The following is a 57,412-nucleotide window of genomic DNA, read 5'->3' as shown; positions in this document are numbered from 1 at the left end:
CGAGGACCGCGAGCGACGAACCGTCCGAGACGGACATGAGGAAGAGGAATCCCCGCTCCATCTCCACGACGGTCTGGGCCACGCTGCCGCCCTCGAAGATCCGAGAGGCGCCCGCCGTGAGCGAGGTCAGCCCGGACGCGACGGCGGCCAACTGGTCGGCACGGTCGCGCGGGAAGCCCTCGGACATCGCCAGCAGAAGGCCGTCGGCGGACACGACGACGGTGTGGGACACCCCGGGGGTGTTGTCCACGAAGTTGGTGATCAACCAGTTGAGGTTCTGTGCCGCCTGGCTCATCGGGCTCAACTAACGCTCCTGCTGGTGAGTGGGGTTCGGGAAACTGCCCGTCTGGCCGTTGTTGCCGCCGACCTGACGTCCTTGCGCGATACCCCGACGGAGGTTGGTCAGCCGGCCGCGCACGTCGTCAGGCGCACGCGAGACAGCCGGACCGCTTTGGTGCTGTTGCTGCTGAGCCGTGCCCGGGACGAGGTTCGCCCTGGGCACCCGGCGCGGCAGACCGGAGGTGGTGACACCGCCCGCGGCCGGCTGCCGGACACGCTCCGCCTGCCGGACGAGGTCGTCGTTCGGCGAGCTGCGCCAGGCCGCGGAGGCCGCGGGCCGTTGCGGAGCGGCGGCGGAACTCTGTGGGGCCGCCGGAGCCTGCTGCTGCCGCGGGGCCTGAGCGGAGGAGGAGCCGTTGCCGTTGGCCGGCTGCCCCTGTCCCTGCTGCTGGCTGCCGTGGAACCAGTTGGTCTCCAACGTGTCGTACAGCGGCGTACGGCCGTCACCGGGACCCGCGGGCGGCAGCGCCTCCGGCTCCTGGTGGACCGGCCGCTGCTGGGGCCGCGGCGGCATGGGCGGCCGCGGGGCACCGAAGTCGGCGCCGTTGGTCTGGGGACGCTCGAACTGGCCCGTGGACGCGGGGTCCTGACGACCCGGCAGCGAGTGCTGCCCGGTGGAGCCGCCGTCGTAGCCCGGCATCGCGAACTGGCCCGTGGAGCCGTTGTCGTACGACTGCGGAGTCGCGAACTGCCCGGTCTGCGAGCCGCCGTTCTGTCCGGACGGGGTGCCGAAGACGTCCGGGCGGACGTACTGGCCCATGTCCTGCGGGTCGTTCGCGGCGGGACGCGGGTACTCGCCGGTGTCCTGGGGGCCGTTGGATCCCGGCCGCGGGAACTGGCCGGTGCTCTGCGGGCCGACCGCGCCCGGACGGGGGAAGTCGCCCTGCGGACCGTTCGCACCCGGCCGGGGGAACTGGCCGGTGTTCTGCGGGGCGTCGAAGTCCGGGCGGGGGAACTCGGAGGTGCCCGCCGGGCCCTGGTGCTCCTCGATCCGCGGCATGCGCGAGGTGGCGGCGGGGTCCTGCTCGTCGTGGCCGCGCGGGACGTCGAGCGAGGCGCGCGGCACCGGCGGCTGCGCGTTCTCGTCGCTCCAGCTCGGGGTGCGGGGCTGCTGGTTGCCGCCGGGCAGCTCGGCGCGCGGACCACCGCGGCCCGGGAGCTGCGGTCGACGGCGCCGGCCCTGCTGCGGCTCGGGGGCCTGGCCCTGGGCCTGCGACTGCGGGGGCACGGAACCCCGGCCGCCGAAGGCGTCCTGACCGCCGCCGAAAGCGTCCTGGGCGCTGAAGGCGTCCTGACCCGGGCCACCCGTGCCCGCGGCCTGGAGGCCCTGCGGGGCACCCGGCGCCTGACCGCCGAAGCCGGCACCGGCCGGAGCGGGCCGGCCCTGCGGGGGCGTACCCGGACCCTGCGGTCCACGCGGTCCGCCCGGCGCACCGGGACGACCGCCCTGGCCACCGCTGCCGGGCAGCGCGGCCCGCGGTCCCTGACCGGCGTTGAGCCGTCCGCCCGAGGAGGCACCGGCGCCGAGAGCGCCGCCGCCCGGACCACCGGGGGCACCGCCGAGGGCGCCGCCGCCCTGGCCGTTGCCGCCGCCGCGACGGGCCGCGGCCACACCGGCGGCGGCCTGAGCCGCGGCCGGGGCGCCGGGAGCACCCTGACCGGGCTTGGGCTGGGGCTTCTTGCCGCCCTGGGCGACGTCGACGGGCAGCATGACCAGCGCGGTCGTACCACCGGAGTCGGACGGGCGCAGCTGGATGCGGATGCCGTGCCGCTGGGACAGCCGGCCGACCACGAACAGACCCATGCGGCGGGAGACGGAGACGTCCACGGTGGGCGGCGAGGCGAGCCGCTCGTTGATCGCGGCGAGGTCCTCGGGGGAGAGGCCGATGCCGGTGTCGTGGATCTCGATCAGCACGCGGCCGTCGGGCAGCGCGTGACCGGTGACCTTGACCTTGGTCTGCGGCGAGGAGAACGAGGTCGCGTTCTCCAGCAGCTCGGCGAGCAGGTGCACGAGGTCGTTGACCACGCGGCCGGCCACTTCGGTGGTCGGCACCGCGGCCAGCTCGATGCGCTCGTACTGCTCCACCTCGGACGCGGCGGCGCGGAGCACGTCGACCAGCGGGACCGGACGGGTCCAGCGGCGGCCGGGCTCCTCACCCGCGAGGACGAGGAGGTTCTCACCGTTACGGCGCATGCGGGTGGCGAGGTGGTCGAGCTTGAAGAGCGAGGAGAGCTGGTCCGGGTCGGCCTCGCGGGACTCCAGTTCGGAGATGAGCGAGAGCTGACGCTGGATGAGGCCCTGGGAGCGGCGCGAGAGGTTGGTGAACATCGCGTTGACGTTGCCCCGCAGCAGGGCCTGCTCGGCGGCGAGGCGGACCGCCTCGCGGTGCACGTCGTCGAAGGCCGCGGCCACGCGGCCGATCTCGTCCCGGGAGTGCACACCGACCGACTCCACGGAGGTGTCGACGTCCTGCGGGTCGGACTCGGACAGCTGCTTGACCAGCTCGGGCAGGCGGTCCTGGGCGACCTTGGTGGCGGTCTCCTGCAGGCGGCGCAGCGAGCGGATCATGGACCGGGCGACGACGAAGGCGCCGACCAGGGAGACACCGAGGACGAGCAGGATCAGCGCACCGGCGATGATCGCGTCGCGCTCGGTGGCGCTGCGCAGCTCGCGGGCCTTCTGCTCCATGTCCTCGAGCAGCGTGTGCTCGATGCGGCCCATCTCCTGGATCTTTGTCGAGCTGTCGTCGACCCAGTCCTTGTAGGAGCGGCGGTCCAGGTCGGCGAGGCCCTCCGGCCGGCCGAAGGCACGGCTGGCGTACTGGTCGGCGGCCTCGATGGTGGAGCTGCCGTTCTCGACGGGCTTGAGGAGCTGCTCGGCGTCCTCGTCGCCGTAGATGCTCCGGAAGCTGTTGAGGTCGGACTCCTCGCTGTCCAGGGCGCCCTGGGCGTACAGCCGGTCGTTCTCGCTGAGGTCGCCGAGGGTCGTCTTGTTGGCCGGCAGGGCCGCGGCGAGGATCGCGCGCTGGACGGAGGCGTACTCCTTGGCGGAGGAGAAGGCCGCCAGGGCACGCGTGCGCTGGATCATGTCCGGGTTGCTGGTGGCCTCGGCCATGTCCTGGGAGAGGTCCAGCAGGTGGGTGATCAGGCGGTGGTAGGACTCCACCGTCTGGGTGGCGTTGCCCTTGGTCTCGTAGGCGTCGCTGCGGATCTTGCCGAGCGTGTCCAGGTCGCGGACCAGGCCGACGAGGCTGTCGCGGACGCCCTGGAGGTTGCCGTCCTTGCTGGAGGTGTCGATGTCCTCGGCGGCGTTGACGAAGTTGGTCGCGGCCCGGTCCGTCTTGTCCCGGTAGCCCTTGACCGTGATGTTGCTCGCCGTGGAGTCGTGCGCCAGCGGGCCCGCGGACTGGTCGCGCTCGTCCTGGAGGGCGGCGGCCAGCTCGGTGGCCTGCTTGGTCATCTCCGTCAGCAGCTTCATGTTGTCGAGCTGCTGGATGTCGTCCATGGAGTCGTTGATGCGCAGCGCGCCCAGCGAGGTGGCCGCCACCACGGGGAGCGCGAGCAGCGACACCAGGCGCGTGGAGATGCGCCAGTTGCGCAGGGCTATGCGCGACCCGGGGCCGCTCGGACCCTTCGGTGGCTTCACCGTCGGCGTGGCCGCCGGGCCCGAGGACGCCGAAGCGCCGGGGCGGCCGGGGCCGGAACCCCCGTCGGCCGACGGTGCCGGGCCCGGGTTCTGGGCGTGCTGGGGGGAGGAACTGCCGACATTGGGGCCAGTCCCGCCGTGCCGCTCCGGCTCGGCCGAAGCGCTGCCATCCCTCTTGAAACGTCCCTGCACTAGCGTCGCAACCTCTGGACCAGGCGCTCCTCCGCAGGACGGCGGAGCACGGTGTCGGCGTTGTGGGGAGCGCCCTGAATACGCACCCCGGGTGGTCGTTGAGTGACCGGCGCTGGCTCCCCCTTCTCACCGCCACTCGGCGCTTCTCTGCGCCCCCTGTGCGCCGGCTCGATTCCGCGGCGGTCCGTGGAATTCCAGCACAGTGCAGGATCTCCAACAAGGTCCGTGGGTCAGACCGTGACCTACGTGACACCACGTGAGGGTCGGGTCACCGGGTGTGGAATGCGTTCTCGTCATATCGGACATAGGTCCGCGAGTCCCCCCGCGGGGGTGGGTGTCCCAGTCGCCATGATCAGGAGCGGAATGATGGCTTCAGGGAGCCAATGTCCGTTTCGTAGGGGTGGATTGGTGCTGCGGATTGTCCGTTTTGCCCGTACGTGAGTGAGCAAACTCACATGCTGATCATGGGGTCTTCACGACTTCGGAAGGGAATGGAATGTTTAGCCTGACGCTTTACAAGAAGGCCGCATCTGTCCAACCCACCACAGCCGAGGTCGAGTACAACCGTGAAGACGACGATGATGTTCCGCAACATTGCCAACCCGCGGCGCACGACGCTGGCGCACCTCGAGGACGCCGACGCCCTGCGGATCCCGGAGCAGCCGGAGCACCCGCTCGACCTCCCCGCCCAGACCGCCAACCCCCGGCGCACGGTCCTGATGGAGATCCCGGTCTCCGCGGCCAAGTAACCGTATCGCGCCCGGATCACCGCCCTTCGGGGAGGTGGCCCGGGCGTCGCGCCGTCCGGAGCCTCGGGGCACCCCTTCCCGCGTTAGCCTGGAGCGTCAGACTCCAGCCGGCCGAGTAGAGGGGCGCCCAGATCCCGTGCGCATCGCCAGATTCTCCATCGACGGGAACGTCGCCTTCGGCGCGGTCGAGGGCGACAGGCCGGACGAGCTCGTCCTCGACATCATCAAGGGCATCCCGTTCGCGGACTTCGAGCTCTCCGGTACGAAGGTCCCGCTGAGCAAGGTCAGGTTGCTGCCGCCGGTGCTCCCCAACAAGGTCGTGGCGTACGGCCGCAACTACGCCGACCACGCGAGGGAACTGGGCAACGAGGTCCCGGACGTCCCGTTCGCCTTCTTCAAGCCCTCCACCTCGGTGATCGGCCCCGGCGACGAGATCCAGTACCCGTCCTTCTCCGCGGACCTCCACCACGAGGCCGAACTGGCCGTCGTCATCGGCCGCATGTGCCGCGAGGTCCCGCGCGAGCGCGTCAAGGACGTGATCTTCGGCTACACCTGCGCCAACGACATCACCGCCCGGGACGTCCAGAAGCGCGAGAAGCAGTGGGCCCGGGCCAAGGGCTTCGACACCTCCTGCCCGCTGGGCCCCTGGGTGGAGACCGGCCTGGACCTGGAGACGGCCGCCGACCTGACGATCCAGCTCACCGTCAACGGCGAACAACGCCAGCTCGGCCGCACCAGCGAGATGATCCACGGCATCGAGGATCTGATCGTCAACATCTCCGAGGCCATGACGCTGCTTCCCGGCGACGTGATCCTCACGGGCACCCCGGCAGGCGTCGGGCCGCTCACCGTCGGCGACGAGGTCGCCGTCACCATCGAAGGCATCGGCACTCTCACCAACAAGGTTGTCAAGCGTGGCTAGCGCACCCGTCCGCGTACGTTTCTGCCCCTCGCCCACCGGTAACCCCCACGTGGGCCTGGTCCGCACCGCCCTGTTCAACTGGGCGTTCGCCCGGCACCACCAGGGCACCCTCGTCTTCCGCATCGAGGACACCGACGCGGCCCGCGACTCCGAGGAGTCCTACGAGCAGCTGCTGGACTCGATGCGCTGGCTGGGCTTCGACTGGGACGAGGGCCCCGAGGTCGGCGGCCCGCACGCGCCGTACCGCCAGTCGCAGCGCATGGACCTCTACAAGGACGTCGCCGCCAAGCTCCTGGACGCCGGCCACGCCTACCACTGCTACTGCTCCCAGGAGGAGCTGGACACCCGCCGCGAGGCCGCCCGCGCGGCCGGCAGGCCGTCCGGCTACGACGGCCACTGCCGCGACCTGAGCGCCGAGCAGGTCGAGGAGTACAAGGCCCAGGGCCGTACGCCGATCGTCCGCTTCCGCATGCCCGACGAGACGATCACCTTCACCGACCTGGTCCGCGGCGAGCTGACCTTCACCCCGGAGAACGTCCCGGACTACGGGATCGTACGGGCGAACGGGGCGCCCCTCTACACGCTGGTCAACCCGGTCGACGACGCGTTGATGGAGATCACGCACGTCCTGCGCGGCGAGGACCTGCTGTCCTCCACCCCGCGCCAGATCGCCCTGTACAAGGCGCTGATCGAGCTGGGCGTCGCCAAGTACGTGCCGGCCTTCGGTCACCTGCCGTACGTGATGGGCGAGGGCAACAAGAAGCTCTCCAAGCGCGACCCGCAGGCCTCGCTCAACCTCTACCGGGAGCGCGGCTTCCTGCCCGAGGGCCTGCTCAACTACCTGTCCCTGCTGGGCTGGTCGCTCTCCGCGGACAAGGACATCTTCACCACCGACGAGCTGGTCGCGGCCTTCGACATCGCGGACGTGAACCCCAACCCGGCCCGCTTCGACCTGAAGAAGTGCGAGGCGATCAACGCCGACCACATCCGGATGCTGGACGTGAAGGACTTCACGGAGCGCTGCGCCCCCTGGCTGAAGGCCCCCTTCGCCCCCTGGGCGCCGGAGGACTTCGACGAGACCAAGTGGCAGGCGATCGCCCCGCACGCCCAGACCCGCCTCAAGGTCCTCTCCGAGATCACCGACAACGTCGACTTCCTGTTCCTCCCCGAGCCGGTCTTCGACGAGCCCTCCTGGACGAAGGCGATGAAGGAGGGCTCGGACGCCCTTCTGCGCACGGCCCGCGAGAAGCTGGAGTCGGCGGACTGGACCTCGCCGGAGTCCCTCAAGGAGGCCGTCCTGGCCGCCGGCGAGACCCACGGCCTCAAGCTCGGCAAGGCCCAGGCCCCGGTCCGGGTCGCCGTCACCGGCCGCACGGTCGGCCTGCCCCTCTTCGAGTCCCTGGAGATCCTGGGCAAGGAGACGACGCTGGCGAGGATCGACGCGGCGCTGGCGAAGCTGACCGCGTAGGGCACGCACGCGTGAAGGGCGGCAACCGGACCCCGGTTGCCGCCCTTCACGCGTCACTGTCAGTGGCGCCCACTACTGTTCCGGCTCACCTGCACAAGATCCGGAAAGGCGCTCCCGTGCCGATGTCCCCGCGCGACCACACCTGGCTGTTCACGCCGGGCAGCACCTTCGCCGACGAGTCCGGGACCACCGGCGTGATCCACGTGGCGGCGGGAGGGGAGCTCGACCTGCCCACCGGACGGGTCGTCGCCTGCGATCCGTTCGTCTACCTCGGTTCCGGGGACATCGAGCCGTTCACGGTCTCCGTGCCCCCCGGCCGCTACCGCGTGGAGGCGGCCGTCGCGACCCTGAGCCGGCCCGGCGAGCCCCCGGCCGCCACGCCCCACCTCAGGGTGGCCGCCGCCCGCCTGGTCATACGCGACGAGCCCACCACGGCCTGGGAGTTGGCGCTGCGCCCCGAACAGGATCCCGCGGAGCTCGAGGAGGACGAGTTCTTCGGCTACGGCGTGGACGCCGGCACCGGCTGCTTCTACGACGCGGCGGCCGAGGAGGCCTTTCCCGAGGCGCAGGAGGACGAGGGCCCGCTGTGGGACGCCTTCGAGAACAGCGACTGGTCGGGCGGCCCGCACCTGGTCACGTCCCCCTCCACCGGTCACACCCTCGCCGCCTTCACCTCCGGCTGGGGAGACGGTTTCTACCCCACCTGGATCGGGCGATCCGCGTCCGGTGAGGTCACCTGCTTCCTGACGGACTTCTTCGTGGCCCCCGACCCCTCCTGAGGCACCGCAATCGCCGGACGTGCCCCCGGGTGCCGGGTTACCGTCGGATCATGAGCATTCGGGCCGTGGTCTGGGACGTGGACGACACCCTCTTCGACTACACGGGGGCCGACCGCGTCGGAATGGGCCTGCACCTGGCGGCCGAGGGACTGCTGGAGGCGTACGAGAGCGTCGAGCAGGCCATCGTGCGGTGGCGGGCGGTCACCGACACCCAGTGGGCGCGGTTCTCGGCGGGGGAGGTCGACTTCCAGGGGCAGCGGCGGGACCGGGTGCGGGTGTTCCTCGGCGAGGAGCTGACCGACGCGGAGGCCGACGCCTGGTTCCAGCGGTACATCGCCCACTACGAGACCGCCTGGGCCCTCTTCCCGGACGTCCTGCCGGTCCTGGACGCCCTCGCCACCAGTCACCGGCACGCGGTGCTCTCCAACTCCAGCATCCACGTCCAGGACCACAAGCTGCGCGTCCTCGGTGTCCACGACCGTTTCGAGGTCATCCTGTGCGCCGCCGAGCTGGGCGTCTCCAAGCCCGAGGCCGGCGCCTTCCTCGCGGCCTGCGACGCCCTGGAGCTGGCCCCGCACCAGGTGGCCTATGTCGGCGACCACCCGGAGATCGACGGCCGGGGCGCCGCGGACGCCGGACTGCTCTCGGTCTGGATCGCCCGCGAGGGCCCGTACGCGACCATCGAGGCACCCGACGGCACCCACCGCATCGCTTCCCTCGCCGAACTCCCCGCGATCCTCGGCGCGGATACCCGTTTTGGAGCCCCGTCCACCTTCGGGTAATGTTCTTCCTGCGCCGCCGGAGAGCGGGCCGAAAGGCCGGGAACCGGAGGAGCAGAACTAGAACAAGATCCCCGTAGGGGCTTGCGTTCCAGTGGCCTATGGTGTAATTGGCAGCACGACTGATTCTGGTTCAGTTAGTCTTGGTTCGAGTCCAGGTAGGCCAGCTCGCAGAGCTCATCTGCAGGCGGAGATCAACTCCGCGAAGCCCCCGTTGTGTAGCGGCCTAGCACGCTGCCCTCTCAAGGCAGTAGCGCCGGTTCGAATCCGGTCGGGGGTACAGATCCTTCCCGGAGGGTCAGTCAGGGTCGCACCCGCTGACTCTCACGCAGGATCGCTAGGGCCCCCGTTGTGTAGCGGCCTAGCACGCCGCCCTCTCAAGGCGGTAGCGCCGGTTCGAATCCGGTCGGGGGTACGGAACTGGTCTAAACCACATTGGTCTATGGTGTAATTGGCAGCACGACTGATTCTGGTTCAGTTAGTCTTGGTTCGAGTCCAGGTAGACCAGCTCGGGCCTGCGGCAACGCAGGATCCACGCCCCCGTTGTGTAGCGGCCTAGCACGCCGCCCTCTCAAGGCGGTAGCGCCGGTTCGAATCCGGTCGGGGGTACCACACGAAGGCCCTTCGCTCAGGCGGAGGGCCTTCGCCGTGTTCCGGGGTCACTCGGAACCGTATCTCCGCGTCGCCTCCTCCTCCTGCGCCAGCCGGTGCAGTGCCCGGAGCATCGGTTCGACGAGCACCACGCCCAACACCGCGACCTCGGCCTTCTCGGCCTCCGACACATGCGACTCCACGAACGCCATGTCCAGCTCGGCCGCCTGGCGCATCAACCGCGCGTAGGGCACGAGCATTTCGGGACTCCAGTCGTAGCCGAGACGACGCAGCGCGGCCGCCGCCACCACCAGGGAGCGGAACGAGGGGGAGACGCTCGTCATGGCCTGGGCGTGGGTCCACCCCAGCGTCTTCAGCAACTCCTCCATCGCGACCCGCGCGCTCCGCACGAACTCGTCGTCCGCGTCCGGCTCCGGCAGCTGCGGCAGCGCCCAGACCGTCGCGCCCAGGCGCATCGCGCGGGGCAGGGAGTCGTCGTCGACGTGCCGCAGCACCTCCCTGACCGTGGCCACCGGCACCTTGCCGACCTGGATCATCGCCCGCACCAGTCGCAGCCGGCGCAGATGGTCCTCGTCGTAGTCGGCCGTGGTGGCGTTGAGTCGGCGGCCCGGCGGCAACAGCCCTTCGCGCAGGTAGTACTTGATCGTCGCGGTGGACACCCCGCTGCGTTCGCTGAGTTCGGCCAGCCGCATCTCTTGTACGTCCTCTCGGATACCGGCACTATCCAAACATCCGCCGTCGGATAGTGCTGCTCGCCAACGAGGGGGTCCCATGTTCGGGAAGAAAGTCGTCGCAGGCCGCACCACCGCGTCCCCGCAGAAGGACGTGGTCGTCCTGTTGATCGGGATGCGCGTCAACCACTTCTGGGCCGTGCACCACTGGGTCCCGGTCATCCTGGCCATGCCGCGGATGCTGCGGGAGCTGTCGCGGGCGCCGGAGCGGGGGCTGCTCTCGCACGTACTGCTGACGGCCTCGCCGCGGACGTACTACGTCGTCCAGTACTGGGAGTCGAAGGAGAAGCTGTACGCCTACGCGCACTCGCCGGAGATGTTCCACCACCGGGCCTGGGCGATCATCAACCGCAAGGAGAAGGCGGGGAAGGTGCGGCAGCACGTGGGGCTGTGGCACGAGGCGTACGTGGTGCCGGAGGGATCGCACGAGTCGATCTACGTCGACATGCCGGCGTTCGGGTTGGCGGCGGCGCACGGTCAGGTGCCGGTCGCTGCGCGCGGGCGGTCCGCGAAGGAGAGGTTCGCTCATCGGGCCGGGAGCATGTGACCTGCCAAGGTGCGCGGACAACCGCGCAACCGGCCACGACGGCGAGTCAGTCGACTGACGGCCGGTGGGGGCTGATCGCGCAGTTCCCCGCGCCCCTGAGGAGGTCGGACATCGCCCTGTCGATAGAAAGACCTGCCGCGGCGTTGAGGCCGGACTTCGGATCGACAGGGCGCGCCCTCAACCCGTGCGGCGCAGCGCCTCGGAGAGACGGGCCGCCGCGTCGATGACCGCCTGGGCGTGCATGCGGCCCGGGTGGCGGGTCAGGCGCTCGATGGGACCGGAGACCGAGACGGCGGCCACCACGCGGTTGGAGGGGCCGCGTACGGGCGCCGACACGGACGCGACGCCCGGCTCGCGCTCGCCGATGGACTGGGCCCAGCCCCGGCGCCGTACGCCCGACAGGGCCGTGGCCGTGAAGCGGGCGCCCTGGAGGCCGCGGTGCAGGCGCTCCGGCTCCTCCCAGGCCATCAGGATCTGCGCCGAGGAGCCCGCCTTCATGGTGAGCGTCGAGCCGACCGGGACCGTGTCCCTGAGGCCCGACAGGCGCTCCGCCGCGGCGACGCAGATGCGCATGTCGCCCTGGCGGCGGTAGAGCTGCGCGCTCTCGCCGGTGATGTCCCGCAGATGCGTGAGCACCGGGCCGGCCGTCGCGAGGAGACGGTCCTCGCCGGCGGCCGCGGCCAGCTCGGCGAGGCGCGGGCCGAGAATGAAACGGCCCTGCATGTCACGTGCCACCATGCGGTGGTGTTCCAGAGCCACGGCCAGCCGATGGGCCGTGGGTCGTGCCAGTCCGGTGGCCGCGACCAGTCCTGCGAGGGTGGCGGGTCCGGACTCCAGAGCGCTCAGAACAAGGGCCGCCTTGTCCAGAACGCCGACGCCGCTACTGTTGTCCATGAAACGATACTCACGTCTCACTCTGTGAAACGCAAGTTCCTTTTTCCGTGAGACGCGCAACCCTTGTAGACACAGCGGCCCGCGGACCAACGGGCCTGGCGGCGGGTGCCCGGGAACAGGGGCCACGGGCGTCGCCTCCACAAGATCTTCTAGTTGGGTCGGCGCGGCTATGGCCGACCGGAGGGAAAGCGATGGGTAGGACACTCGCGGAGAAGGTCTGGGACGACCATGTCGTCCGGCGCGCCGAGGGCGAGCCCGACCTCCTCTTCATCGATCTGCACCTGCTGCACGAGGTGACCAGCCCGCAGGCCTTCGACGGTCTGCGCAAGAGCGGTCGCCAGGTGCGCCGGCTCGACCTGACCATCGCCACCGAGGACCACAACACCCCGACCCTCGACATCGACAAGCCGATCGCCGACCCGGTCTCGCGCGTCCAGCTGGAGACGCTGCGCAAGAACTGCGCCGACTTCGGTGTGCGCCTGCACCCGCTGGGCGACGTCGAGCAGGGTGTCGTGCACGTCGTCGGCCCGCAGCTCGGTCTGACCCAGCCCGGTATGACGGTGGTCTGCGGCGACTCGCACACCTCCACGCACGGCGCCTTCGGCGGTCTGGCCTTCGGCATCGGCACCTCCCAGGTCGAGCACGTGCTGGCCACCCAGACGCTGCCGCTGGTCCGCCCGAAGACCATGGCCATCACGGTCAACGGCGAACTGCCCGACGGCGTCACCGCCAAGGACCTGATCCTGGCGATCATCGCCAAGATCGGTACGGGCGGCGGCCAGGGCTACGTCCTGGAGTACCGCGGCTCCGCCATCGAGAAGCTGTCGATGGAAGCCCGCATGACCATCTGCAACATGTCGATCGAGGCCGGTGCCCGCGCGGGCATGATCGCCCCCGACCAGACCACCTTCGACTACCTCGAGGGCCGCCCGCACGCGCCCAAGGGCGAGGACTGGGACGCGGCGCTCGCGTACTGGAAGACCCTGAAGACGGACGAGGACGCCGAGTTCGACGCCGAGGTCGTCATCGAGGCCGCCGAACTGTCGCCGTTCGTCACCTGGGGCACCAACCCGGGCCAGGGCGCGCCGCTTTCGGCGAACGTCCCCGATCCCGCTTCGTACGAAGACGCTTCGGAGCGCCTCGCCGCCGAAAAGGCCCTGGAATACATGGGGTTGGAGGCCGGCCAGCCGCTCACCTCCATCAAGGTGGACACCGTCTTCGTAGGTTCGTGCACCAACGGCCGCATCGAGGACCTGCGCGCCGCCGCCGAGCTCGTCAAGGGCCGCAAAGTCGCCGACGGCGTACGCATGCTGGTTGTCCCCGGCTCCGCGCGCGTGGGCCTGCAGGCCGTCTCCGAGGGCCTGGATGTGGTCTTCAAGGAGGCCGGCGCCGAATGGCGGCACGCGGGCTGCTCGATGTGTCTGGGCATGAACCCGGACCAGCTGGCCCCCGGTGAGCGCTCCGCGTCCACCTCCAACCGCAACTTCGAGGGCCGGCAGGGCAAGGGCGGTCGTACGCACCTGGTGTCGCCGCAGGTCGCGGCCGCGACCGCCGTGCTGGGCCACCTGGCTTCGCCCGCCGACCTGTCCGACGCCCCTGTCGCCGCTGGAGTCTGAGAGTCATGGAAGCATTCACCACGCACACCGGCCGGGCCGTCCCGCTGCGCCGCTCGAACGTCGACACCGACCAGATCATCCCTGCTCACTGGCTCAAGAAGGTGACCCGGGACGGTTTCGAGGACGGACTGTTCGAGGCCTGGCGCAAGGACGAGAAATTCATCCTCAACCAGCCCGAGCGCAAGGGCGCCACGGTCCTGGTCGCCGGCCCCGACTTCGGCACCGGCTCCTCCCGTGAGCACGCGGTGTGGGCGCTGCAGAACTACGGCTTCAAGGCCGTGATCTCCTCGCGCTTCGCCGACATCTTCCGCGGCAACTCGCTCAAGAACGGCCTGCTCACGGTGGTTCTGGAGCAGAAGATCGTGGACGCGCTCCAGGAGCTCACGGAGAAGGACCCCACGGCCGAGATCACGGTCGACCTCGAGGCCCGCGAGGTGCGCGCCGAGGGCATCACCGCCGCCTTCGAGCTCGACGAGAACGCCCGTTGGCGGCTGCTGAACGGCCTGGACGACATCTCCATCACCCTCCAGAACGAGGCGGACATCGCCGCGTACGAGGCCAAGCGGCCCTCGTACAAGCCGCGGACGCTGCAGGCGTGATCGCGCCCCTCCTTCGGAGCAACTGAACAGGTCGAGTTTCGGCCACCCAACACCCCGGCCGTACCCCCGATCAGCCCGATCGGGGGTACGGCCGTGTCTGCGTCCGGACGGACTCGCACCGCGCGACACGCCCGCTCAACTTCCCACGTTAAGGCGGGTGTTGTCGGGGTACGCGTCCCTTGTAGCCGTGACTCCCGGATGTGCCCGGAAGGCCGTTTGAGGCGGCAGTTGCACCCCTAGCAGGCGACAACTCGCCCCAGATGGCACAATCTGTGCATGGAACACGACGGCCAACTCGAGCTCTATGCGGCGGTCGCGGACCAACTGAAGGAAGCGCACGCAAGAGTGCGCGCACTGCAAGTCCCGGAGGGCGTACGGATGGCGCTGACCCGGAAGCTGCTGGTCATTACGGCCGCGGCCAAGCACGACGTCGTCGAAGCGACAAGGCGTCTGGAGGGGTTCATGGCCGACCTCGACGCGGGTCGAATCCCGGAAGAGGAACGCTGAACAAGTCCAGAGCAGTCGAGTTCGTTGCGGCACAAGGGTGATAAGCCCGTTTCGTGTTTGATTTGCGGTATATATCTGCCTAACGTGCGAAAAAGCTTGAACAGTTTCGTTCGGGCAATGTCTCCGAAGGGGAAGACGTGAACAAGGCGCAGCTCGTAGAAGCGATTGCCGACAAGCTGGGCGGCCGCCAGCAGGCCGCCGACGCGGTCGACGCGGTCCTGGACGCCATCGTCCGCGCGACGGTCGCGGGCGACCGGGTCTCGGTCACCGGCTTCGGTTCGTTCGAGAAGGTCGACCGGCCGGCCCGTTACGCCCGCAACCCCCAGACGGGCGAGCGGGTTCGGGTCAAGAAGACCTCCGTTCCGCGCTTCCGTGCGGGCCAGGGCTTCAAGGACCTGGTGAGCGGCACGAAGAAGCTCCCCAAGAACGACGTCGCGGTCAAGAAGGCGCCCAAGGGCAGCCTGACCGGCGGGGCTTCGGCCACGGTCAAGAAGGCGGCCGCGAAGAAGGCGACCGCCAAGACCGCCACGGCCAAGAAGACCACCGCGAAGAAGACGACGGCCAAGAAGACCACGGCCACCGCCAAGAAGACGACGGCGAAGAAGGCCCCCGCCAAGAAGGCCACCGGCACCGCCGCCAAGAGCACCGCGGCGAGCAAGACCACCGCGAAGAAGACGACGGCCAAGAAGGCCCCGGCGAAGAAGGCGACCGCCAAGAAGGCACCCGCCAAGAAGTCGGCCGCTCGCACCACCACCGCCAAGAAGGCCACGGCCCGCAAGAGGTAAGGGCACAGGGGCACTCACGCGCCGGGCCGGACTCCGCATCGGAGTCCGGCCCGCGGCGTGTGCAAGGGGTTCGGAAGGCCTGTTCGGAAGACCTGTTCAGAAGGTCTGGAGCGTCACCAGGGTGATCTTGTCCCCGGCCATCTCGATCCGCACGCGCTGCCCGGGGCGCAGCAGCCTCAGGCCCCCCGCCTCGAACGCCGGCGCGTCGAAGGGCACGGGGGTGCCGTCGTCGAGAAGCACCTGCCCACTGCGGCTTTCGGGGTCGTACGTGTACGCGGTCGCCTGCATGGCCGCAGCCTACTGCCCGGGAATCAGCAACCGCGCCGCGGCGGCGGCCGTCCGGGGACCCACGCCGAGCGCGAGCGCGGCCCGCAGGTCCTCGCCGGTGTCCACGTCCTGCCGTACGGAATCCACCTCGGCGAGGGGGAGTTCCGCCGCTCCCGAGGCGCGGTGCCGGGCGCGCGAATCGGGGCCGAAGGCGGGACGCAATTCCGTGTCCGTCCGCGCAGCCAGCAGGGTGGTGCCGATTGCCGCGGCGTCCGCGAGAAAAGCGCGCGGGAATTCAGCGGCGGCGTCGAGTACCCGGGCCAATTCATGGGGGCGCAGTGCCGGAAGATCGGCGTTCAGGGCCGCGAGGGCGCTTTCGGGCCTGGTCGACCGTACGACGGCCGCCGCGTGCGCCAGGGCCGCGTTCAGGCCCCCTCGGGGCTCGTCGGGAACGATCCGGGCGCCCAGGGCCCTCAGCTCCCGGCCGGCCAGGGCGTCGTCCGTGACGACCGCCACATCCCCGACCGCCGGGCAGGCCAGCGCGGCCGCCACGGTGTCCTGGGCGAAGGCGAGGGCCAGACCCGGTCGCACCCCGTCGTGGGCGGTGTCCGCGAGCCTGCTCTTGGCCCGCGCCAGGGGCTTCAGCGGGATGACCAAGGTCCACTGCACGAGCGTTCCGTCCTTCTCTTCTCACGGCCATTGTCACTCAGTCGTCACGCGCCCCATCTGGCGGTGTCGGTGGCGGGGCGTACGGTGTTCTCGACAGACGGACGGCCCGGGGCGACACTTGTGCGGCCCCCCAGGCCCAAGAGGAAGGTGTCAGCGTGCCCCGCCGCAGAATCGGCTTCTGGTACCGCCTGGCAGCGGTGATCGCCAAACCGCCGCTCGTGGTTCTGCTCAAGCGGGACTGGCGTGGAATGGAGCACATTCCGGCTGACGGCGGATTTATCACCGCGGTCAACCACAATTCGCACATCGATCCCTTCGCGTACGCGCACTTCCAGTACAACACCGGGCGCGTTCCGCGATTCCTCGCGAAGAGCCCGCTTTTCAACAAGGGATTCGTCGGCGCCATGATGCGCGGCACCGGGCAGATTCCCGTCTACCGCGAGACCACGGACGCGCTCAGCGCCTTCCGGGCCGCGATCGAGGCGGTCGAACGCGGCGAATGCGTCGCGTTCTACCCCGAGGGCACCATCACCCGGGACCCCGCCCAATGGCCCATGGTCGGCAAGACCGGCGCCGCGCGCGTGGCCCTGCAGACCAAGTGCCCGGTGGTCCCGGTCGCGCAGTGGGGCGCCAACGAACTGCTGCCGCCGTACGCGAAGAAGCTCCACATCCTTCCGCGCAAGACCTCGCACGTCCTCGCCGGACCGCCCGTGGACCTGTCGCCGTTCTACGACAAGGAGATGACCCCGGACCTCCTGAAGGAGGCCACCGAGGTCATCATGGCCGCCGTCACCGCCCAGCTCGAGATCATCCGGGGCGAGAAGGCACCCGAGACGGCGTACGACCCGCGCCGCGAGCGGATCGAGCAGCGGCGCAGGACCCAGGCCCAGAGCGGCCACGAGGGGGAGAAGAGCAAGTGAGCAAACCCGTCAAGGCGGCGGTTCTCAGCGCCGGTTCATGGGGTACGGCCTTCGGTGTCGTGCTCGCCGACGCGGGCTGCGAGGTCACCCTCTGGGCACGCCGTCCCGAGGTCGCCGAGGCCGTCAACTCCAGCCGGACGAACCCCGACTACCTCCCCGGCGTGGAACTCCCGCAGGGCGTCAGGGCGACCACGGATCCCGCCGAGGCCGCCGCGGGCGCCGACTTCACGATCCTGTCGATCCCCTCGCAGACCCTGCGCGCCAACCTCGCCGAGTGGACCCCGCTGCTCGCGCCCGACACCGTCCTCGTCTCCCTCATGAAGGGCGTCGAGCTCGGCTCCGCCATGCGGATGAGCGAGGTGATCGAGGACGTCGCGAAGGTCGGCGCCGACCGCATCGCCGTGGTCACCGGGCCCAACCTCGCGCGGGAGATCGCCGCGCGCATGCCGGCCGCCGCCGTGGTCGCCTGCACCGACGAGGCGGTGGCCCGGCGCCTCCAGGCCGTCTGCCACACGCCGTACTTCCGCCCCTACACCAACACGGACGTGGTGGGCTGCGAACTGGGCGGTGCCGTCAAGAACGTCATCGGCCTCGCCGTCGGCATCGCGGACGGCATGGGACTGGGCGACAACGCCAAGGGCTCGCTCATCACGCGCGGTCTGGCGGAGACGACCCGGCTGGGCCTCGCGATGGGCGCGGACCCGCTCACCTTCTCCGGACTCGCCGGCCTCGGCGACCTGGTGGCGACCTGCTCCTCGCCGCTGTCGCGCAACCACACCTTCGGCACCAACCTCGGCAAGGGCATGACCCTCCAGGAGACCATCGCGGTCACCAAGCAGACCGCGGAAGGCGTCAAGTCCTGTGAGTCGGTGCTGGATCTCGCCCGCAGGCACGGCGTCGACATGCCGATCACCGAGACGGTCGTCGGCATCGTGCACGAGGGCAAGTCCCCGGTGGTCGCCGTCAAGGAGCTGATGTCGCGCAGCGCGAAGCCCGAGCGACGCTGAGCCACGACGGCGTTTTTTGCCTCGTTCGCCGCAGGGGTGGGCGCTGTCTCAGGGCACTACCACCGGGTACTCTCAACGCGATATGAGCACCGAGAACCTCCCCCAGAGCCCTGAGCAGCCGCCTCGCAAGCCGCGCGTGGCCGTCGTGTTCGGCGGGCGCAGCTCCGAACACGGGATCTCCGTGGTCACCGCCGGCGCCGTACTGCGGGCCATCGACCGGACCAAGTACGACGTCCTGCCGATCGGCATCACCCGGGACGGCCGCTGGGCGCTCACCGCCGACGAACCGGAACGCATGGCGATCACCGAGCGCCGCACGCCGAGTGTCGAGGAGCTGGCCGAGTCGACCGAGGGCGGCGTGGTGCTCCCCGTGGACCCCGCGAACCGCGAAGTCGTCTACAGCGAGCCCGGATCGGTGCCCAAGGCGCTCGGTGAGGTCGATGTCGTCTTCCCCGTCCTGCACGGCCCCTACGGCGAGGACGGCACCCTCCAGGGTCTCCTGGAGCTCTCCGGTGTCCCGTACGTCGGCTCGGGCGTGCTCGCCTCGGCCGTCGGCCAGGACAAGGAGTACATGAAGCGGGTGTTCATCTCCTTCGGGCTCAAGGTCGGCCCGTACGTGGTGATCAGGCCGCGCGAGTGGGAGCGGGACGAGTCCGCGGCCCGCAAGAAGATCGTCGACTTCGCGGGCGAGCACGGCTGGCCGCTGTTCGTGAAGCCCGCGCGCGCGGGTTCGTCGATCGGCATCACCAAGGTCGACGACCTGTCCGGCCTGGACGAGGCGATCGCCGAGGCGCAGAGCCACGACCCGAAGATCCTGGTGGAGGCGGCGCTGCGGGGCCGCGAGATCGAGTGCGGGGTCCTGGAGTTCGAGGACGGCCCGCGCGCGTCGGTCCCCGCGGAGATCCCGCCGCCGCAGGAGCACGCGTACTACGACTTCGAGGCGAAGTACATCGACTCGACCCCGGGCATCGTGCCGGCGCCGCTCACGCCCGAGGAGACGGCCGAGGTCCAGAAGCTCGCGGTCGACGCCTTCGAGGCGGCCTCCTGCGAGGGGCTGGTCCGCGCGGACTTCTTCCTCACCGAGGACGGCGAGTTCGTGATCAACGAGATCAACACGCTTCCGGGCTTCACCCCGATCTCGATGTACCCGCAGATGTGGGAGAAGAGCGGGATCAGCTACCCGGAGCTGGTGGACCGGCTCATCGGGGCGGCGCTGCGAAGGTCGACGGGGCTTCGGTAGTCGCGGGAGGCGTTCGCGCTCTGGTGCCAGCTGGGGGTGGTTCGGCGGGTGGTCGATAGGGCTGCGGTCGCCGGTCGGTGGGGCTTGGCGGCGGGTCGGACGGGTTCCCACGGTCCCGGAGGGGGCGGCCCGGTGGCCGGCCGGCAGGATTCGCCAGTCGGTCGGGAGCGGTGCAGCGGCTGGTCGCCAGTGTTTCGCCGCCGGGTCGGGTACGGCTCGGCGGCCGCCGGGAGTGCGTCGGCGGTGGGTCGGCAGGGCTTCGGGGGCTGACCGGTTCCGCAGCGGGTTCGACGTGCCGGTGGCCGGTCGTTGGGATTGCGGCCGCCGGTCGGTGGGGCCTCACGTGGCCGGGGCGGTGGGGCTTTCGCTGCCGGTCACGAGTGCGGCGGCTGGGCGGCGGCTTCCGTGGCCCTTCGACGTGCTGGTGGCGGGTCGTTGGGATTGCGGCCGCCGGTCGGTAGGGCTCCTGCGGCCGGGGCGGTGGGGCTTCCGTTGAACGGTCACGAGTGCGGCGGCGGTTGGTCGGCGCAGCTTCCGTGGCGGGTGGGACGGATTTCGGCGTCTGGTGGGGGAGTGTCTTGGTGGTGGATCGGCGGGACTTCGGCGGCTGATCGGTGAGGCTTTCGTGGCGGTCCGGAGGGGTGGTGGCCGGTCGTTGGGATTCCGGCCGCCGGTCGGTGGGGCCTCACGTGGCCGGGGCGGTGGGGCTTTTGTTGCCGGTCGCGAGTGCGGCGGCTGGGCGGCGGCTTCCGTGGCCCTTCGACGTGCTGGTGGCGGGTCGTTGGGATTGCGGCCTCCGGTCGGTAGGGCTCCTGCGGTCGGGGCGGTGGGGCTTCCGTTGAACGGTCACGAGTGCGGCGGCGGTTGGTCGGCGCAGCTTCCGTGGCGGGTGGGGCGGATTTCGGCGTCTGGTGGGGGGAGTGTCTTGGTGGTGGATCGGCGGGACTTCGGCGGCTGATCGGTGAGGCTTTCGTGGCGGTCCGGAGTGGTGGTGGCTGGTCGGTGAGGCTTCCGTGGCGGGTCCGAAGTGGTGGTGGCTGGTCGTTGGGATTTCGGGCGCCGGTCGGTAGGGCCTCCGCTCCGTCCGGCCCGGCTGTGGGGTTCCCCGCGTTGGTCGGCGGGGTTCCGCGGGGGCGGCCGTAAGGGATTCGAGGTGGTCGGCGGTGGCTAGTCGGCTATTCCCTTGGGGATCGCCTTCTTGATGCCGGACGCCAGGTCCACCAGCGGTGCCATGCCGTCCGCGGTGCGGTCCTTGGGGATCGTGACCTCGACGTACGCCTTGCGCAGGGTCGTGGTGAACCGGAACGACCCGTCGTCCTGCTTCTGCAGCAGCCAACCCACCCCGTTCACCTCGACCCCGTCGGCCTCCGGATCGTCCATCTCGGAGGGTCGCTCGACACCGCACCGCAGTATGATCGCCGGGTCACCCCAGCCCGCGGTCAGCGCGGACACGGGCTCGGGATCTCGACGGTCCTGGTCGTCGACCTCGGACGGCAGTACCCGGTCCAGTTCTCGGCACAGCTTCGTGACGCCCGCCCCCGGCGAGGGAACCGCCGCCGACGCTTCGTGGTCTGCGGAGGAGCAGCCCGAGACCGTGATCAGCAGGGCGAGCGCGGACAGACCGAGAGGCCGGTGACGGAAGAAGTTCACCGGCCAAGGGTAGACGGGGGCTACAGATGGACGACCGGGCAGGTCAGGGTGCGGGTGATGCCGTCCACTTGCTGGACCTTGGCGACCACCATGCGGCCGAGGTCGTCCACGGTGTCGGCTTGTGCGCGGACGATCACGTCATACGGTCCTGTCACGTCCTCGGCCTGGATGACTCCAGGGATCTTGCTGATCGTCTCGGCGACGGTCGACGCCTTGCCGACCTCCGTCTGGATCAGGATGTACGCCTGTACCACGGAACCTCCAGGGCGGCCACGAGGATCATGTGGGGAAAAGGAACGCCACGGTATCGCGTCGCCGCGCGCTGCGGGGAGACCCGCGGGGGACGCGGACGCCCGTGCCGGGTGCGGACACGACAGAAGTTCACGGTCCCCTCGACCGTATCGAGGACACTGATGACGCGCGACCGGGCACGGCACGGCACAGAAGGGGCGTAAGGGCAATGAAGGGCACTGTTGGTGAGCTCGGCGAGTTCGGGCTCATCAGGGAGCTCACCTCCCGTCTCACCACCACCCCGGCGGTCCGGGTGGGCCCCGGCGACGACGCCGCGGTGGTCGCCGCGCCCGACCGCAGGGTCGTGGCGAGCACCGACATACTCCTGGAGGGCCGGCACTTCCGCCGCGACTGGTCCACGGCCTACGACGTCGGACGCAAGGCGGCCGCGCAGAACCTCGCGGACATCGCCGCCATGGGCGCGGTGCCGACCGCCCTGCTGCTCGGCCTGGTCGTGCCCGCCGAACTCCCGGTGACCTGGCCCTCGGAGCTCATGGACGGCCTGCGCGACGAATGCCAGGTCGCGGGCGCCTCGGTGGTCGGCGGGGACGTCGTACGGGGGGACACGATCATGGTCTCCATCACCGCCCTCGGTGATCTGCGGGGCCAGGAGCCGGTGACCCGGGCCGGTGCCCAGCCCGGCGACCTGGTGGCGGTGACCGGCTGGCTGGGCTGGTCGGCGGCCGGGTACGCGGTGCTCTCCCGCGGGTTCCGCTCGCCGCGCGCGTTCGTCGAGGCGCATCGGCGCCCCGAGCCGCCGTACCACGCGGGCCCGGCCGCCGCCGCGCTCGGCGCGACCGCGATGTGCGACGTGAGCGACGGGCTGATCGCCGACCTCGGACACATCGCCGAGGCCAGCAAGGTCCGGATCGACATCAGCTCCGGCGCCATCGACATCCCGACCCAGATGACCGACATCGGGCAGGCCGTCGGTGTCGACCCCATCCAGTGGGTGCTGTCCGGGGGAGAGGACCACGCGATCGTGGCGACCTTCCCGCCGGACGTGAAGCTCCCGGCCCGCTGGAAGGTGATCGGCGAGGTCCTCAACCCCTCGGCGCTGCCCCAGGTGACGGTGGACGGGGCGCCCTGGACCAGCAAGGGCGGCTGGGACCACTTCGGCGGGGACATCGAGTCATGAAGCCCCTCGTGCTCACGGTGGCGGGCTCCGACTCCGGCGGCGGCGCCGGGATCCAGGCCGACCTGAAGACCATGCTCGCGCTCGGCGTGCACGGCATGAGCGTCGTCACCGCAGTCACCGCGCAGAACTCCCTCGGCGTGCAGGGCGCTTGGGAGCTGCCGGTGGAGGCGGTGCGGGCCCAGTACCGCAGCGTCGTCGACGACATCGGCGTCCAGGCCGTCAAGACCGGGATGCTCGCCTCGGCCGAACTCGTCGAGGCGGTGGCCGAGTTGATCGGCGCCACGGACGCCCCGGCCGTGATCGACCCGGTCGGCGTCTCCAAGCACGGCGACTCGCTGCTGGCCTCGTCGGCTCTGAACTCCGTACGGCGACTGCTGCTTCCGGTGGCCACCGTGGCCACCCCCAACCTCGACGAGGTGGCCCAACTCACCGGTGTGCGGGTCGAGTCGGAGTCCCACCTGCGCGAGGCAGCCCGGGCCGTCCTGTCGTACGGACCGAAGTGGGTGCTCGTCAAGGGGGGCCATCTCCCGGGTGACGCCGTCGACCTGCTCACCGACGGCTCCGCCGAACACTGGCTGCGCGCGCCCCGCCACGACAACCGGCACACCCACGGCACCGGCTGCACCCTCGCCTCAGCGATCGCCTCGCAGCTCGCGAAGGGACACTCCGTGCCGGAGGCGGTGACCGCCGCCAAGGAGTACGTCACCGGCGCGATCAGCGCCGGGTTCGCCCTCGGCGGCGGCATCGGACCCGTGGACCACGCCTGGGCGCTGCGGAGGGGTTCCACGCCGGGTACTCCGGCAGCTTGACGTTCGTCCCCGACCAGGAGCGACGGACGGTCCTTCAGGGCGGTTGCCAGTAGCCGGTCCCGGTCGCTCCAGGGCAGCGCAAAAAGCCGGCCCACCGTGAGGTGGACCGGCTCAGTGCAGCGAACCAGCAGTGGCCGCGCGCTTAGCTGTGCGTCAGCGCGAGACCTTGCCGGCCTTGATGCACGAGGTGCAAGCGTTCACGCGCTTCGGCGTCCCGCCGACCACGGTACGGACGCGCTGGATGTTCGGGTTCCAGCGACGGGACGTACGGCGGTGCGAGTGCGAGATGTTGTTGCCGAAGCCCGGCCCCTTGCCGCAGACGTCGCAGTTGGCAGCCACGGGTCACTCCAAAGACTTCAGATGCACTTACGGTCGGATCCCGGCATGCCGGGATCGAGATCGTAGGATCAGAGATCTGAGTGGCGCTGCCAGGGGGAATGGCCCGATCGGGATCGGGCAACCGGAGCAGCATACAACGACTGCGCCAGTAGAACGAAACTACCATGGTTGACCAGGCACTCGCTCCCGGCCCTCTTCCGGCGGGCACCGGCCCTGGGTCTACGCTGCGTCCAGTCCAGCAGCCCGAGGAGGCGCAGGTGGCGCAGGTGCCGCAGACATTCTTCGATGCTCTCGCGGTGCGCACCTGGTGCGGCCTCGCGCTGCGGGCGCTGGGTCGGGCGCGCGAGGAGATCGACGCGATCAACGTCTATCCCGTCGCCGACGGGGACACCGGCACCAACCTGTATCTGACCGCGGAGTCGGCCGCCGCCGCGGTGGAGGCCGTCTTCGAGGCCCATGACGCCCACGACTCGGGGAAACCGGCCCTCGCCGACGCCGCGCACGCGATGGCGCACGGAGCCCTCATAGGCGCCCGCGGGAACTCGGGCACGATCCTCGCCCAGCTCCTGCGCGGCATGGCCCAGGTGCTGGCCGCCGACGGTGAGACGGCTCACACGGACGGCGCGGGACTCCGGCTCGCCCTGCGGCACGCGGCCGACTCCGCCCGCCAGGCCGTGGCCCACCCCGTCGAGGGCACGGTCCTCACGGTCGCCTCGGCCGCCGCCGACGCGGCCGGGGCAGCGGAGGGCGACTGCGGGACGGTCGCCCGGGCCGCCTACGAGGGGGCGCGCGCCGCCCTCGCCGCGACACCCGGCCAGCTCGCCGTCCTGGAGCGGGCCGGAGTGGTGGACGCCGGCGGGCGGGGGCTCGTGGCGGTGCTGGGGGCGCTGGTGGAGACGTTCACGGGGGAGGTGCCCAGGGCGGTGCCGGTCGTGAGCGAGACGGGGCACGCGCGCGTGGCGGGCGATCCGGACCTGACGTCCTCCGCGGACTCCGCCGAGGTCCCCACCACCTCCCCCGGAGCCCCCGCCGACGCCCCCGAGGAGTGCGCCGACGCCCCGGCCACCGGAGGCCCCGCCTTCGAGGTGATCTACCTCCTGGAGGCCGACGACACCGCCGTCGCACGGCTGCGGCAGCGGCTCGACGGGCTCGGGGACTCCCTCGTGGTGGTCGGCGGCGACGGACTGTGGAACGTCCACGTGCACGTCGACGACGCGGGCGCCGCCGTGGAGGCGGGTGTCGAGGCCGGACGGCCGTACCGGATCCGCATCACGCACTTCGGCCTCGGTGACGTGCACACCACCGGTGCCGAACGGCCGCCCCGCGAACGCGCCCAGCGGGCCGTCGTCGCCGTCGTGCCCGGTGAGGGCCTGGCAGGGCTGTACACCGAGGCGGGAGCGACCACGGTGCTCGCCCGTCCCGGGGAGCCGCCCGCGAGCGGGGAGCTCGTGGAGGCCGTACGGCGGGCCCACGCGCGCGAGGTGGTGCTGCTGCCCAATGACGCCGACCTGCGGCACACCGCGGCCGCCGCCGCCGAGCAGGCCCGCACGGAGGGCATCCGGGTCGCGCTGATCCCAACCCGCTCCGCGGTCCAGGGCATCGCGGCCCTCGCCGTGCACGAGCCGGAGCGCCGGTTCGACGAGGACGTCGTCCAGATGACCTCGGCGGCCGGCGCGACCCGCTACGCCGAGGTCGCCGTCGCCGAACGCCAGTCCTGGACCATGGCCGGCATCTGCCAGGCCGGTGACGTCCTCGGACTCATCGACGGGGACGTGGCCGTGATCGGCTCGGACGTCACCGTCACCGCCGAGACCGTCCTGGACCGCATGCTCTCGGCCGGCGGCGAGCTGGTCACCCTGGTCCTCGGCGACGAGGCCCCCGAGTCCGTCGCCGAGCACCTGGAGACGCGGGTACGGGAGTCGTACCTCGCCGTGGACACGGTGGTGTACCGGGGCGGACGGCAGGGGGCCGTGCTGCTCATCGGGGTCGAGTAGAACCTTCGGGCGGGTCGAGTAGAACCTTCGGGCGATCAGCCGTCCTGTCCCGCCATGAGCCCCAGCATCTGCTCCGCCTCGGCCCGCCGCGTCCGTGCCGTGTCGTCGGCCCCGTCCGCGTCGCCGTAGGCGTCGAGCACGGCACGCGCGCGTGCTGCCGCCTCCGCCGGTCGGCTCAGGTCGGCCGCCAGCCAGCCCGCCGCGAGTTCGGCACCGGTCCGGGCGTCCAGGGCGTCGTCCCCGAGCGAGGCGAACACGACGACCGCCTCCACCACCTGGGCCAGCGCCTCCTCCAGCACCGCCCGGATCGCATCGTCCTCGGCGTCGTCGGGCACCGAACGAGCGAGCAGGTCCCCGAACTGCCGGTGCGTGTGCCCGAGTTCCCCGACGAGCCGCCGGCGCGCCTCCTCGTCGGCCCGCGCGTCCCCCAGGGCGACATCGCACTCGCGGACCGCGTCCGCCATCAACGCCCGTGCCGCGCCCGCCCCGTCCTCCGCGCGCAGCGCGAGCCAGGCGCGGGCTCGCAGGGAGCGCACGAGGCCGTGCACATTGTCGAGCTGACGCCACAGAGCGCCCGCGCGCGCGTACGCCCGGTCGGCCTCGACGGGCAGCCCCGCGGCCCCCAGGGACTCGGCGGCGAGGTGGGCGAGCGTGGCGTGGTCGTGCTGCTCGGGCCACTGCCGGGCGATCTCGGCGGCCTGAAGACGCCGTTCGGCCGCCTCCCGGTGCTCGCCCAGCTCGCTCAGACAGTCGCCGAGCCACCACTGCGTCTGTACGACCGTCCCCTCGCCGTGCCTCTCCGCGCTCAGGTCGGGCAGCGCCGACTCCAGCACCTCCGCGGCCTCGGCCCACCGGCCGAGACGCAGCAGGAACCCGCCGAGCTGGTGCCGGGCCAGGGCACCCAGCGTCGGTCCCTCACCGGCCTCGTCGGCCCAGTGAGCGGCCTCCAGGGCGTGCTCGGCGGCCTCCTCGGCGAGCCCCCGGCCGCCGACGACCTCGGCGAGCTGGAGATGCAGCTGGGCCCGCCCCACCGCCTCCAGGTGCGGCCCACCGTGCTCCAGGGCCGCCCGCAGCGCCCCTTCCGTGCCGTCCAGGTCGCCCAGGTGGTGCAGGAGCCCGGCCAGCCTGGCCTCGTACTCCACCGCGAACCACGGCACGCCCGCGGCCACGAACCCCGCCGCGGCCCGGGTGAACAGCTCGGTCGCCCCGGGCAGGTCCCCGGTCCGCGAGGCCAGCTCCGCCAGCATCGCCCGCGCCTCGGCGACCCGCGCGGCGAGCCGCACATCGTCCCCGGTCCGCCCCTCGACGAGGGCGAGCACCTCCCGTACGGCCGACTCGGCGTCGGTCAGGAACGCCTCGTCCTCACTCTCGTGCACCCGCCGCATCAGGATCCGGGCCCGGCTCATCAGTACCGACGCCGTCTGCGGGACGCCCGTGTCGTCGCCGGAGTAGAGCGCGAGGACCTCGTCGTACGGACCGGCGACCGCCGCGAGCGCCGTGTCCACCTCGCCCGCCAGCGCGCGGACGTACGCGGCACGCGCGCGTGCGGCAAGGGCCTCGCCCGGGTCGCCCGCCTCCGCGTACAACTCGGCGGCGCGCTCGAACAGTTCGAGGCCCTCGGGGCCCCGGTCCATGGCCTCGTGGTCGGCGATCTCCGCCCGGTCGCGCGGGTCCAGTTCGACGCCCTCGGCGGCCCGGGCGACCGCCGCCCACGCCTCCACGGCGTTCGGCTGGAGGGTGTCCGACAGCCGCCGGGCCTCGGCGACCAGCGCGGGCAGATCGGGTTCCCGGGCGGTCACGGGGGCCGGAGACACGGGCACGGGAGCGGCGGCCGTGCGGACCGCCCGTACCCCCAGCGGCAGCCGCTCCACCAGCGGGCGCTGCGCCATACGCGCGCGTGCCCGTTCGCTGACGTGGGTCGTGCCGTTGCGCTGGTCGAAGCGGGCGGCCAGCGCGAGGGCCTCCTCGCGCGCGTGGGCGGCGAGTTCGGCCGCGGTCCAGGACCGGCCCGCGGGCCCCGGCACCGGCCGGTCGCCCGGGCCCAGCTCGGTCAGCCGGTCCATCAGCAGGGCCACCACGGCCGTGAAGTCCAGCCTGCTGCGTGGATGGCCGTCGTCCGTGAAGTACGCGGGACGCTCCGCGAGCAGCTCCAGGGCGCGTGCCTCGTTGCCGCTGAGCGCGCAGAACTCGACGTGGTCCGCGTAGGCGCCGCGCATGCTCTCCATGGACCGCACGAGCCGGAAGCCGCGCAGATGGTTGGCGCGCGCCTCGTCGAGCCGGCCCAGGCGCAGCAAGGGCTTCAGGGAGGAGGCGAGGACCGCGTGCGGCTCGTGGGCGCAGGTGAACTCGCCCTCCAGGACCGGCGCCCACAGATCGAGCGCCTCCTCGTCCCGACCGTGCTGCGACTGCCACCAGCCCTGTTCGTGCAGCTCGCAGGCGTGGCAGTCGGCCATGCCGTCCCGGTCGGCGGCCAGCCACGCGGCGTAGGCGCGCTCGGCCCGCTCCAGGTCCCCGACGTGCGCGGCCACGCTGTACTCGGCGCTGCGCACGGCCCGCTCGGAGTGCCCGGCCAGCCGGTAGCGGTGCTCCATCTCGCCGAGCCACTTCTCCATGGCGGCGAGCGGGATGTGCGGCTGGTCCAGCATGCCGGCCGTCATCCACTTGAAGACCCAGTGCAGCGAGTGCGTCTCGTACTCGTCGAAGTCCTCCGGGCGCTCGTCCCACATGCGCAGCAGCCGCGCGAAGGGGACGAACATCTTGGCCTTCTCGGAGCTGTAGTTGTAGACCTTCAACTGGTGTCCGAGCGCCTCGATCACCGCCAGGGGGATGTTCAGCTTCTCGGCCTCGGCGAGCAGCTGTTCCGCGCGCGCGTTGCGGGCGGGCCCCTCCGGCTCCTCGGCGTTCTCCGCCATCGCCAGGCGCAGCGCGTCGAAGGCCGCGTTCGACTCGACTCCGCTCATCAGCGGCCCTCCTCGCCGTTCGTGGCCCACTCCAGCAGGCCGATGAAGGCCCGGTTCAGCAGCGCCGAGTCAGCGGGCCTCAGCGGTCGCTGGGCCATCAAGAGCGCCTGTCCGTACAGGGACTCGGTGGCGGTGCCCATCAGCTCCGGGTCGCCCAGTGAACCGATCCGCCGTACCAGCGGGTTGAGATGGTTGAGCACGAGACGCGCGCGTGGGGCGCTGCCGCGCAGCGAGCCGAGGATGCCCGCCCACAGGTCGTCCGCCTGGTCCTCGGCCTCCGCCCGAGCCTGTTCGTGCCGGGCGTCGCGGTCGTCCAGGTGCAGCGCGGGCACGGACAGCGGCCGGAAGGCCCGCAGGACGACATCGCAGCCCAGCGGGTCCAGCCTGGCCCGCGCGGCCGCGAGGAAGCCGGACAGGGCGAGCTCCTCGGCCGGATCGACCAGGTCCATGTGGGCGGTGACGGTGTCCGCGTCCAGCTCGGCGACGACCGTGCCCGGGCGCACCGAGGGCAGCGCCTCGACCAGGTCGCTGTCGTAGGTGTAGCCGCCGTTGACCACGCCGACGCCCTGGGCGGAGGCGATCGGCGCGACCTGGCGGTACTCCTCGACGGTCCGCGTGAAGTGCACGACCGCGTGCCGCTGCGCGAACTCCTCCAGGGACAGCCGCCCGTCGGTGGTCTCGAACGGCAGCCAGGGCAGCATCGTGCGCAGCATGTCCATGTCGTGCCGGGCGAGCGACTTCACGCCCAGGTGGTGCACGGCCAGGAACGCCGCGAGCCGCTCCGGGTCCCCGGCGGCGAGCCCCGTCAGCCAGGACCGGATCCGTTCCCCGAGCGCCTCCCGCACGGCGGCCAGGGTCTCGTCCTCGTACAGCGACTCGCGCGAGGCCGTGGGCCGCAGGCTGTCGGTGTCCAGGACACAGCGCACGAAGAACGCCCAGTCCGGCAGCAGCTGTTCGGCCCGCTCGGTCAGCAGCATGCCCTTGAGGTGCACGCGATGGGTGGCCCGCTGGGCGGGACTGACCGCCGAGGGCAGGACGTACGCCACCCCGCGGATCCCGGCCAGCGGAACGTTCAGCTCGATCGAGTCCAGCGGGGTGAAGCCGAACAGCTCGTGGCAGTGCCGGGCAAGGGCCACCCGGCGGGTGGCGGGGGAGGGGTAGGGCCGGTCCCAGGGCGCGGGCAGATCGGTGACCGCCTCGTCGCCGACCCGGACGTCGTACGGCAGCAGGGAGCCGAAGTCCCGGGCGAGCCGCAGCACCCGCTCGGGCGAGAGCCACTCGCCGGCCCCGGCCCGCGCCACCAGGTGCACGGTGGTGCCCGGCTCCGGACGGGCGTCGTGGGGCAGCGTCCGCACCCGGTACGAACCGTCGTCGCTCGCCGTCCACTCCACGGGCGGCGCGTCCGGCGTGCGGGCGCTGCGGCTGACCACGCGGATCCGCTCGGCGACCACGAAGCACGCCAGCAGACCGATGCCGAACTGCCCGAGGAAGTCGGAGCGGACCTCCTGAACTCCCTCGGCCCGCTTGGAACTGCGTCCGATGGTGGCCAGCAGGTCGTGCACGTCCGCCTCGGTGAGGCCGACCCCGGAGTCCTCGACCCGCAGGGTGCCTTCCTCGGCGTACAACCGCACACGGGCCGGGGCGTCCGGTTGCTCGGCCCGCCGGGCCGTGATCGCGTCCACCGCGTTCTGGAGCAGCTCGCGGAGGTAGACCTTGGGGCTGGAGTAGAGGTGATGGGAGAGGAGGTCCACCAGACCGCGCAGGTCGACCTGGAACGTATGAGGTTGCTGAGGCACCTGGGGTGTCTGTGACTGTGAGGTCTGGGAATCCATCGTCGCAGCGCCGGTGGGGGGAACGTTCGCGCGGCGCGGGGTCGGGCGGTCCCGGGTGGGGCGGTGACCGCGGGCGGATGGCCGGAGCGCGCCATCGTATGCCCCCAACCAGCCGTCTGACCAGGGGTTTCCCGGTATGTATACGGCAATGTCAGTGGTGTGGTGTGCAATGGATCTCGTGCCCGCACTGGAAGAACCGTTGAAGAAGGTGCTCGGCCCCGCCACCGCGAAGGTGATGGCCGAGCACCTCGGCCTGCACTCCGTCGGCGACCTCCTGCACCACTACCCGCGCAGATACGAGGAGCGGGGACAGCTCACGCACCTCGCCGACCTGCCCATGGACGAGCACGTCACCGTGGTCGCCCAGGTCGCCGACGCCCGCCTGCACACCTTCGCCTCCGCCAGGGCGCCGCGCGGCAAGGGGCAGCGGCTGGAGGTCACCATCACGGACGGCAGCGGCCGCCTCCAACTGGTCTTCTTCGGCGCCGGCGTGCACAAGCCCCACAAGGAACTCCTGCCGGGCACCCGCGCGCTGTTCGCCGGAAAGGTCTCCCTCTTCAACCGCCGCCTCCAACTGGCGCACCCGGCCTACGAGTTGCTGCGAGGTGCCGAAGACGAGGCAGCGGAGACCGTCGAGTCCTGGGCGGGCGCCCTGATCCCGATCTACCCCGCCACCGCCAAACTGGAGTCCTGGAAGATCGGCAAGGCGATCCAGACGGTCCTGCCGAGCGCGCAGGAGGCGGTCGACCCCCTCCCGGAGTCCCTCCGCGAGGGTCGCGGCCTGGTCCCCCTTCCCGAGGCCCTCCTGAAGATCCACCGCCCGCACACCAAGGCCGACATCGCCGACGCCCACGCCCGCCTCAAGTGGGACGAGGCCTTCGTCCTCCAGGTCGCCCTCGCCCGCCGCCGCCACGCGGACGCCCAACTCCCGGCAGTGCCGCGGAAACCCGCTCCCGACGGCCTGCTCTCGGCCTTCGACGACCGCCTGCCCTTCACCCTCACCGACGGCCAGCAGAAGGTCTCCAAGGAGATCTTCGACGACCTGGCGACCGACCATCCGATGCACCGGCTGCTCCAGGGGGAAGTGGGCTCGGGAAAGACGCTGGTGGCTCTGCGCGCCATGCTCGCCGTCGTCGACGCGGGTGGGCAGGCCGCCATGCTGGCCCCCACCGAGGTGCTCGCGCAGCAGCACCACCGCTCGATCGTCGAGATGATGGGCGAGCTCGCCGAGGGCGGAATGCTGGGCGGATCCGAGCACGCCACCAAGGTCGTGCTGCTCACCGGGTCGATGGGGACGGCCGCGCGCAGGCAGGCGATGCTGGATCTGGTCACCGGTGAGGCCGGGATCGTGATCGGCACCCACGCGCTGATCGAGGACAAGGTGCAGTTCCACGACCTGGGCCTGGTCGTGGTCGACGAGCAGCACCGCTTCGGCGTGGAGCAGCGGGACGCCCTGCGCGGCAAGGGCAAACAGCCGCCCCACCTCCTCGTCATGACCGCCACCCCCATCCCGCGCACGGTCGCCATGACGGTCTTCGGCGACCTGGAGACCTCCGTCCTCGACCAGCTGCCGGCCGGCCGCTCCCCGATCGCCAGCCATGTGGTGCCCGCCGCCGACAAGCCCCACTTCCTCACCCGCGCCTGGGAGCGCGTCCGCGAGGAGGTGGAGAACGGCCACCAGGCCTACGTCGTCTGCCCCCGCATCGGTGACGACGTCGACGAGCCCGGCGACCCCAAGAAGTCCGCCAGGAAGAAGTCCCCGGAGGACGAGGCCGAGAAGCGCCCGCCGCTGGCCGTCCTGGACATCGCCGACCAGCTCACCAAGGGTCCGCTCAACGGCCTGAGGGTCGAGGTGCTGCACGGCCGTATGCACCCCGACGACAAGGACGCGGTCATGCGCCGCTTCGCCGCCGGCGAGACCCACGTCCTGGTCGCGACCACGGTCATCGAGGTCGGCGTCAACGTCCCCAACGCCACGGCGATGGTCATCATGGACGCCGACCGCTTCGGCGTCTCCCAGCTCCACCAGTTGCGCGGCCGGGTCGGCCGTGGTTCGGCGCCGGGCCTGTGCCTCCTGGTCTCGGAGATGCCCGAGGCGAGCCCGGCCCGCCAGCGGCTGAACGCGGTGGCGTCGACGTTGGACGGCTTCGAACTCTCCCGCATCGACCTGGAACAGCGCCGCGAGGGCGATGTGCTGGGCCAGGCGCAGTCAGGCGCCCGTACCTCCCTGCGGGTCCTCGCCGTGATCGAGGACGAGGAGATCATCGCGGAGGCGAGGGAGGAGGCGACGGCGGTGGTGGAGGCCGACCCGGAGCTGACATCCCTTCCCGGCCTGCGCACGGCCCTGGCCGCACTCCTGGACGAGGAGAGGGAGCAGTACCTGGAGAAGGGCTGAGAAACTGGATCCGTAACCGTCCCCCGAACAAGGACCGAAGATGACGCGCGTGATCGCGGGCAGAGCCGGCGGACGCCGCCTGGCCGTCCCGCCGGGCAACGGAACCCGTCCCACCTCGGACCGCGCGCGCGAAGGCCTCTTCTCCACCTGGCAGTCCCTACTGGGCGGCCCCCTGTCGGGCGAACGGGTCCTCGACCTCTACGCCGGATCGGGCGCGGTCGGCCTCGAAGCCCTCTCCCGCGGCGCGGGCCACACCCTCCTGGTCGAGGCCGACGCCCGAGCGGCCCGCACGATCCGCGAGAACGTCAAGAACCTGGGCCTACCCGGCGCAGAGGTCCGCGCGGGCAAGGCCGAACAGATCATCCGGACAGGGGCGCCGGCACAGCCGTACGACCTCGTCTTCCTGGACCCCCCGTACCGGGTCACGGACCACGATCTTCGCGAGATTCTCCTCACACTCCGCTCGGAACACTGGCTCGCGCCGGAAGCCCTGGTCACCGTTGAGCGCAGCACCAGAGGCGGTGAATTCGCCTGGCCGCCGGGTTTCGAGGCGGTCAAGGCCCGTCGCTACGGCGAGGGAACGTTTTGGTACGGTCGCGCCGCCTCTACGTGCGAAGACGCACGATGACCGGACCGGAGAGCGAGGGATCTCAAGTGCGCCGCGCCGTCTGTCCCGGGTCGTTCGACCCGATCACCAACGGACACCTCGACATCATCTCCCGCGCCTCCAGACTGTACGACGAGGTCTACGTCGCGGTGATGATCAACAAGTCCAAGAAGGGCCTGTTCGAGATCGACGAGCGGATCGGCCTGATCCGCGAGGTCACCGCCGAGTACGGCAACGTGATCGTCGAGGCCTTCCACGGCCTGCTCGTCGACTACTGCAAGGAGCGCGACATCCCGGCCATCGTCAAGGGCCTGCGCGCGGTCAGCGACTTCGACTACGAGCTCCAGATGGCCCAGATGAACAACGGCCTGAGCGGTGTCGAGACCCTCTTCGTGCCGACCAACCCCACCTACAGCTTCCTGTCCTCCTCGCTCGTCAAGGAGGTCGCCACCTGGGGCGGAGACGTCTCCCACCTGGTGCCCCCGAGGGTCCTCGAAGCCCTGAACGAGCGCCTCCGGAAGGGCTGATGGGGCTACAGTCGTCCCGTCCGTCTCCAACACGGCTTTAGAGAGTGGCGAGCACAGGTGGACGTGCAGAAGAAGCTCGACGAGATCGTCGCCGCGGTCTCCGGCGCCCGGTCGATGCCCATGTCGGCCTCGGTGATGGTCAACCGCGCCGAACTGCTCGCGATGCTCGAAGAGCTGCGCCAGGCCCTGCCCGGCTCCCTCGCGCAGGCGCAGGAGCTGATCGGCGACCGTGAGCAGATGGTCGAGCAGGCCCGCCAGGAGGCCGAGCGGATCATCTCCACGGCCCACGCCGAGCGCGGCTCCCTGATCTCCGACACCGAGATCGCCCGCCGCTCCCAGGCCGAGGCCGACCGGATCCTGAACGAGGCCCGCCAGGAGGCCGAGGAGGTCCGCGCGGAGGCCGACGACTACGTCGACTCCAAGCTCGCCAACTTCGAGGTCGTCCTCACCAAGACCCTCGGCTCGGTGGGCCGCGGCCGCGAGAAGCTCCTCGGCACCGGCCCGGGCCTCGACGAGAACGGCTACGAGGACGAGGACGCCCCCGAGCGCAGCCACGACCCCGAGACCCTGCGCAAGGACGCCGACTCCTACGTCGACGCCAAGCTCGGGGCCTTCGAGGCGGTCCTCGCCAAGACCCTGGAGGCGGTGGGCCGCGGCCGCCAGAAGCTGCACGGCCGTATCGCCTCCGACGACCTCGGCGCCCTCGGCGACAACACCGCCACCGTCCAGCACTCCAGCGACGCCGACTACCTGGCCGACCTCACCGCCCTCGCGGAGCAGGACGCCCGGGCCCAGGCCGAGCAGCAGCCCCAGCAACCGGACTACGCCCAGCAGCTGGCGTACGGCTACCAGCAGCAGACCGACGCCTACGCGGGCTACCAGCAGCAGCCCGACCCGTACGCCCAGCAGGACCAGTACGGCTACCAGCAGGCCGACCCCTACGCCTACCAGGGCTACGACCAGCAGCAGGCCGCCTACGATCAGCAGCAGGCCCAGCAGCACCAGTCCCAGCAGAGCTACGCCCTCGACGAGACCAGCCTCTTCGACACCGGCATGATCACACCGGAGCAGTTGAGGGCGTACGAGCAGGGTCGCGGCCAGTAAGGGACCACCGGATTGGGCCGTGAGCGAAAGGTCCAGTATCCTGGCTCTTCGGTCGCGTGTACGTCCGCGATCAACGCTGCCCGGGAAGCACCGAAGGGCGGCGTCCCTCTGAGCTCGAAGATCGAAAGCAGGAATGGCTCCCAACGCTCGCCTCGACCACCGCAACCCTCTCGTGTTCGACACACATGAGCTGGGGCGGCGTCCTGGCGCGCTGCAGCGCCTGACCCGTGAGATCGACGCTCCCAAGGATCTCGGCATCCAGGGAGTGATCGGAGTGCCGGAAGGCGCCCCGGTCGAGCTCGAACTCCGACTCGAGTCGGTCATGGAAGGGGTGCTTGTCACAGGCACCGCCCGTGCACAGGCCGAGGGGGAGTGCGTAAGGTGTCTGGAGCCGCTTGAGCTGGCGCTCGAAGCGGACTTCCAGGAGATGTTCTCGTACCCCGACGCCGACGACCGTGGCCGCGTGAAAGCGGAACCGGCCGACGACGCCGAGGAATCCGCAGAAAACGAGGACAGGCTCTTCATCGAGGACGGCTTGTTCGACCTCGAACCCGTGCTGCGTGATGCGGTGGTGCTCGCACTGCCGATGCAGCCGGTGTGCCAGGACGACTGCCCCGGCCTGTGCTCCGAGTGCGGAGCGCGGCTGGCGGACGACCCGGACCACCACCATGACGCCGTCGACATCCGTTGGGCGGCACTGCAGGGACTCGCCGGTTCACTCGAAGACGGCGAGAAGGACGAGATGAGTGGCGAAGCGCCTCGATCGGCGCCCGCCAACGAGAAGCAGGAGAAGTAGCCGTGGCTGTTCCGAAGCGGAAGATGTCGCGCAGCAACACGCGCCACCGCCGGTCGCAGTGGAAGGCTGCGGTCCCCACCCTGGTTGCGTGCGAGCGCTGCCACGAGCCCAAGCTGCAGCACATCGCGTGCCCCGCTTGTGGCACCTACAACAAGCGCCAGGTCCTCGAGGTCTGAGCGGCTGGTGAGAGGCACTGTGTCCACGCCGAAGAAGAACTCGGGCGACAACCAGGCCTCGTCCCACACGCTGTTGGAAGGGCGGCTCGGGTACAAGCTCGAGTCCGCCCTTCTGGTGCGTGCGCTGACCCACCGTTCCTACGCGTACGAGAACGGCGGTCTGCCGACCAACGAGCGTCTGGAGTTCCTCGGGGACTCCGTGCTCGGCCTCGTGGTCACGGACACGCTGTACAACACCCACCCCGACCTGCCCGAAGGCCAACTGGCCAAGTTGCGGGCCGCGGTGGTCAACTCGCGTGCGCTGGCGGAGGTCGGCCGCGGGCTCGACCTGGGTTCCTTCATCCGGCTCGGCCGTGGTGAAGAGGGCACAGGCGGCCGGGACAAGGCATCCATCCTCGCCGACACCCTCGAAGCGGTGATCGGCGCGGTCTATCTCGACCAGGGTCTCGAGGCGGCGAGCGAGCTCGTCCACCGGCTCTTCGATCCACTGATCGAGAAGTCCTCGAACCTCGGTGCCGGCCTGGACTGGAAAACCAGTCTCCAGGAGCTCACCGCGACCGAAGGACTCGGCGTACCCGAGTACCTGGTCACGGAGACCGGCCCCGATCACGAGAAGACCTTCACTGCTGCCGCCCGCGTCGGAGGCGTCTCGTACGGCACCGGCACCGGCCGCAGCAAGAAGGAGGCGGAGCAGCAGGCCGCGGAGTCCGCCTGGAGGTCCATCCGGACCGCCGCGGACGAGCGCGCCAAGGCGGTGGCCGAGAAGGCCGTCGAGGCCGTTGAGGTCGTTGAGGTCGTCGAAGCCGCCGAGGACGACGACGAAGGTCCGTCGTCCGTCTCCGCCTGACGCCTGGGAAGCACCCAGCGCGTCTGGAAGAACAGCGCAGCCGAGCGCCTGCCCCAGAACACCGGGGCGGGCGCTCCGCTCATCACCGGTCCGTGACGGGGGAGTCCCATGCCCGAGTTGCCCGAGGTCGAGGTCGTACGGCGTGGCCTCGAGCGGTGGGTCGCCCACCGCACGGTCGCCGAGGTCGAGGTGCTGCACCCGCGTGCGGTGCGCCGTCACCTCGCCGGTGCCGACGACTTCGCGCACCGCCTCAAGGGCCATCGCGTCGGCACTCCCAGCCGCCGCGGGAAGTACCTCTGGCTGCCCCTGGAGGACACGGACCAGTCGGTCCTGGCCCACCTCGGGATGAGCGGCCAGCTCCTGGTGCAGCCGCATGCCGCGCCCGACGAGAAGCACCTCAGGATCCGGATGAGGTTCGCGGACGAGGTCGACACCGAGCTCCGCTTCGTCGACCAACGCACCTTCGGCGGACTGTCGTTGCACGACAACACCCCCGACGGCCTGCCCGACGTCATCGCGCACATCGCCCGCGACCCCCTCGACCCGCTCTTCGACGACGAGGCCTTCCACCAGGCCCTGCGCCGCAAGCGCTCCACCATCAAACGGGCCCTGCTGGACCAGTCGTTGATCAGCGGAGTCGGCAACATCTACGCGGACGAGGCCCTTTGGCGCTCCCGCATCCACTACGAGCGCCCCACCGCGAACTTCACGCGCCCCCGCACGGCCGAACTCCTGGGCCACGTAAGGGATGTGATGAACGCGGCCCTCGCGGTCGGCGGCACCAGCTTCGACAGCCTGTACGTCAACGTCAACGGCGAGTCGGGGTACTTCGACCGGTCCCTGGACGCGTACGGCCGTGAGGGGCTGCCGTGCAAGCGGTGCGGTACGCCGATGCGCCGACGGCCCTGGATGAACCGGTCCAGCTACTTCTGCCCGAGGTGTCAGCGGGCGCCGCGCGTCACGTCGTAACGCTCGCGGGCGGCGAGGACGTCGTCCATGCGGCCCTCGACGAAGCGGATGAGGTCCAGGAGGCGCTCGGCGACCTCGTGGCCCAGGGGGGTCAGCTCGTAGTCGACGCGGGGCGGGTTGGTGGGCTGGGCCTCGCGGTGCACCAGGCCGTCGCGCTCCAGGCCCTGGAGCGTCTGGGAGAGCATCTTCTCGCTCACGCCGTCGACGCGGCGGCGCAGTTCGTTGAAGCGCAGCGAGCCCTCGTACAGGGCGCCGAGGGTCAGTGCGCCCCAGCGGCCCGTCACGTGCTCCAGGGTGCCGCGCGAGGGGCAGGCCTTGGCGAACACGTCGTACGGGAGGTCCCGCGCCTCCGGGGGCTGCTGCGTGGTGTCCATATCTCGAGCGTACTGGAAGACAGCACTAACTGGCAGGTTGCACTAACCAGAAGTTAGCGCAACCTGTCCCGGTGTCACTCCTAGTACCCGAAGTCCTGGGTCCACCAGGGGCCGCCCGGACCGAACTGCACGCCCACGCCCAGCGTCTTGAAGTCGCAGTTCAGGATGTTGGCCTTGTGGCCGGGGCTGTTCATCCAGGCTTCCATGACCGCGGCCGGGTCGGACTGGCCCCGGGCGATGTTCTCGCCGCCGAGAGTGGTGATTCCGGCCTTGGCCGCGCGGTCCCACGGGGTGGCGCCGCTCGGGTCGGTGTGGTCGAAGAAGCCCTGGTCGGCCATGGCCTTGCTGAAGGCCCCGGCCAGGTCGGCCAGCGCGCTGTTGGCGGCGACCGGGCTGCAGCCGACCTTCGCCCGCTCGACGTTGACGAGCTCCAGCACCTGGGCAGCGGCCGCGGCCTCCGTGGAGACCTCCACCGGCGCGGTGGTCTCCTTCTTCGCCGGCTCCCGCTCCTTCTGTGAAGGGGTCGTCTCCGGCTTCTCGCTCGGGGTGGCCGCCGGCTTCTTGGTCGGCTTCTCGGTCGGCGCGGCCGTCGAGGTCGAGGTCGACGGGGCCGGCGAGGGGGAGGAGGCGCGCTCGGCGTCCCGGCTCGTCGACGAGCCGTCCTCGCGGCCGTCGGCGCTGCCGGAGGTGCCACCCTGCTCGGCGGGGGTGTTGGTCGGCGAGCCGGCCGCCTGCACATCGCCGCCGGTCGTGCTGCCGCCGCCGATCTTGTAGTTGTCCAGGCCCGGCACCACACCCGTGGCGACCGCGACCGTGCCGATCGCGACGGCGGCCGAGACCCCGAGCAGACCGGTCTTGACCGGCGTCACGAGGTTCCTCTTGCGTCGGCGGTGCGAGCCGCCCCGGCGCGGACCGTCGGCGGGCGTGTAGCCCTCGCCCCGGTACAGCGCGTACTCCTCCTCCGACGCGAACAGGTAGGCGTCACTGCGCGCGTAGGGGTCGGCGTCCTCGTGGGCCGGGTGGATCGTGGTGGCCGCCGAGGTGAAGTCGTACGAGTCCTGCGGGTCGTATCCGCTCCCGTAGGAGCTGTGCGTCGGTGTGACCCCCGTGGCGCGGCCCGTGGCGGCGCGGCCGGCGGCGGAGCGTCGGTGGCGTCCCATGTCCTTGCCTTCCTCGTCTGTGCTTGAGGTCGACACGTCCCCCCGGTCAACCAAAGTTACAAAACCCACACCATCGAGTGAGTTTCGTATGAGATTCATTGGCAGCGGACAGTACCGCATGCCGCCAGATGAAGGAGTGCCGGGAGAGACATTGGCCGGTTAGGTTGCACTCATGAGCGAGGATGTACGACTGGTCGCCTGGGTGCGTGGACGCGTCCAAGGTGTGGGTTTCCGCTGGTTCACGCGGGCCAAGGCGCTGGAGATCGGCGGCCTGAGTGGTTTTGCTCTCAATCTGGACGACGGACGCGTCCAAGTGGTCGCGGAAGGTCCGCGGAAAGGCTGCCAGGAGCTCCTCGACTGGCTCCTGGGCGACGACACGCCCGGCCGCGTCGACGGCGTCACCGAGATCTGGGACACACCTCGCGGGGGTTACGACGGCTTCGCCATCCGCTGAGCCGTTTCTGTAAAGCGGGCGGGGTGGGAGCGCGGGGGCATGCCGCGGGCACCTGCCGGAAGCAGAAAGGCCCAGGTGGTTGCCAAGAAGCCCAGGCCGTGGCAGGCTCCCGGCCTAAGAATGATCGTCACGCCCCCGGGGTCCCGAGGGAGCCGCAGCGCCGCCGTTCTCAGGCCGCGCCGGCGCGGGTTGCCACCAATACGGGGCGTGATCGTGTTGACCGTCAAACTTTTTGGTGAGACGCTGAAAGCACCCCGCGCACCTTAGCTGTTTGGCATGGAAGAACGGCAGCACGAACTAAAGAGTGTCAAGCACCGCGGGTGCGAATCCCTCACGACCCACACCGCATCGGTCGGTCACTCAGTGTGGAGGACCATCCATCATGGCAAAGGCGCTTCTCGGTTACGTCGGCGGCTCGGACCCTCGACTCCTCGCCGAGATGCGACGGCTCCAGCAGCGCGTCCAGGACCTGGAATCCGAGCTCGTACGGATCCAGGCGGAGAACGACGCGCTCGCGGCTGCCGCTTCTCACGACAGGATCATGGAGAGCATCGACGCACACCAGGCGGAGCCTGCGCTCACCTGATCGCTGCATCGCTCCACGACAGCTCACGCAGTGGTCGGGCGGCCTGTATCAACCGCTAAGTAAGTTGTCAGAGTTTGCAAGGGACGCTTCGGCGTCCCTTCTTTCTTGCCCCCGTGCACCCTTTCACTCTCTTAACGTTTGGTGTGCCCTCCACGTTCAACGGTGAAACCGCGGGCAACAGCACGTTCATGGAGTGAGACACCCCCGGAAGGTAGAGTCCAGCGCCGTGCACCTCAAGGCCCTGACCCTCCGAGGGTTCAAGTCGTTCGCCTCGGCGACCACGCTCCGGTTCGAGCCGGGGATCACATGCGTGGTCGGTCCGAACGGCTCGGGCAAGTCCAACGTCGTGGACGCGCTCAGCTGGGTCATGGGCGAGCAGGGCGCCAAGTCGCTGCGCGGCGGCAAGATGGAGGACGTCATCTTCGCCGGCACCACCGGCCGCCCGCCGCTGGGCCGCGCCGAGGTGTCCCTGACCATCGACAACTCCGACGGGGCCCTGCCCATCGAGTACGCCGAGGTCACCATCACGCGGATCATGTTCCGCAACGGCGGCAGCGAATACCAGATCAACGGCGACACCTGCCGTCTCCTGGACATCCAGGAACTCCTGTCCGACTCCGGCATCGGCCGCGAGATGCACGTCATCGTCGGCCAGGGCCAGCTCGACTCCGTCCTGCACGCCGACCCGACCGGCCGCCGCGCCTTCATCGAGGAGGCCGCCGGCGTCCTCAAGCACCGCAAGCGCAAGGAGAAGGCGCTGCGCAAGCTGGACGCGATGCAGGCCAACCTCGCGCGCGTGCAGGACCTCACCGACGAACTCAGGCGCCAGCTCAAGCCGCTCGGCAGACAGGCCGCGGTCGCTCGCCGGGCCGCCGTCATCCAGGCCGACCTGCGCGACGCCCGCCTCCGGCTGCTCGCCGACGATCTCGTACGACTGCGGCAGGCGCTGCAGGCCGAGGTCGCGGACGAGGCCGCGCTGAAGGAGCGCAAGGAGGCCGCCGAACAGGAGCTGAAGAAGGCCCTCCAGCGCGAGGCCCTTCTGGAGGACGAGGTACGGCAGCTCACGCCCCGGCTCCAGCGCGCCCAGCAGACCTGGTACGAGCTCTCCCAGCTCGCCGAGCGGGTGCGCGGCACGATCTCGCTGGCCGACGCGCGCGTGAAGAGCGCCACCTCGGCGCCGCCCGAGGAACGGCGGGGCCGCGACCCCGAGGACATGGAACGCGAGGCCGCCCGTATCCGCGAGCAGGAGGCCGAGCTGGAGGCCGCCCTGGAGGCGGCCGAGCGGGCTCTGGAGGACACGGTCGCGCACCGCGCCGAACTGGAGCGCGAGCTCGCCCAGGAGGAACGGCGTCTGAAGGACGTGGCCCGGGCCATCGCCGACCGCCGGGAGGGGCTCGCCCGTCTCAGCGGTCAGGTCAACGCGGCCCGTTCCCGCGCCGCCTCGGCCCAGGCCGAGATCGACCGCCTGGCCGCCGCTCGGGACGAGGCCCAGGAGCGGGCGTTCGCCGCGCAGGAGGAGTACGAGGCCCTGCAGGCCGAGGTGGAAGGACTCGACGCGGGTGACGCGGAACTGGCCGAGCGGCATGACGCGGCCAAGCGGCAGCTCGCCGAGGCGGAGGCCGCACTGACGGCTGCCCGGGAGGCGGCCACCGCGGCGGAACGCAGACGCGCGGCGACGCAGGCGAGGCATGAGGCACTGGCGCTGGGGTTGCGGAGGAAGGACGGCACGGGAGCGCTCCTGGGCGCGAAGGACCGCCTCACCGGCTTGCTGGGTCCGGCGGCGGAACTCCTGACGGTGACGCCGGGCCACGAGGTTGCGCTGGCGGCAGCCTTCGGCGCGGCGGCGGACGCCCTCGCGGTGACTTCCCCGTCGGCAGCGGCAGAAGCGATCCGCCTGCTGCGGAAGCAGGACGGCGGCAGAGCGTCACTGCTCGTCGCCGGGGAGTCGGACCTGCCCAGGGGCGCGGGGAACTGCGCGACCAGCCACGACGGACCCGCGGATGCCGCTCATCAGCACGCGGCAGATCTGGTCCGCGCTCCCTCCGACCTCATGCCCGCCGTCGGTCGCCTGCTCCACGGCATCGTCGTCGTGGGCACCCTCGAAGACGCCGAGGACCTCGTCTACGCCAACCCCCACCTCACCGCCGTGACGGCCGAAGGCGACCTGCTCGGCGCCCACTTCGCCCACGGCGGTTCCGCGGGCGCCCCCAGCCTCCTCGAAGTACAGGCCTCCGTGGATGAGGCCGCAGCGCAACTCGAAGAGCTCGCGATCCGCTGCGAGGAACTCACCGAGGCCCAGCACACCGCCGTGGAGCAGCGAAAAGCAGCGGCTGCCCAGGTCGAGGAACTCGGAGAGCGCCGCCGCGCCGCGGATCGTGAGAAGTCGGCCGTGGCCCAGCAGCTCGGCCGCCTCTCCGGCCAGGCGAAGGGCGCCGCCGGTGAGGCCGAGCGCTCCACCGCGGCGGCCGCCCGGGCGCAGGACGCGCTGGAGAAGGCGCTCGAAGAGGTCGAGGAACTCGCCGAACGTCTCGCCGTCGCCGAGGAGATGCCGGTCGAGGAGGAGCCCGACACGTCGGTACGGGACCGTCTCGCCGCCGACGGTGCCAACGCCCGCCAGACCGAGATGGAGGCCCGTCTCCAGGTCCGTACCCACGAGGAGCGGGTCAAGGGTCTCGCCGGCCGTGCCGATTCCCTCGACCGGGCCGCCCGCGCGGAGCGGGACGCACGCGCGCGTGCCGAACAGCGGCGGGCCCGGCTGCGGCACGAGGCCGCCGTGGCCGAGGCGGTCGCCTCCGGAGCGCGGCAGCTACTCGCGCACGTCGAGGTGTCCCTCGCGCGCGCGGACGCGGAGCGGACCGCCGCCGAGACCGCCAAGGCGCTGCGCGAACGGGAGGTGACCGTCGCGCGGAACACCGGCCGCGACCTCAAGGCCGAGCTCGACAAGCTGACCGACTCCGTCCACCGGGGTGAGGTGCTCGGCGCCGAGAAGCGGATGCGGATCGAGCAACTGGAGACCAAGGCGCTGGAGGAGCTCGGAGTCGAACCGGCGGGTCTGGTCGAGGAGTACGGCCCCCACCAGCTCGTACCCCCCTCTCCGCCGGCCGAGGGCGAGGAGCTGCCCGAGGACCCGGGGCATCCGCGCAACCAGCCGAAGCAGTTCCACCGGGCCGAGCAGGAGAAGCGGCTCAGGGCGGCCGAGCGGGCGTACCAGCAGCTCGGCAAGGTCAATCCGCTCGCGCTGGAGGAGTTCGCGGCGCTGGAGGAGCGGCACCAGTTCCTCAGCGAGCAGTTGGAGGACCTGAAGAAGACCCGCGCCGACCTGCTGCAGGTGGTGAAGGAGGTCGACGAGCGCGTCGAGCAGGTCTTCACCGAGGCCTACCGGGACACCGCACGGGAGTTCGAGGGCGTCTTCAGCCGGCTCTTCCCGGGCGGCGAGGGGCGGCTGATCCTGACCGACCCCGACAACATGCTCACCACCGGCGTGGACGTCGAGGCGCGGCCGCCCGGAAAGAAGGTCAAGCGGCTCAGCCTGCTCTCCGGTGGCGAGCGGTCCCTCACGGCCGTAGCGTTGCTGGTGTCGATCTTCAAGGCGCGGCCCAGCCCGTTCTACGTCATGGACGAGGTCGAGGCCGCCCTCGACGACACCAACCTCCAGCGGCTGATCCGCATCATGCAGGAGCTGCAGGAAGCCTCGCAGCTCATCGTGATCACGCACCAGAAGCGGACGATGGAGGTCGCCGACGCGCTGTACGGCGTCTCCATGCAGGGCGACGGCGTCTCGAAGGTGATCAGTCAGCGGCTGCGTTAGTCCTTGCGTCTACCCCGTTTCCATCTGTTCATTCCTTGAACTCAATGTCCTCATCAGTGCCTGTTTTCTCACACGGCTCTAGGTACTGCTTTCGAAACTTGAAGGCATAGGGTCTGCATCGTTGTTCTTGCCTTCAGGCAGCGTTGCCGATGGCCTTAGGAGTTGAACGTGACCAGCACAGCGCAGGCGCAGAAGTCAGGAGCCGGCACGGCTCACCCCGATCATCTCGGGCACGTCATCTTCATCGCGGCGGCGGCCGCGATGGGCGGATTCCTCTTCGGTTACGACAGCTCCGTGATCAACGGCGCGGTCGAGGCCATCCGAGACCGCTACGACATCGGCTCCGCGGCCCTGGCGCAGGTCATCGCCATCGCCCTGATCGGCTGTGCCATCGGCGCGGCGACCGCCGGACGCATCGCGGACCGCATCGGCCGTATCCGCTGCATGCAGATCTCGGCGGTCCTCTTCACGATCAGCGCGGTCGGTTCGGCGCTGCCCTTCGCGCTGTACGACCTGGCGTTCTGGCGGATTGTCGGCGGCTTCGCCATCGGCATGGCCTCGGTCATCGGCCCCGCCTACATCGCCGAGGTCGCCCCGCCCGCCTACCGGGGCCGTCTCGGCTCCTTCCAGCAGGCCGCGATCGTCATCGGCATCGCCATCTCGCAGCTCGTCAACTGGGGTCTGCTGAACGCCGCCGGCGGCGACCAGCGCGGCAAGCTGATGGGCCTGGAGGCCTGGCAGGTCATGCTCGGCGTCATGGTGATCCCGGCCGTCCTCTACGGCCTGCTCTCCTTCGCCATCCCCGAGTCCCCGCGGTTCCTGATCTCCGTCGGCAAGCGCGACCGGGCCAAGGAGATCCTCGCGGAGGTCGAGGGTGACAAGATCGACCTCGACGCGCGCGTGACCGAGATCGAGAACGCCATGAAGAGCGAGCACAAGTCCACCTTCAAGGACCTGCTCGGCGGCAGCTTCTTCTTCAAGCCGATCGTCTGGGTCGGCATCGGCCTGTCGGTGTTCCAGCAGTTCGTCGGCATCAACGTCGCGTTCTACTACTCCTCCACGCTGTGGCAGTCGGTCGGCGTCGACCCGACGGACTCGTTCTTCTACTCCTTCACGACGTCGATCATCAACATCGTCGGCACCGTGATCGCGATGATCTTCGTGGACCGCGTCGGCCGCCGCCCGCTCGCCCTGATCGGCTCGGTCGGCATGGTGATCGGTCTCGCGCTGGAGGCCTGGGCGTTCTCCTTCGACCTGGTCGACGGCAAGCTGCCGGCCGCGCAGGGCTGGACCGCCCTGATCGCCGCCCACGTGTTCGTCCTCTTCTTCGCCCTGTCCTGGGGTGTGGTCGTCTGGGTCTTCCTCGGCGAGATGTTCCCGAACCGGATCCGCGCCGCCGCCCTCGGTGTGGCCGCGTCCGCGCAGTGGATCGCCAACTGGGCCATCACCGCGAGCTTCCCGTCGCTGGCCGACTGGAACCTCTCCGCGACCTACGTGATCTACACGGTCTTCGCCGCGCTCTCCATCCCGTTCGTCCTCAAGTACGTCAAGGAGACGAAGGGCAAGAAGCTGGAGGAGATGGGCTGACGGCCCGCCCACGACCCGGGGGGAGGGGCCACCACCCCGCTGCCCGTCTCCCCGCGCACAACACCGCCGCCCCCGGTCCGGCAACCGCCTGGACCGGGGGCGGCGGTGTCGTTCGCGGGGTCACCGGATGAGGACGTCGCCGCCGATCTCCAGGGCCTCGCGGACGCTCTCCTCGATGATCCGCAGCCGGGTCCCGATCCGGTGCCGATGCTCCTCGACCGTCCGCGGCCGCCGCGTGCCGTGGGCGACTCGTCGAGCCGGGAGCGCAACAGCGCCACCTCGCGTGCGAACTCCGGCACGGCTCCGCCTCGACATGCAGATCGGCCCCGGCCGGCACAGGCAGGAAGCGTGCAGCGAGCGACCGCACGAACTCCGAGTCCCACACCGTCGTACGCCACGACTCGAAACCGCCGGACCGGTACACGCCGTCCGGCACGTCGAGCATCCGCCGCCCGGTTGCCGGCCCGGCCCGGTCAGCCACCCAGTGCCGGAAGCACCCGCTCCGCGAACAACCGCAGGCTGCGCCACCCCTCCTCCACCGGCATCCCGCCCGCCAGCGGATGCAGGACGAGGTTGTCGAGCCCCTGCTCCACACACTCGTCCGGCGTGAGGATCCGGTACACGCCCTCCGCGCGCAGTTCGTCCACCGAGCCGGCCGCCGAGCGGACGGCCGAGCGGATGTCGCCGGACTGCCAGGAGGCGTACGTCCGGGCCTCGTGCAGGAAGTGCTCGCCGTGCCGGTCCCACACCTCGTCCGGGTCCTCGGCGATGTGCAGCAACGGCGTCTCTGCCGTCGGCATCATGGTCCAGCCCTCGGTGCCGTACTCGACGAGCCGCTCCTTGTAGTACGCCTCCAGCTCCGGCAGGTGCGCGCTGGGGAAGAAAGGGAGCCCCAGGCGGGCGGCCCGGCGGGCGGCGGCCTTGGAGGAGCCGCCGACCAGGAGGAGGGGGTGCGGATCGGAGAAGGGGCGCGGGGTGACCCGTACGGTACGGCCGCGGTACTCGAACTCCTCGCCGGTCCAGGCCTTGAGCAGGGTCTCCAGCAGCTCGTCCTGCAACCGGCCCCGCCGCCTCCACTCCACGTCGAACAGGGCGTACTCCTCGGGGCGGTACCCGATCCCGGCGACGGTCACCAGCCGGCCGCCGCTCAGCAGATCCAGTACGGCGATCTCCTCGGCCAGACGGAGCGGGTCGTGCAGCGGGCCGATCACGGCCGAGACGGTGACCGCGATCCTGCGCGTCGCGCCGAACACCGCGCCCGCGAAGGCGAACGGCGACGGCAGCCAGTTGTTGTCGACGCCGTGGTGCTCCTCGGTCTGCACGGTGGTGATCCCGTGCTCGTCGGCGTACGCGGCCATGTCCAGGGCGGCCCGGTAGCGGGCGCTGAGGGAGGCGGGCGTGGCACCGGGCTCGACGAGGTTGAAACGGACGACCGTGACGGGCATGGGGGTCCCCCTTCACCGGGCGGGTGGTGCGGGGGACGGTAGCTGACGGTGCGTCAGATGGCTATGGTCGCGGGCCGGCCGTAACGACCCGCGTCTTGCGTGCGGCGGCGCAGTCTCCCCGGCGGGGCCGGGAGGGATACTGGACGGGTTATGGAAACCGTCATCCTTGCTGTAGTCATCGCCGTGGTCGTGCTCGGTGTGCTCGGCGGGCTCGTCGTCGGCACCCGGCGCAAGAAGCCACTGCCCCCGCCGCCTCCCGCCGCGCCCGACATCACCGCCCCTCCGGCCGAGCCGCACGTCGGCGACGAGGCCGAGACGCCGCGCGACGAACCGCGCCGGACCATAGAGGAGGTGGATCTCCCGGGCGGCTCGGCGCCGCCCGTCGTGGAAGAGCTCCCCCCGACCGAGATCGAAGTCCCGGAGCCCACCGCCGGACGTCTGGTCCGGCTGCGCGCCCGGCTCTCCCGTTCGCAGAACGCGCTCGGCAAGGGGCTGCTGACGCTCCTGTCGCGCGAGCACCTCGACGACGACACCTGGGAGGAGATCGAGGACATCCTCCTCACCGCCGACGTCGGCGTGGCCCCCACCCAGGAGCTGGTCGACGGCCTGCGCGAGCGGGTGAAGGTGCTCGGCACCCGGACCCCCGACGAGCTGCGCGGGCTGCTGCGCGAGGAGCTGCTCAAGCTGGTCGGCACCGAGGTCGACCGCACCGTGCGGACCGAGCCCGAGGAGCGCAAGCCGGGCATCGTGATGGTCGTCGGGGTCAACGGCACCGGCAAGACCACCACCACCGGCAAGCTCGCGCGCGTGCTCGTGGCCGACGGACGCAGCGTCGTCCTGGGCGCTGCCGACACCTTCCGGGCCGCCGCCGCCGACCAGCTCCAGACCTGGGGCGAGCGGGTGGGCGCCCACACCGTGCGCGGACCCGAGGCGGGTGATCCCGCCTCCGTCGCCTTCGACGCGGTGAAGGAGGGCAAGGAGATGGGGGTCGACGTGGTCCTCATCGACACCGCGGGCCGCCTCCACACCAAGACCGGCCTCATGGACGAGCTCGGCAAGGTCAAGCGGGTCGTCGAGAAGCACGCCCCGCTCGACGAGGTGCTGCTCGTGCTGGACGCCACGACCGGGCAGAACGGCCTGGTGCAGGCCCGCGTCTTCGCCGAGGTCGTCGACATCACCGGCATCGTCCTGACCAAGCTGGACGGCACGGCCAAGGGCGGCATCGTGATCGCGGTCCAGCGTGAACTGGGCGTACCGGTCAAGCTGATCGGCCTCGGCGAGGGCGCGGACGACCTGGCGCCGTTCGAGCCGGAGGCGTTCGTGGACGCACTGATCGGCGAATAGCCGCCGGACACTCGCTGTCGCTGAACGCGAAGGAGCGCCCGCCCCCGAGGTGCAGTCGGGGACGGGCGCTGCTCCTTTGTGCGCCTGGACCGGCGCCGCTCTCGCGGACGTGGTTGCTCCTCGTCGTGGTGCCTCAATCGATGGTCGCGCCCGCCAATGGCGGAAATGAAGGGCCTCGCCCCGTGGTGCAGAGGTGGCAGCCCTTCGCTGTGTACGTTCTACGCCCGCGACCGGTGGGCCACGTACGCCAGCGTCCCCAGCAGCAGACGGGCCGCCGGTGGCTTCGTCGCCGTGTCCAGCGAGGGCGGCCGCAGCCACTGCACCGGTCCCAGGCCGCCCCGGTCCGACGGCGGAGCCGTGACGTAGGTGCCGGGGCCCAGGCCGCGCAGGTCGAGGGAGGCGGCGTCGTCCCAGCCCATGCGGTAGAGGAGTGCGGCCAGGTCGGCCGCGGCACCGGGGGCGACGAAGAACTGGGCGCGGCCCTCGGGGGTCGCGGTCACCGGGCCGAGGGGCAGACCCATGCGCTCCAGGCGGACCAGGGCGCGGCGCCCGGCCGGCTCGGCGACCTCGATGACGTCGAAGGCGCGGCCGACCGGCAGCATCACGGAGGCGCCGGGGAACTCGGACCACGCCTTGGTCACGTCGTCGAGCGTGGCCCCGGCCGGGACCGGGGGCGCGAAGTCGAGGGGGTGGGCGCCGGGGTGACGGCAGTCCGCGCGGCCGCAGGAGCAGGCGCCCGCCGAAGCCCGCGCGCCCGGGACGACGTCCCAGCCCCAGAGTCCGGTGAATTCGGCGACGGCGGTGCACTCCGTGGAGCGGCCGCGCCTGCGCGTACCGGAACGAATCTCCCGAATGCCGCCGATCGTGAAGCCCATGCCCCCTCCAACGGGTCCAGCGCGCCGGTGGTTACGAGGCGGACGCGATCGGTCACTCTCCGTTTCCCCTTCCGGGCGATGGCGGCGCCCGGAAGTGCCCAGGGTCGTGCGTCGGGGTTTGTGCGCCCCTGAGTGCACCGCTCCGCCCACTCCGCTCGGTCTATGTCAAGTGAATCGTGTGGAGGCGACCGTGAGTTCATTCGAAGGGGTGGCGAATGGTGGCGTTTCCGGGATCGCCATGGCTGGACGCGTGATCGTAGGATTACTTTGAGTGCACGAGTCCTGGGGGCACATGCACTTGTGGGTATGCCGGAGGCAAGTCGGTTCCCCGTTCGAAGGCTGACAACCGCCGGACGAACGGCCGCATTTACCGGCATTCTGATAGGGCTTGGCGCACTCGGCGACAAGTGGTCTCAGGGATGGGGGCGTTCCAGTGGGCGGCAACAGTGGAAGCGGGACGGGCGCCGGGAGCGCCGCGCACAGCTCCTCTCAGGCCGACAAACGCCCCAACGAGCTGCTCACCTCCTGGTTCGTGCGCAGCGGCTGGTCGAAGGGCGAGCTCGCCCGCCAGGTCAACCGCAGGGCCCGCCAGTTGGGGGCCAACCACATCTCCACCGACACCTCGCGGGTGCGCCGCTGGCTGGACGGCGAGAACCCCCGCGAACCCATCCCCAGGATCCTGTCCGAGCTGTTCTCCGAGCGGTTCGGATGCGTCGTCTCCGTCGAGGACCTCGGACTGCGCGCCGCCCGCCAGTCGCCGTCCACGACCGGGGTCGACCTGCCCTGGACGGGCCCGCAGACCGTGGCCCTGCTCAGCGAGTTCTCGCGCAGCGACCTCATGCTGGCGCGGCGCGGCTTCCTCGGGAGCTCGCTGGCACTGTCCGCGGGCCCGTCCCTCATCGAGCCCATGCAGCGCTGGCTGGTCCCCGGCCCCGCCGCCACCCCGCAGCGGGAGCCCGACCCGGCCGCCTCCCGCCGGGTCGGCCGGCTCTCCAAGCCGGAGCTGGACCTCCTCGAGTCGACGACCGTGATGTTCCGCCAGTGGGACGCCCAGTGCGGCGGCGGCCTGCGCCGCAAAGCGGTGGTCGGCCAGCTGCACGAGGTGACCGACCTCCTTCAGGAGCCCCAGCCCGAGACCACCACCCGCAAGCTGTTCAAGGTCGCCGCCGAACTGGCCGAACTCGCGGGCTGGATGTCGTACGACGTGGGGCTCCAGCCCACCGCCCAGAAGTACTTCGTCCTCGCCCTGCACGCCGCCAAGGAGGCCGGCGACAAACCGCTCGGCTCCTATGTCCTGTCCAGCATGAGCCGCCAGATGATCCACCTCGGGCGGCCCGAGGACGCCCTGGAGCTGATCCACCTCGCGCAGTACGGCAGCCGGGACTGCGCGAGTCCGCGCACCCAGTCGATGCTGTATGCGATGGAGGCCCGCGCCTACGCCAACATGGGCCAGCCCGGCAAGTGCAAGCGGGCGGTCCGGATGGCCGAGGACACCTTCGCCGAGGCCGACGAGTGGGACGAGCCGGACCCCGACTGGATCCGCTTCTTCTCCGAGGCCGAGCTGTACGGCGAGAACTCCCACTCCTACCGCGATCTGGCCTATGTCGCCGGTCGCAGCCCGACCTACGCCTCCCTGGCCGAGCCCCTCATGCAGCGGGCGGTGGAGCTCTTCTCCGACGACGGCGAGCACCAGCGGTCGTACGCACTCAACCTCGTCGGCATGGCCACCGTGCACCTGCTGCGGCGCGAGCCCGAGGAGAGCACCGTGCTGGTGGAACAGGCCATGCACATCGCCAAGAAGGTCCGCTCCGAGCGGGTCAACACTCGTATTCGAAAGACGGTCGACACGGCCGTACGCGATTTCGGTGATCTCGCCGCGGTCGTGGATCTCACCGACAAGCTCGCCGTGGAACTCCCGGAGACCGCGGAAGCCGTCTGAATCCCCAGAACCCCGGCCGCGGCCGGCCCTCCCGAACTGCCCGACTCGGCTCCCCCATGCCAGGTCATCGGAAGGCCGACCGCGGCCGGTTTCACGCCTTCTCCGAAGGTTGCGCCACGATAACGATCGACGCGGCCCATATCCGCCAGTTCATCGATGCGTAACACACGAGGCGTCTTCGTCACGGCGGCGAAACAACGAGGGGCTTCCACCGAAACCGCGCTGCGTCAATCTCATGGCGCATAACCGGCCCACCCCTCAATCCGCTCTGGCTTCGCCCGCACGGGGCCGTACCTACGACGAGGAGACGCCGATGGCACCAGCCATCACGCTCGCCGCAGACAAGCTGTCTGTGGCGAACACAGGCTTCATGTTGATCTGTTCCGCTCTGGTGCTGATCATGACCCCGGGTCTTGCCTTCTTCTACGGAGGCATGGTCCGCGTCAAGAGCACCCTCAACATGCTGATGATGAGCTTCATCAGCATGGGTATCGTCACCATCCTGTGGGTGCTTTACGGCTTCTCCATGGCGTTCGGTACGGACCACGGCTCGCTCATCGGCTGGGAATCCGACTTCTTCGGATGGACCGGCATCGACAAGGGAGACATCTGGTCCGGGTACACGATCCCGGTCCTCGCCTTCGCGGTCTTCCAGATGATGTTCGCCATCATCACGCCCGCCCTGATAAGCGGTGCGATCGCCGACCGCGTGAAGTTCTCCGCCTGGGCGCTCTTCGTCGCGCTGTGGGCGACGGTCGTCTACTTCCCGGTCGCCCACTGGGTCTGGGGCACCGGCGGCTGGGCCTTCGAGCTCGGTGTGATCGACTTCGCCGGTGGTACCGCGGTCCACATCAACGCGGGTGCCGCGGCGCTCGGTGTGATCCTGGTCATCGGCAAGCGCGTCGGCTTCAAGAAGGACCCGATGCGCCCGCACAGCCTCCCGCTGGTCATGCTCGGCGCGGGCCTGCTGTGGTTCGGCTGGTTCGGCTTCAACGCCGGCTCGTGGCTCGGCAACGACGACGGCGTCGGCTCCCTGATGTTCGTCAACACGCAGATCGCCACCGCGGCCGCGATGCTCGCCTGGCTCGTCTACGAGAAGATCCGCCACGGCGCGTTCACCACGCTGGGCGCCGCCTCCGGCGCGGTCGCCGGTCTGGTCGCCATCACCCCCTCCGGTGGCGCGGTCACCCCGATCGGCGCGATCTGCGTCGGCGCCATCGCCGGTGTGCTGTGTGCCATGGCGGTCGGCCTGAAGTACAAGTTCGGCTACGACGACTCCCTGGACGTCGTCGGCGTCCACATGGTCGGCGGTGTCATCGGCTCCCTGCTGATCGGCTTCTTCGCCAGCGGCACGGGCCAGTCCGACGTCAAGGGCCTCTTCTACGGCGGTAACGCGGACCAGCTCTGGAAGCAGTGCGCCGGTGTCTTCGCGGTCCTCGCCTACTCGCTGATCGCCTCCGCGATCCTCGCCTTCCTGCTCGACAAGACGATCGGCATGCGGGTCGACGAGGACGAGGAGATCTCGGGCATCGACCAGGCCGAGCACGCCGAGACCGCATACGACTTCAGCGGTGCCGGTGGCGGCGCCGCCCGGACCTCCGTCACGGCAGCTGTCGCCGACGCGGGCAAGAAGGTGGACGCATGAAGCTCATCACCGCCGTCGTCAAGCCGCACCGGCTCGACGAGATCAAGGAAGCCCTCCAGGCCTTCGGAGTGCACGGCCTGACGGTCACCGAGGCGAGCGGTTACGGTCGTCAGCGGGGCCACACCGAGGTCTACCGCGGTGCCGAGTACACCGTGGACCTGGTCCCGAAGATCCGTATCGAGGTCCTCGCCGAGGACGACGACGCCGAGCAGCTGATCGAGGTCATCGTCAAGGCGGCCCGGACCGGCAAGATCGGTGACGGCAAGGTCTGGTCCCTGCCGGTCGAGACCGCCGTACGGGTCAGGACGGGCGAGCGCGGCCCGGACGCGCTCTGACGGAAGAACAGAACAGGAGTTGCTGGGTGACGGGCACGAACGTGCACAAGGACGTAGAGGACTCGGGACCCAGCGGCTATGCGGCGGCCCGGCTGCGCCTCCTCCAGGAGGGGGCGCGGTCCGGGCCGCCGCGCCGTTCCGCCCTCGCCGAACTGACCGACGACTGGCTCTCGGGGCTGTTCACCGCGGGCGCCGAGCAACTGCGCGGGGTCTCCCTGATCGCCGTCGGCGGTTACGGCCGCGGTGAGTTGTCGCCCCGCAGCGACCTGGACCTGGTCCTGCTGCACGACGGCAGCGACCCGGGCGCGGTCGCCGCACTGGCCGACCGCATCTGGTACCCCGTGTGGGACCTGGGCCTCGCCCTCGACCACTCCGTGCGCACGCCCGCGGAGGCCCGCAAGACGGCCGCGGAGGACCTGAAGGTCCAGCTCGGCCTGCTGGACGCCCGCCACCTCGCCGGTGATCTGGGGCTGACCGCCGGATTGCGTACGGCCGTCCTCGCGGACTGGCGCAACCAGGCGCCCAAGCGCCTCCCCGAGCTCCAGGAGCTGTGCGCCGAGCGCGCCGAGCGCCAGGGCGAGCTCCAGTACCTGCTCGAACCCGATCTCAAAGAGGCCCGCGGTGGCCTCAGGGACGCCACCGCCCTGCGTGCCGTCGCCGCCTCCTGGCTGGCCGACGCCCCGCGCGAGGGCCTCGACGACGCCCGGCGCCGACTGCTCGACGTCCGGGACGCCCTGCACCTGACGACCGGGCGGGCGACCGACCGGCTCGCTCTCCAGGAACAGGACCAGGTCGCCGCCGAACTCGGGCTCCTGGACGCCGACACCCTGCTGCGCCAGGTCTACGAGGCCGCGCGAGTCATCTCGTACGCCAGTGACGTCACCTGGCGCGAGGTGGGGCGCGTGCTCAAGTCGCGAGCCGTGCGGCCCCGTCTGCGGGCCATGCTCGGGGGCGGCAAGCCGGTCGCCGAGAGGTCACCCCTGGCGGAGGGCGTCGTCGAGCAGGACGGCGAGGTGGTGCTCGCCCGTGCCGCGCGCCCCGACCGGGACCCCGTGCTTCCGCTGCGCGCCGCGGCCGCCGCCGCCCAGGCCGGACTCCCGCTCTCCCTGCACGCCGTGCGGCGCATGGCGGCCGGAGTGCGCCCCCTGCCCACGCCCTGGCCCGCCGAGGCCCGTGAACAGCTCGTCACCCTGCTCGGCTCGGGCCAGCCCACCATCGAGGTCTGGGAGGCCCTGGAGGCCGAGGGGCTGATCACCCGGATGCTGCCCGACTGGGAGCGGGTGCGCTGCCGCCCCCAGCGCAACGCCGTGCACATCTGGACCGTCGACCGGCACCTGATCGAGACGGCCGTGCGTGCCTCCGAGTTCACCCGGCGCGTCCACCGCCCCGACCTGCTGCTCGTCGCCGCGCTGCTGCACGACATCGGCAAGGGATGGCCCGGCGACCACTCGGTGGCCGGCGAGATCATCGCCAAGGACGTCGCCGCCCGCATCGGCTTCGACCGCGACGACGTCGCCGTACTCGCGGCCCTCGTACGGCACCACCTACTGCTCGTGGACACCGCCACCCGGCGTGACCTGGAGGACCCGGCCACCGTGCGGTCGGTCGCCGAGGCGGTCGGGTCGCAGGGCACCCTGGAGCTGCTGCACGCGCTGACCGAGGCCGACGCCCTGGCCACCGGCCCGGCCGCCTGGTCGTCCTGGCGGGGCTCGCTCGTCGCCGACCTGGTCAAACGGGTGGCCGCGGTGCTCGCCGGGGACGACCTCGACGAGCCCGAGGCGGCCGCACCCACCGCTGAGCAGGAGCGGCTCGCCATCGAGGCGGTCGCCACCGGCGGCCCGGTGCTGTCCCTGCGCGCCCAGACCGAGCCGCCCGTGGACGCCCAGCCCTCGGGCGACCCGGAACCGCTCGGCGTGGAGCTCGTGATCGCCGTACCCGACCAGCCGGGTGTGCTGCCGGCGGTCGCCGGAGTGCTGGCCGTGCACCGGCTGACCGTCCGCACCGCCGAGCTGAGCGCCCAGGACCTGCCCGACGGTGTCGACGGCTCCGTGCTCCTGCTGAACTGGCGGGTCGCCGCCCAGTACGGCTCGCTGCCCCAGGCGGCCCGGCTGCGCGCCGATCTCGTACGGGTCCTGGACGGCTCGCTGGACGTCGCCGGGCGCCTCGCCGAGCGGGACGCCGCCTATCCGAGGCGCCGGGGTGTCGTGGCGCCCCCCGCGCGCGTGACGGTCGCCCCCGCGGCCTCCCGGCACGCCACCGTGATCGAGGTGCGCGCCCAGGACGCCCCGGGACTGCTGTTCCGCATCGGGCGCGCGCTGGAGGACGCCGGGGTGCGGATGCGCAGCGCGCACGTGTCGACGCTGGGCGCCAACGCGGTGGACGCCTTCTACGTCACCGACGGCAAGGGCGCCCCGCTCGGGGCCGGCGAAGCGGCTTCCGTGGCCCGGAAGCTGGAGGAGACCCTGCGGGGCTGACCGGGGGATCCCGGCTACGCGTGCAGCCGGGATACCCTGGAGGGCGATTCCCAGCTGCCACCGACCCCGAGGACCGCGAGCGCCGTGTTCGATACTCTTTCCGATCGCCTCTCAGCGACTTTCAAGAACCTGCGCGGCAAGGGACGGCTCTCCGAGGCGGACATCGACGCCACCGCGCGCGAGATCCGTATCGCGCTCCTCGAGGCGGACGTGGCCCTGCCGGTCGTCCGGTCGTTCATCAAGAACGTCAAGGAGCGTGCCCTCGGCGCCGACGTCTCCCGGGCGCTGAACCCCGCCCAGCAGGTCCTGAAGATCGTGAACGAGGAGCTCGTCACGATCCTGGGCGGCGAGACCCGGCGCCTCAGGTTCGCCAAGAACCCGCCCACCGTGATCATGCTGGCGGGTCTCCAGGGTGCCGGTAAGACCACCCTCGCGGGCAAGCTCGGCCGGTGGCTGAAGGAGCAGGGCCACTCGCCGCTGCTCGTCGCCGCCGACCTCCAGCGCCCCAACGCCGTCAACCAGCTGAGCGTGGTCGCCGAGCGCGCCGGGGTCGCGGTCTACGCCCCCGAGCCGGGCAACGGCGTCGGTGACCCGGTCAAGGTCGCCAAGGACTCCATCGAGCACGCCAAGGCGAAGGTCCACGACATCGTGATCGTGGACACCGCGGGCCGTCTCGGTATCGACGCCGAGCTGATGCAGCAGGCCGCGGACATCCGCGACGCCGTCAGCCCCGACGAGATCCTCTTCGTCGTCGACGCGATGATCGGTCAGGACGCGGTCAACACCGCCGAGGCCTTCCGCGACGGCGTCGGCTTCGACGGCGTGGTGCTCTCCAAGCTCGACGGCGACGCCCGCGGTGGCGCGGCCCTGTCGATCCGGCAGATCACCGGCAAGCCGATCATGTTCGCCTCCAACGGCGAGAAGCTGGAGGACTTCGACGCCTTCCACCCCGACCGGATGGCCTCCCGCATCCTCGACATGGGTGACCTGCTCACCCTGATCGAGCAGGCGGAGAAGACGTTCAGTCAGGAAGAGGCCGAGAAGATGGCCTCCAAGCTGGCGTCCAAGAAGGGCCAGGACTTCACCCTGGACGACTTCCTGGCCCAGATGGAGCAGGTCCGGAAGATGGGCAGCATCTCCAAGCTGCTCGGCATGCTCCCGGGCATGGGCCAGATCAAGGACCAGATCAACAACCTGGACGAGCGGGACGTCGACCGCACGGCCGCCATCATCAAGTCGATGACCCCGGCCGAGCGCCAGGAGCCGACGATCATCAACGGCTCGCGCCGCGCCCGTATCGCCAAGGGTTCCGGCGTCGAGGTCAGCGCGGTCAAGAACCTCGTCGAGCGGTTCTTCGAGGCCCGCAAGATGATGTCCCGCATGGCCCAGGGCGGTGGGATGCCGGGCATGCCCGGGATGCCGGGCATGGGTGGCGGTCCCGGCCGCGCCAAGAAGCAGCCCAAGAAGGCCAAGGGCAAGCAGCGCTCCGGCAACCCGATGAAGCGCAAGCAGCAGGAGGCCGAGGAGGCCGCGCGCAGGGCAGCCCAGGGCGGCAACGCCTTCGGGGTGCCCGGCCAGCAGGCCCCGCAGGACTTCGAGCTGCCCGACGAGTTCAAGAAGTTCATGGGCTGAGTCGTCGGTTGTCTCGCTGGGGGCGCTCTTCCGCGGAAGAGCGCCCCCAGCG

At 70.8% G+C, this 57,412-nt stretch carries 49 protein-coding genes and 5 tRNA genes (1 of these 54 running past the window's edge); 39 read left to right on the top strand and 15 right to left on the bottom strand.

Annotated elements, in window-relative coordinates; translation table 11 throughout:
* Both ABZ098_RS23570 and ABZ098_RS23565 read right to left on the bottom strand, forming a co-directional pair.
* On the bottom strand, positions 1-295 hold the 5' portion of the coding sequence (locus ABZ098_RS23570; RefSeq protein ID WP_003993189.1) for a roadblock/LC7 domain-containing protein. The gene continues 119 nt to the left of window position 1, outside the view; 295 of the gene's 414 nt are visible here — the first part of the coding sequence; the start codon lies at positions 293-295; its stop codon lies beyond the left edge, outside the window.
* A gap of 9 nt (positions 296-304) precedes the next feature.
* Positions 305-4,177 carry a nitrate- and nitrite sensing domain-containing protein gene (locus tag ABZ098_RS23565; protein WP_356594143.1) on the bottom strand — a complete coding sequence of 1,291 codons (3,873 nt, stop codon included), beginning with the start codon at positions 4,175-4,177 and terminating at the stop codon, positions 305-307.
* Between the two features lie 566 nt (positions 4,178-4,743).
* Here ABZ098_RS23565 and ABZ098_RS23560 point away from each other — a divergent pair.
* The 10 genes from ABZ098_RS23560 (at position 4,744) to ABZ098_RS23515 (ending at position 9,486) form a co-directional block, all read left to right on the top strand.
* A complete protein-coding gene (locus ABZ098_RS23560; protein ID WP_356594141.1) occupies positions 4,744-4,926 on the top strand; it encodes a hypothetical protein in 183 nt (60 codons plus the stop codon).
* Between the two features lie 136 nt (positions 4,927-5,062).
* Entirely contained in the window at positions 5,063-5,848 is a 786-nt protein-coding gene (locus ABZ098_RS23555) for a fumarylacetoacetate hydrolase family protein (protein ID WP_356594139.1), read from the top strand.
* Positions 5,832-7,316, top strand: a complete 1,485-nt coding sequence (gene gltX, locus ABZ098_RS23550; protein WP_356594137.1) for a glutamate--tRNA ligase — start codon at positions 5,832-5,834, stop codon at positions 7,314-7,316. Before ABZ098_RS23555 ends, gltX begins: the two co-directional genes overlap by 17 nt.
* A gap of 116 nt (positions 7,317-7,432) precedes the next feature.
* Positions 7,433-8,095 carry a DUF4241 domain-containing protein gene (locus ABZ098_RS23545; protein WP_356594135.1) on the top strand — a complete coding sequence of 221 codons (663 nt, stop codon included), beginning with the start codon at positions 7,433-7,435 and terminating at the stop codon, positions 8,093-8,095.
* Positions 8,096-8,145: 50 nt separating this feature from the next.
* Positions 8,146-8,877, top strand: coding sequence for an HAD family hydrolase (locus ABZ098_RS23540; RefSeq protein WP_356594133.1), 732 nt, complete (start codon positions 8,146-8,148; stop codon positions 8,875-8,877).
* Between the two features lie 92 nt (positions 8,878-8,969).
* A tRNA-Gln gene (locus ABZ098_RS23535) sits at positions 8,970-9,041 on the top strand.
* A 40-nt stretch (positions 9,042-9,081) separates the two neighbouring features.
* Positions 9,082-9,154, top strand: a tRNA-Glu gene (locus tag ABZ098_RS23530).
* Positions 9,155-9,216: 62 nt separating this feature from the next.
* Positions 9,217-9,289 (top strand) — tRNA-Glu (locus ABZ098_RS23525).
* 21 nt (positions 9,290-9,310) lie between these two features.
* Positions 9,311-9,382: transfer RNA gene (locus ABZ098_RS23520), tRNA-Gln, on the top strand.
* A 28-nt stretch (positions 9,383-9,410) separates the two neighbouring features.
* A tRNA-Glu gene (locus ABZ098_RS23515) sits at positions 9,411-9,486 on the top strand.
* A gap of 47 nt (positions 9,487-9,533) precedes the next feature.
* Here ABZ098_RS23515 and ABZ098_RS23510 read toward each other — a convergent pair.
* Positions 9,534-10,178, bottom strand: coding sequence for a MerR family transcriptional regulator (locus ABZ098_RS23510; protein ID WP_356594131.1), 645 nt, complete (start codon positions 10,176-10,178; stop codon positions 9,534-9,536).
* Positions 10,179-10,257: 79 nt separating this feature from the next.
* Here ABZ098_RS23510 and ABZ098_RS23505 point away from each other — a divergent pair, with 79 nt between their 5' ends.
* Complete coding sequence (locus ABZ098_RS23505; protein ID WP_356594129.1) at positions 10,258-10,764, top strand: DUF4188 domain-containing protein; 507 nt, start codon at positions 10,258-10,260, stop codon at positions 10,762-10,764.
* A gap of 177 nt (positions 10,765-10,941) precedes the next feature.
* Here the strand turns inward: ABZ098_RS23505 and ndgR are convergent, their stop codons facing one another.
* Entirely contained in the window at positions 10,942-11,658 is a 717-nt protein-coding gene (ndgR, locus tag ABZ098_RS23500) for an IclR family transcriptional regulator NdgR (protein WP_007384919.1), read from the bottom strand.
* 191 nt (positions 11,659-11,849) lie between these two features.
* Here ndgR and leuC point away from each other — a divergent pair, with 191 nt between their 5' ends.
* The 4 genes from leuC (at position 11,850) to ABZ098_RS23480 (ending at position 15,165) form a co-directional block, all read left to right on the top strand.
* A complete protein-coding gene (gene leuC / locus ABZ098_RS23495) occupies positions 11,850-13,274 on the top strand; it encodes a 3-isopropylmalate dehydratase large subunit (RefSeq protein ID WP_356594127.1) in 1,425 nt (474 codons plus the stop codon).
* Between the two features lie 5 nt (positions 13,275-13,279).
* Complete coding sequence (leuD, locus tag ABZ098_RS23490) at positions 13,280-13,873, top strand: 3-isopropylmalate dehydratase small subunit (RefSeq protein WP_356594125.1); 594 nt, start codon at positions 13,280-13,282, stop codon at positions 13,871-13,873.
* 276 nt (positions 13,874-14,149) lie between these two features.
* Entirely contained in the window at positions 14,150-14,380 is a 231-nt protein-coding gene (locus tag ABZ098_RS23485; RefSeq protein WP_007384922.1) for a hypothetical protein, read from the top strand.
* Between the two features lie 137 nt (positions 14,381-14,517).
* On the top strand, positions 14,518-15,165 hold the full coding sequence (locus ABZ098_RS23480) for an HU family DNA-binding protein (protein WP_356594123.1): 648 nt from the start codon (positions 14,518-14,520) through the stop codon (positions 15,163-15,165).
* 96 nt (positions 15,166-15,261) lie between these two features.
* On the opposite strand, the gene ABZ098_RS23475 is transcribed toward ABZ098_RS23480, so the two are convergent.
* Both ABZ098_RS23475 and cofC read right to left on the bottom strand, forming a co-directional pair.
* Positions 15,262-15,453, bottom strand: a complete 192-nt coding sequence (locus ABZ098_RS23475) for a hypothetical protein (RefSeq protein WP_356594121.1) — start codon at positions 15,451-15,453, stop codon at positions 15,262-15,264.
* A 9-nt stretch (positions 15,454-15,462) separates the two neighbouring features.
* Entirely contained in the window at positions 15,463-16,101 is a 639-nt protein-coding gene (gene cofC, locus ABZ098_RS23470) for a 2-phospho-L-lactate guanylyltransferase (protein WP_356594119.1), read from the bottom strand.
* 155 nt (positions 16,102-16,256) lie between these two features.
* On the opposite strand from cofC, the gene ABZ098_RS23465 reads away from it, so the two are divergent.
* The 3 genes from ABZ098_RS23465 to ABZ098_RS23455 all read left to right on the top strand — a co-directional run bounded on the left by ABZ098_RS23465 (position 16,257) and on the right by ABZ098_RS23455 (position 19,268).
* Positions 16,257-17,021: a lysophospholipid acyltransferase family protein gene (locus tag ABZ098_RS23465; RefSeq protein WP_356594117.1), complete on the top strand. Its 765-nt coding sequence runs from the start codon at positions 16,257-16,259 to the stop codon at positions 17,019-17,021.
* Positions 17,018-18,028: an NAD(P)H-dependent glycerol-3-phosphate dehydrogenase gene (locus ABZ098_RS23460; protein ID WP_356594115.1), complete on the top strand. Its 1,011-nt coding sequence runs from the start codon at positions 17,018-17,020 to the stop codon at positions 18,026-18,028. The genes ABZ098_RS23465 and ABZ098_RS23460 overlap by 4 nt, the downstream gene beginning before the upstream one ends.
* Before the next feature lie 82 nt (positions 18,029-18,110).
* Positions 18,111-19,268, top strand: a complete 1,158-nt coding sequence (locus tag ABZ098_RS23455; RefSeq protein WP_356594113.1) for a D-alanine--D-alanine ligase family protein — start codon at positions 18,111-18,113, stop codon at positions 19,266-19,268.
* A gap of 1,167 nt (positions 19,269-20,435) precedes the next feature.
* On the opposite strand, the gene ABZ098_RS23450 is transcribed toward ABZ098_RS23455, so the two are convergent.
* Together ABZ098_RS23450 and ABZ098_RS23445 are read right to left on the bottom strand one after the other, a co-directional pair.
* Entirely contained in the window at positions 20,436-20,918 is a 483-nt protein-coding gene (locus ABZ098_RS23450; protein WP_356594111.1) for a DUF3515 domain-containing protein, read from the bottom strand.
* A 20-nt stretch (positions 20,919-20,938) separates the two neighbouring features.
* Positions 20,939-21,172, bottom strand: coding sequence for an Lrp/AsnC ligand binding domain-containing protein (locus ABZ098_RS23445; protein WP_003997603.1), 234 nt, complete (start codon positions 21,170-21,172; stop codon positions 20,939-20,941).
* A 206-nt stretch (positions 21,173-21,378) separates the two neighbouring features.
* On the opposite strand from ABZ098_RS23445, the gene ABZ098_RS23440 reads away from it, so the two are divergent.
* Complete coding sequence (locus ABZ098_RS23440) at positions 21,379-22,347, top strand: thiamine-phosphate kinase (RefSeq protein ID WP_356594109.1); 969 nt, start codon at positions 21,379-21,381, stop codon at positions 22,345-22,347.
* Positions 22,344-23,156, top strand: coding sequence for a bifunctional hydroxymethylpyrimidine kinase/phosphomethylpyrimidine kinase (thiD, locus tag ABZ098_RS23435; protein ID WP_356594107.1), 813 nt, complete (start codon positions 22,344-22,346; stop codon positions 23,154-23,156). Before ABZ098_RS23440 ends, thiD begins: the two co-directional genes overlap by 4 nt.
* Before the next feature lie 153 nt (positions 23,157-23,309).
* On the opposite strand, the gene rpmB is transcribed toward thiD, so the two are convergent.
* Positions 23,310-23,495 carry a 50S ribosomal protein L28 gene (rpmB, locus tag ABZ098_RS23430; protein ID WP_003993230.1) on the bottom strand — a complete coding sequence of 62 codons (186 nt, stop codon included), beginning with the start codon at positions 23,493-23,495 and terminating at the stop codon, positions 23,310-23,312.
* A gap of 257 nt (positions 23,496-23,752) precedes the next feature.
* Here rpmB and ABZ098_RS23425 point away from each other — a divergent pair, with 257 nt between their 5' ends.
* Positions 23,753-25,489, top strand: coding sequence for a DAK2 domain-containing protein (locus ABZ098_RS23425; protein ID WP_356594105.1), 1,737 nt, complete (start codon positions 23,753-23,755; stop codon positions 25,487-25,489).
* Between the two features lie 35 nt (positions 25,490-25,524).
* On the opposite strand, the gene ABZ098_RS23420 is transcribed toward ABZ098_RS23425, so the two are convergent.
* On the bottom strand, positions 25,525-28,449 hold the full coding sequence (locus ABZ098_RS23420) for a tetratricopeptide repeat protein (protein WP_356594103.1): 2,925 nt from the start codon (positions 28,447-28,449) through the stop codon (positions 25,525-25,527).
* Positions 28,449-30,281, bottom strand: a complete 1,833-nt coding sequence (locus ABZ098_RS23415) for an HSP90 family protein (RefSeq protein ID WP_356594101.1) — start codon at positions 30,279-30,281, stop codon at positions 28,449-28,451. Before ABZ098_RS23415 ends, ABZ098_RS23420 begins: the two co-directional genes overlap by 1 nt.
* 169 nt (positions 30,282-30,450) lie before the next feature.
* On the opposite strand from ABZ098_RS23415, the gene recG reads away from it, so the two are divergent.
* The 8 genes from recG (at position 30,451) to mutM (ending at position 37,702) form a co-directional block, all read left to right on the top strand.
* Positions 30,451-32,676 carry an ATP-dependent DNA helicase RecG gene (gene recG / locus ABZ098_RS23410; RefSeq protein ID WP_356594099.1) on the top strand — a complete coding sequence of 742 codons (2,226 nt, stop codon included), beginning with the start codon at positions 30,451-30,453 and terminating at the stop codon, positions 32,674-32,676.
* A 40-nt stretch (positions 32,677-32,716) separates the two neighbouring features.
* Entirely contained in the window at positions 32,717-33,304 is a 588-nt protein-coding gene (gene rsmD, locus ABZ098_RS23405) for a 16S rRNA (guanine(966)-N(2))-methyltransferase RsmD (protein WP_356594097.1), read from the top strand.
* Between the two features lie 26 nt (positions 33,305-33,330).
* The gene (gene coaD, locus ABZ098_RS23400; protein WP_356458707.1) at positions 33,331-33,810 is read left to right on the top strand and encodes a pantetheine-phosphate adenylyltransferase; all 480 of its coding nucleotides are present in this window, start codon (positions 33,331-33,333) and stop codon (positions 33,808-33,810) included.
* 57 nt (positions 33,811-33,867) lie between these two features.
* The gene (locus ABZ098_RS23395; RefSeq protein ID WP_356594095.1) at positions 33,868-34,914 is read left to right on the top strand and encodes an ATP synthase F0 subunit B; all 1,047 of its coding nucleotides are present in this window, start codon (positions 33,868-33,870) and stop codon (positions 34,912-34,914) included.
* Positions 34,915-35,047: 133 nt separating this feature from the next.
* Positions 35,048-35,710, top strand: a complete 663-nt coding sequence (locus ABZ098_RS23390; RefSeq protein ID WP_356594093.1) for a DUF177 domain-containing protein — start codon at positions 35,048-35,050, stop codon at positions 35,708-35,710.
* 2 nt (positions 35,711-35,712) lie between these two features.
* On the top strand, positions 35,713-35,886 hold the full coding sequence (gene rpmF, locus ABZ098_RS23385; RefSeq protein WP_006139588.1) for a 50S ribosomal protein L32: 174 nt from the start codon (positions 35,713-35,715) through the stop codon (positions 35,884-35,886).
* A gap of 19 nt (positions 35,887-35,905) precedes the next feature.
* Positions 35,906-36,733 carry a ribonuclease III gene (gene rnc / locus ABZ098_RS23380; RefSeq protein WP_356594402.1) on the top strand — a complete coding sequence of 276 codons (828 nt, stop codon included), beginning with the start codon at positions 35,906-35,908 and terminating at the stop codon, positions 36,731-36,733.
* A gap of 108 nt (positions 36,734-36,841) precedes the next feature.
* Positions 36,842-37,702, top strand: a complete 861-nt coding sequence (gene mutM / locus ABZ098_RS23375) for a bifunctional DNA-formamidopyrimidine glycosylase/DNA-(apurinic or apyrimidinic site) lyase (protein ID WP_356594090.1) — start codon at positions 36,842-36,844, stop codon at positions 37,700-37,702.
* On the opposite strand, the gene ABZ098_RS23370 is transcribed toward mutM, so the two are convergent.
* Positions 37,675-38,076 carry a helix-turn-helix domain-containing protein gene (locus ABZ098_RS23370; RefSeq protein ID WP_356594088.1) on the bottom strand — a complete coding sequence of 134 codons (402 nt, stop codon included), beginning with the start codon at positions 38,074-38,076 and terminating at the stop codon, positions 37,675-37,677. The two genes, mutM and ABZ098_RS23370, sit on opposite strands and share 28 nt — an antisense overlap.
* An 80-nt stretch (positions 38,077-38,156) precedes the next feature.
* Positions 38,157-39,236, bottom strand: a complete 1,080-nt coding sequence (locus ABZ098_RS23365; protein ID WP_356594086.1) for a CAP domain-containing protein — start codon at positions 39,234-39,236, stop codon at positions 38,157-38,159.
* A gap of 172 nt (positions 39,237-39,408) precedes the next feature.
* Between ABZ098_RS23365 and ABZ098_RS23360 the strand changes: the two genes are divergently transcribed.
* From ABZ098_RS23360 to ABZ098_RS23345, 4 genes are all read left to right on the top strand, one after another.
* Positions 39,409-39,690, top strand: coding sequence for an acylphosphatase (locus tag ABZ098_RS23360; RefSeq protein WP_020120992.1), 282 nt, complete (start codon positions 39,409-39,411; stop codon positions 39,688-39,690).
* 382 nt (positions 39,691-40,072) lie between these two features.
* Positions 40,073-40,276, top strand: coding sequence for a hypothetical protein (locus ABZ098_RS23355; RefSeq protein ID WP_016432419.1), 204 nt, complete (start codon positions 40,073-40,075; stop codon positions 40,274-40,276).
* Between the two features lie 226 nt (positions 40,277-40,502).
* Positions 40,503-44,084 (top strand): chromosome segregation protein SMC, encoded by a 3,582-nt coding sequence (smc, locus tag ABZ098_RS23350; protein WP_356594083.1) that lies wholly within the window; start codon positions 40,503-40,505, stop codon positions 44,082-44,084.
* A gap of 168 nt (positions 44,085-44,252) precedes the next feature.
* Positions 44,253-45,671, top strand: coding sequence for a sugar porter family MFS transporter (locus ABZ098_RS23345; RefSeq protein ID WP_356594081.1), 1,419 nt, complete (start codon positions 44,253-44,255; stop codon positions 45,669-45,671).
* A gap of 473 nt (positions 45,672-46,144) precedes the next feature.
* Here ABZ098_RS23345 and ABZ098_RS23340 read toward each other — a convergent pair whose 3' ends face one another.
* Positions 46,145-47,116 carry an LLM class flavin-dependent oxidoreductase gene (locus tag ABZ098_RS23340; RefSeq protein ID WP_356594079.1) on the bottom strand — a complete coding sequence of 324 codons (972 nt, stop codon included), beginning with the start codon at positions 47,114-47,116 and terminating at the stop codon, positions 46,145-46,147.
* Positions 47,117-47,266: 150 nt separating this feature from the next.
* Here ABZ098_RS23340 and ftsY point away from each other — a divergent pair, with 150 nt between their 5' ends.
* A complete protein-coding gene (gene ftsY, locus ABZ098_RS23335) occupies positions 47,267-48,460 on the top strand; it encodes a signal recognition particle-docking protein FtsY (RefSeq protein WP_356594077.1) in 1,194 nt (397 codons plus the stop codon).
* A 218-nt stretch (positions 48,461-48,678) separates the two neighbouring features.
* Here the strand turns inward: ftsY and ABZ098_RS23330 are convergent, their stop codons facing one another.
* On the bottom strand, positions 48,679-49,335 hold the full coding sequence (locus ABZ098_RS23330; RefSeq protein ID WP_356594075.1) for a bifunctional DNA primase/polymerase: 657 nt from the start codon (positions 49,333-49,335) through the stop codon (positions 48,679-48,681).
* 433 nt (positions 49,336-49,768) lie between these two features.
* Between ABZ098_RS23330 and ABZ098_RS23325 the strand changes: the two genes are divergently transcribed.
* The 5 genes from ABZ098_RS23325 to ffh all read left to right on the top strand — a co-directional run bounded on the left by ABZ098_RS23325 (position 49,769) and on the right by ffh (position 57,360).
* Positions 49,769-51,274 (top strand): hypothetical protein, encoded by a 1,506-nt coding sequence (locus ABZ098_RS23325; RefSeq protein ID WP_356594073.1) that lies wholly within the window; start codon positions 49,769-49,771, stop codon positions 51,272-51,274.
* Between the two features lie 313 nt (positions 51,275-51,587).
* On the top strand, positions 51,588-52,919 hold the full coding sequence (locus ABZ098_RS23320; RefSeq protein WP_356594071.1) for an ammonium transporter: 1,332 nt from the start codon (positions 51,588-51,590) through the stop codon (positions 52,917-52,919).
* Positions 52,916-53,254, top strand: coding sequence for a P-II family nitrogen regulator (locus ABZ098_RS23315; protein WP_030990174.1), 339 nt, complete (start codon positions 52,916-52,918; stop codon positions 53,252-53,254). The genes ABZ098_RS23320 and ABZ098_RS23315 overlap by 4 nt, the downstream gene beginning before the upstream one ends.
* A 26-nt stretch (positions 53,255-53,280) precedes the next feature.
* Positions 53,281-55,728, top strand: coding sequence for a [protein-PII] uridylyltransferase (locus tag ABZ098_RS23310; RefSeq protein WP_356594069.1), 2,448 nt, complete (start codon positions 53,281-53,283; stop codon positions 55,726-55,728).
* Between the two features lie 84 nt (positions 55,729-55,812).
* Positions 55,813-57,360 (top strand): signal recognition particle protein, encoded by a 1,548-nt coding sequence (gene ffh / locus ABZ098_RS23305; RefSeq protein WP_356594067.1) that lies wholly within the window; start codon positions 55,813-55,815, stop codon positions 57,358-57,360.
* Positions 57,361-57,412 lie beyond the last annotated feature (52 nt).

Origin of the sequence: Streptomyces sp. NPDC006335 (assembly GCF_040612795.1) — a bacterium.
GTDB lineage: Bacteria > Actinomycetota > Actinomycetes > Streptomycetales > Streptomycetaceae > Streptomyces.
This window is presented reverse-complemented; position numbering and strand designations above follow the sequence as displayed.

Excerpts from the sequence above, each read along its gene's own strand:
- ABZ098_RS23365 (WP_356594086.1), bottom strand. The coding sequence starts at position 39,236 with ATGGGACGCCACCGACGCTCCGCCGCCGGCCGCGCCGCCACGGGCCGC.
- ABZ098_RS23390 (WP_356594093.1), top strand. The coding sequence starts at position 35,048 with ATGGCTCCCAACGCTCGCCTCGACCACCGCAACCCTCTCGTGTTCGAC.
- mutM (WP_356594090.1), top strand. The coding sequence starts at position 36,842 with ATGCCCGAGTTGCCCGAGGTCGAGGTCGTACGGCGTGGCCTCGAGCGG.
- ABZ098_RS23510 (WP_356594131.1), bottom strand. The coding sequence starts at position 10,178 with ATGCGGCTGGCCGAACTCAGCGAACGCAGCGGGGTGTCCACCGCGACG.
- ABZ098_RS23420 (WP_356594103.1), bottom strand. The coding sequence starts at position 28,449 with ATGAGCGGAGTCGAGTCGAACGCGGCCTTCGACGCGCTGCGCCTGGCG.
- ABZ098_RS23315 (WP_030990174.1), top strand. The coding sequence starts at position 52,916 with ATGAAGCTCATCACCGCCGTCGTCAAGCCGCACCGGCTCGACGAGATC.
- ABZ098_RS23415 (WP_356594101.1), bottom strand. The coding sequence starts at position 30,281 with ATGGATTCCCAGACCTCACAGTCACAGACACCCCAGGTGCCTCAGCAA.
- ABZ098_RS23475 (WP_356594121.1), bottom strand. The coding sequence starts at position 15,453 with ATGCAGGCGACCGCGTACACGTACGACCCCGAAAGCCGCAGTGGGCAG.
- ABZ098_RS23355 (WP_016432419.1), top strand. The coding sequence starts at position 40,073 with ATGGCAAAGGCGCTTCTCGGTTACGTCGGCGGCTCGGACCCTCGACTC.
- recG (WP_356594099.1), top strand. The coding sequence starts at position 30,451 with ATGGATCTCGTGCCCGCACTGGAAGAACCGTTGAAGAAGGTGCTCGGC.
- ftsY (WP_356594077.1), top strand. The coding sequence starts at position 47,267 with ATGGAAACCGTCATCCTTGCTGTAGTCATCGCCGTGGTCGTGCTCGGT.
- thiD (WP_356594107.1), top strand. The coding sequence starts at position 22,344 with ATGAAGCCCCTCGTGCTCACGGTGGCGGGCTCCGACTCCGGCGGCGGC.
- ABZ098_RS23540 (WP_356594133.1), top strand. The coding sequence starts at position 8,146 with ATGAGCATTCGGGCCGTGGTCTGGGACGTGGACGACACCCTCTTCGAC.
- ABZ098_RS23340 (WP_356594079.1), bottom strand. The coding sequence starts at position 47,116 with ATGCCCGTCACGGTCGTCCGTTTCAACCTCGTCGAGCCCGGTGCCACG.
- ABZ098_RS23330 (WP_356594075.1), bottom strand. The coding sequence starts at position 49,335 with ATGGGCTTCACGATCGGCGGCATTCGGGAGATTCGTTCCGGTACGCGC.
- ABZ098_RS23505 (WP_356594129.1), top strand. The coding sequence starts at position 10,258 with ATGTTCGGGAAGAAAGTCGTCGCAGGCCGCACCACCGCGTCCCCGCAG.
- ndgR (WP_007384919.1), bottom strand. The coding sequence starts at position 11,658 with ATGGACAACAGTAGCGGCGTCGGCGTTCTGGACAAGGCGGCCCTTGTT.
- ABZ098_RS23485 (WP_007384922.1), top strand. The coding sequence starts at position 14,150 with ATGGAACACGACGGCCAACTCGAGCTCTATGCGGCGGTCGCGGACCAA.
- ABZ098_RS23360 (WP_020120992.1), top strand. The coding sequence starts at position 39,409 with ATGAGCGAGGATGTACGACTGGTCGCCTGGGTGCGTGGACGCGTCCAA.
- leuC (WP_356594127.1), top strand. The coding sequence starts at position 11,850 with ATGGGTAGGACACTCGCGGAGAAGGTCTGGGACGACCATGTCGTCCGG.
- ABZ098_RS23320 (WP_356594071.1), top strand. The coding sequence starts at position 51,588 with ATGGCACCAGCCATCACGCTCGCCGCAGACAAGCTGTCTGTGGCGAAC.
- leuD (WP_356594125.1), top strand. The coding sequence starts at position 13,280 with ATGGAAGCATTCACCACGCACACCGGCCGGGCCGTCCCGCTGCGCCGC.
- rsmD (WP_356594097.1), top strand. The coding sequence starts at position 32,717 with ATGACGCGCGTGATCGCGGGCAGAGCCGGCGGACGCCGCCTGGCCGTC.
- ABZ098_RS23455 (WP_356594113.1), top strand. The coding sequence starts at position 18,111 with ATGAGCACCGAGAACCTCCCCCAGAGCCCTGAGCAGCCGCCTCGCAAG.
- ABZ098_RS23440 (WP_356594109.1), top strand. The coding sequence starts at position 21,379 with ATGAAGGGCACTGTTGGTGAGCTCGGCGAGTTCGGGCTCATCAGGGAG.
- ABZ098_RS23370 (WP_356594088.1), bottom strand. The coding sequence starts at position 38,076 with ATGGACACCACGCAGCAGCCCCCGGAGGCGCGGGACCTCCCGTACGAC.